Origin of the sequence: Kangiella sp., from assembly GCF_014762745.1 — a bacterium.
GTDB lineage: Bacteria > Pseudomonadota > Gammaproteobacteria > Enterobacterales > Kangiellaceae > Kangiella.
This window is the reverse complement of the sequence record NZ_JABURJ010000119.1, coordinates 1-57,671: the sequence shown is the minus strand read 5'-3', so window position 1 is coordinate 57,671 and position 57,671 is coordinate 1. Positions and strand designations below refer to the sequence as shown.

The following is a 57,671-nucleotide window of genomic DNA, read 5'->3' as shown; positions in this document are numbered from 1 at the left end:
ATCCTTTAGGCATTGCACTATCAGTCCAGTTCTGTGCTGCGGCACTATGTCTAAAATTTCATCTATTGTCATCCAGTGGGCGGCGATGATATCACTATCCTCTGGGGACAACTGAAAAGGTTGCTCAAAAGTGCCGGTAAAGCAGAAGCGTTGATAGTATTGGTTATTCGACGCAGGATTCAGGGTATAGGTGCCCACCAGCTCCGTTGGCCTGAATATTAAGCCAGTTTCTTCTTTAACTTCTCGAATAACCGCTTCAACCAGGGTCTCATCCGACTCCAGGTGTCCTGCAGGCTGGTTAAAGACAATCTCACCCTGAGAAGTGCGCTCTTCGACCATCAGAAAGCGGTTGTTATGTTCGATTACTGCTGCAACGGTGACATGTACGGGTAGCATGCAAGCCTATTAAATACAGGATTGAAATGAGTGCGTATTTTAGCTTATTTATGGCGTGGGCTAAACCTTTTTGATTGGGGGCGCTTGCTCGCGCGACTGGATCTGGGTTCAGCTGTCGCTACTTCCTGAACTGAGTAGTGACCAACTTCCAGCTCACCCAGCTTCCAGGGGCCAATCTGGGTTCGAATCAGGCGCAAAGTTGGATAACCGATTGCCGCTGTCATTCGGCGCACTTGTCGGTTCTTGCCTTCACTGATGATGATCTCCAGCCATGACGTCGGAATGTTTTTACGCTCTCGGATGGGTGGGTTTCTTGGCCAGACATCAGGCGTCTCCAGTAACCGCACTTTTGCTGGTCTGGCTCGGTAGTTTTGTATTTGCACTCCCTGTCTTAATGGTTCAAGGTCACCATCTTCCGGGTCACCCTCAACCTGTACCCAGTAGGTTTTCTCCATTTTGTGTTTAGGGCTGGCAATCTGGTTCTGTAGCTGTCCATCGTCGGTCAGTAGCATTAAGCCCTCGGAATCCTTATCGAGCCTGCCAGCGGGGTAGACATTGGGAATATCCACATAGTTGGCCAGTGTATCGTCGCCTGTTTCACCGGTGAATTGGCACAGCGTATTGAACGGTTTGTTGAAAAGTACCAGTTTGCTCATAATGTGAGTTTGGGTTGATTGAATTTTGTGCAGAGTGTTGGGGCTGCTAATAAGTTGCACTTGAGTCTCAAGCGATTGTAACCATTCTATTGACCAATATCAGTAATTGAATGTTAAGTTTGCCCACACTACATGCAGGCAATGAAATTTTCGCGTATAATTTGCGCCACCAACAGTTAGGGTGTTCAATTTTTAACACTCAGGACTTCCATTCATCACGTGCTAGCTCTTGAACCGCAGCACATAAATTAGGATGCATCATGACAAGTTCAAAGATCATTTATACAAAAACTGATGAGGCCCCAGCATTAGCAACTTACTCATTGCTACCGATTGTTGAGGCATTTGCGAAAGCCGCTGGTATCGAAGTAGAAACCAGTGACATTTCCCTGGCGGGGCGTGTGATAGCCAGTTTCCCTGAATATCTTAAAGAAGAACAGCGCATTCCTGATGCCTTAGCTCAATTAGGCGAGCTAGTGAAAAAGCCCGAAGCAAATATCATTAAGCTTCCTAATATCAGTGCGTCAATTCCTCAGTTGAAAGCCACCATTAAAGAATTACAAGAGAAGGGTTACGCACTTCCAGATTATCCGGACAACCCATCGAATGATGAAGAAAAAGATATCCGCAACCGTTATGACAAAATTAAGGGTAGTGCGGTAAACCCAGTATTGCGCGAGGGTAATTCTGACCGTCGCGCGCCAAACGCGGTTAAAAATTACGCAAAAAAGAACCCTCACTCAATGGGTGAATGGTCTAAAGAATCTAAATCACACGTTGCCAGTATGCAGTCTGGTGACTTCTTCTCGAATGAAAAGTCAGTAACGGTTGATTCTGAAAACGACGTGAAAATTGAGTTCGTTGGTAATGATGGCTCAGTACAGGTATTGAAAGAGTCCACCCCTCTATTGGCTGGCGAAGTGATTGATGCCACCGTCTTGAATAAAAATGCTCTAGTTAAGTTTCTCGAAGAGCAGGTTGAAGATGCCAAGAAGCAAGATGTGTTGTTCTCATTGCACATGAAAGCGACAATGATGAAGGTTTCTGATCCGATTATTTTTGGCCATGGTGTTAAGGTCTTCTTCAAAGACGTGTTTGAAAAACATGCTGATGCATTGGCCGAGGTTGGCGCTAACCCTAATAATGGTTTTGGCAACGTGCTATCTGCAATTGAATCGCTACCTGCTGAAAAGCGTGATGAAATTAAAGCCGATATCGAAGCGGTTTATGCTAAAAATCCTGAGTTGGCAATGGTTAACTCTGATAAAGGTATCACTAATTTACATGTTCCAAGTGATGTGATCATTGACGCTTCAATGCCGGCAATGATTCGTAACTCAGGCCAAATGTGGGGGCCTGACGGTAAACCTAAAGACACTAAGGCCGTTATTCCAGATAGCAGCTATTCAGGTGTTTACAGCGCCACTATTGATTTCTGTAAAGAACATGGTGCTTTTGACCCGCGCACCATGGGTACTGTGCCAAACGTTGGTTTGATGGCGCAAAAAGCTGAAGAGTACGGTTCACACGATAAAACTTTCGAAATGACAGGCAATGGCCATGTCCGTGTTACCGATAAAGATGGTAACGTGATCCTTGAGCACGCAGTAGAGGAGGGGGATATCTGGCGTATGTGTCAGGTTAAAGATGCTCCTATTCGCGACTGGGTTAAGTTGGCCGTTACTCGTTCGCGCTTAAGCGGTATGCCTGCTGTGTTCTGGTTAGATAAAAACCGTGCCCATGATGCTCAGTTGATCAAGAAGGTTGAAACTTACCTGAAAGATCATGACACCAGCGGTCTTGAAATTCATATCATGTCACCGGTTGAAGCAACTAAGTTTACGCTTCAGCGAATGAAAGACGGTAAAGACACGATTTCTGTTACTGGTAACGTATTGCGTGACTACCTGACTGACCTGTTCCCAATTCTTGAGCTAGGTACCAGTGCCAAAATGCTTTCAATTGTTCCATTAATGAATGGCGGTGGTTTGTTCGAAACCGGTGCTGGTGGTTCTGCTCCTAAGCATGTTCAGCAGTTTATGGAAGAAAACCACTTACGTTGGGATTCGTTGGGTGAGTTCCTGGCTTTGGCAGTTTCTTTTGAACATATGGCTCAAACTACCAACAACAAGAAAGCTCAGGTACTGGCCGATACTCTTGACCGTGCTACTGGCAAGTTCCTTGATAATGGGAAGTCGCCATCGCGTAAGGTAAAAGAGCTTGATAACCGCGGCAGCCACTTCTATCTGGCAATGTACTGGGCCCAAGAGCTGGCTGCTCAAGATGGTGATGCTGAATTAAAAGAGCGTTTCAGTAAATTAGCTGAAGCTTTGACCAACAACGAAGCTAAAATCGTAAATGAGCTTAATGAGGTTCAAGGTCAGCCAATGGATATTGGTGGTTATTATAAGCCTGATGATAATCTTGGTTTTAAAGCTATGCGCCCAAGCGCAACTTTGAACACTGCTTTAGAGCTGATTTAATTATCTCACCTCAAGTAAACGAAAGGCGCCAATCGGCGCCTTTTTTATGACTGCAATAAGTAGGTTAACTGACTTTTAATATATCCTGCCAGCGTGAGGTGTAGTGGGGGGAACAGGAATTGGCGCGCATGGCCCAGTTCTTAGCAAAGCCCAGACTGCCGAACTTAACCGTATCCTGTCCATAGCGTCGATTAATCTTGTCGAGGCTTTGCATTAGCTCTGGTCGTTGCGGTACGGCTTCAAAAATATCGGGTTGGTAGCCATGGCTATCGACAATGCCATTAAGCATAACTCCAGCTTTTTTATAAGACTCACCTGTTTTCACAATATGTCTTAATCCTTGCTCAACGGCTTGCAGAAAAATGCTGGTATCGTCTGTTGGCTCAGGCAGCTGAAGAGTGACGCTTGGTCGATTGTGGTAAACCTGTTCTTTGCGTTGCCCGTAAAGAAATACGGTGATGGATGAAGCCAGTGACGATTGGTTGCGTAGTTTTTCGCAGCAACGGCTGGTGTGGTGTGCTATAGCTTCTTTCAAATCAGAATAGGTGTTGAGTGGTTTGCCAAAAGAACGTGAATTCAAAATCGACTTTTTAGGTTCGGGTAGCTCGGAAAATTTCAGACAGGGCTGACCGCGTAATTCTAAAATGGTGCGTTCCATATTAACTGAAAACAGTCGCTGTAATGTTTTATAGTCAGCATTATGCAAGTCCCAGGCGGTGTGGATTCCCTGCAAGATTAGCTTTTTCGATAACTGCCTGCCAATGCCCCAAATTTTAGGAACGGCAATTTGTTTTAATGCCCATTCTCGAACTTTGGGAATGGACAAGTCTACGACGCCGTGCGTTGTGGTTTTATGTTTCTTGGCAAAATGGTTAGCGACCTTGGCCAGTGTTTTGGTCGGGCCCAGGCCAATACATACTGGCAATGATAAGCAGCGCCACAGTTCCGAGCGTATGACTTGTGCCCGCTGTGTTAATTCATCATCAAAACCCTCAAAGCGCATGAATGACTCATCAACCGAATAGGAAGCAACCTGATCACAATGTTGTTCCAGTAACCAGTTGAAGCGTTTGGAGATATCGCCGTATAGGCCGTAGTTGGAAGAAAAGCAGGTGACTTTGTGTTTCTGAATAATGGAGCGTGCTTCGTGGTAGGGTGATGCCATGGGAATGCCGAGTGCTTTGGCTTCATCGGACAAAGCTATGATACAGCCATCATTATTACTAAGAACAATAACTGGTTTGCCATAGAGGTCAGGCCGGAACATGCGCTCGCAGGATACATAGAAGCTGTTAACGTCGCATAACGCGTAAGTCGCCTGAGGTTTATCCATTAGCGCAAGCTCCTCGCCAAGCCTGTGACCACGCCCCAGATCACCAGCTCACTTTCGCCAGTGATGGGAATGTCTTTATAAGCTGGGTTTTCAGCTTGCAGACGCAAAGGTCCGCTGGTCCGCAGTCGTTTTACTGTAAATTCATTATCCAGCATGGCCACGACCACATCTTTATCCTTGGCAGTCAAAGAGCGATCAACAATCAATACGTCATTTTGAAAAATTCCAGCTCCTATCATGGAGTCTCCTTCAACCTTGGCAAAAAAGGTCGTTGCTGGGTTTTGAATCAATAACTGATCAAGGCTGAGTGTATCTTCCATGTGCTCATCAACAACCCCCGGGAAGCCAGCAGAAATCTTGCCGGAATATAAAGGAATGTCTGAATACTGACCACTGGGTTTAAGAATGGAAACTTTGCTCATAGTGACTCGCAAGGTTGATAATGATCATGCTGAAAATACTTCATTTAACTGGGTTAGATTAGCATATCTGGCCAAGTGTCGTCAGCCGCTAATCGCCGTGCAAAATTCATACAAAAGATTGCCTTAGTTATCATGAGCTTGATCTGGATCAAGCCGCAAAAACCTCCCTCGATTATATTGAACCCACTTAAAAAATCGGGCAGCAACAGGGTTGATATCATGTTCAAGAGTAAGGCAATTGAGTTATATAACGACGGGCATCATAAATGTTATGCCTTCAATAATCTGGTCACTGGTGAAGCAGTACAGGCCAATCAGTTCCTGATCATTGATGGCGATAAAACTGCCTTGCTCGATCCCGGTGGCGACCTGACTTATGCCAAGTTAAAGCTTGAAATTGAAAAGCTGTCGCCAACTCATCAATTAAACTACATAATCGCGTCACATCAAGACCCAGATATTATTGCCTCGATTGGCCGCTGGATGATGCAAACGCCAGCAAAAGTCATCTGCTCCAGATTGTGGGAACGATTTTTACCACACTTTGCCTCATCATTTTATAATCAGGTTAATGAAACGGAGCTTTCAAAACGGATCATTGGCCTGGAAGACGAGGGTGGAGCGATACGCTTAGGCGATAATTTGTTATACGCGGTCCCTGCCCACTTTCTGCACTCAGTCGGTAATTTTCAGGTCTATGACCCCGTTAGCAAGATTTTATTCTCCGGTGACATGGGCGCTTCTATTGTTGATGATGATGACTTCAGTGGCGTTCAAGATTTTGCAGAGCACACAAAATACATGAAAGGTTTTCACCAGCGTTATATGGTTGCCAATAAAGCCTGTCGCCTGTGGGCTAATATGGTTGCAGATTTAGACGTAGACATGATTGTGCCGCAGCACGGTTCGCCCTTTAAAGGAGAACTCAGCGTACGCCAGTTTTTAGACTGGATTTCAAAGCTGGAATGTGGCTTGGATCTATTTACTCAAAGAGATTACAGCGTTCGTATGGATAAACAGGAGGTAGCTTAACGGCTAGCTTTGGGATTTGAACTTGAGAGTGATTGGCGCCTGCGGGCGCCTTTTTTGTTGCTTGGAAAAACTATTTATCTACAATGAATGAATCTTAACTAAACATAATATTCCCATGATTGATTTACGAAGTGATACGGTGACTGTGCCGTCTGAGGAGATGCGTCGTGCTATGTCGACGGCGGCGGTGGGTGATGATGTGTTTCATGATGATCCGACGGTGAACCGTTTGGAAGCTATGATGGCGGAGATGGCGGGTAAGGAAGCGGCTTTGTTTGTACCGTCAGGAACCATGTCGAATCTGGTGGCGCTAATGGCGCATTGCCAGCGCGGGGAGGAGTATATCGTTGGCCAAGGATATCATACCTATCTGTATGAAGCGGGTGGGGCGCCTGTTTTAGGCAGCGTGGTGCCGCAACCAATTGCTGTTGAGCCTGATGGTACTTTGGATTTTGCCAAGATTGCGGCGGTGATTAAAAAGGATGATTATCATTTTGCGCGTAGTAAGTTACTGTGCCTGGAAAATACGCATAATGGCAAGGTCATTAGCCTTGAATATATGAAGTCTGCCTATGAGTTTGCCAAATCGAAAAACTTGTCGGTGCATCTTGATGGAGCGCGTGCTTTTAATGCCATTACTGAGCTGGGGTGCGAGCTGAGCGAGCTGACACAATATGCAGACTCAGTTTCAATTTGTTTATCCAAAGGGCTGGGCGCGCCAGTTGGTTCAGTTTTATGTGGCAGTAAAGAGCTTATTAAATGGGCAAGACGCTGGCGTAAGATGGTAGGCGGCGGCATGCGGCAGGCTGGTATTCTGGCGGCAGCTGGCATTTATGCCTTAGAGAATAACGTTAAGCGCTTAGCCGAAGATCATCGCCATGCCAAGCAGTTAGCACAACGGTTACAGGACATTGATAAGCTTTCGATCAATCAGGATTTGGTACAAACCAATATGCTGTTTGTAAAAACGACAATGGATACCGCTGAGGCCTTAGCCAAATTCTTAAATGGCAAAGGCATTACCATCATTCCAGCAGAAACCATGCGCTGGGTCATGCATTTAAATATCAGTGATGCGGATGTGGATTATATCGAAGAGCAGGTGAAAGCGTTTTTTGCTTAATCAGTCATTGAGTTACAACAAAGCCTGGCGGAGAAATCTGTCAGGCTTTTTCTTTGGCTGCTGCTGCGCCAAACGTGATAAAGCGCAGTTGTAGAATTGTTCTTTCCTTGAGCTTTTCTCGCTCAATGGGGTTTAAGTCCAGAGCTTCCGCACCGGCATTGAACACCAGGGTTACCAGGCCTTCAGCAAGGGTATAAGCGTATTCGTGCGAGTAATCTGACTCTGCCATTAAATATTCGGTCAGCTCATCTTTGAAGTGATTAATCTCGCGAGCTACCGCTTCACGAAATTTCACCGAGGTTCCGCTGCGTTCTCGTAGCAACAGGCGGAATATATTCGGGTTTCGTTCAACGAACTCCATAAAGGTTTCTACCGAGGTATTGATGACGCTGCCATTCTTCTCAATACGCTGACGGGCTTTGCGCATCAACTCGCGCAAGGTCAGGCCCGATTCATCAACCAAAGTCAGACCAAGTTCTTCCATGTCATTGAAATGTCGATAGAAAGAAGTGGGAGCAATGCCTGCTTCACGGGCCACTTCGCGTAAGCTCATGCTGGCAAAGCTGTGTTCGGCGGATAAATGCATTAAAGCCGCATCAATAATGGCCTGACGGGTCTTTTCTTTCTGTAAAGCACGCGCTCCGGCCATGCTGTTCTCCTCTGTAGTTTCTGCCAGTATAGAAAACAATGGCTTAAGAGTACAGGTGTACGCTGGATTGCAATTGTCATATTCGATGGTTATACTAGCCAAAGATTTAGCGTACAAGTGTACGCTAATTTTAAGTTAGAGGCACTTCATGACAGATTCCACCCAAAAACACGCACAGCCCATCTGGGCAAACATCATCTTTTTCGGATTAAGCTTTTTAGCTGCTATTACTTTGGTTCCCTGGTATGGCATTCAATATGGCTTCCATTTCTCAAGCTGGGCTTGGGGAATAGGGCTATGGCTATTTTCCAGCACCTCGATTTCAATGGGCTACCACCGTTTGTGGTCGCACAGAGCTTATGAAGCGCATCCAGTTTTGCGTGTCATCCTGGCGATTGGCGGTTGTTTAGCATTGCAGAACAGCGCCTTGCACTGGTCTTCCGATCACCGTATTCACCATAAACACGTTGATCATGACGAAAAAGATCCTTATTCAGCAAGCCTAGGCTTCTGGCATTCACATATCGGCTGGCTCCTGATGCGTCGTGATAATGGCCGTTACAACGAGCAGTATGATCGCTGCAAAGACCTGCAACGTGATCCAATTGTCATGCTCCAGCATAAATATTACTGGCCGCTGAGTATCGGTTTAAACATTCTGGTACCTGCTGTGTTAGGCATGGCTTATGGCATATTCTGGGAAATGATGTTGGTAGCGGGCGTTTTACGTCTGGTTTGGTCGCACCATTTAACCTTCTTCATTAACTCACTGGCTCACATGTGGGGTTCGCGTCCATATACTGAAGAAAACTCAGCGCGGGATAATATTGTTTTAGCAGTGTTGACAGGTGGTGAAGGTTACCACAATTATCACCATAAGTTTCAGTATGATTATCGAAATGGTATTCGCTGGTGGCACTTTGACCCATCAAAATGGTGGATTAAAGCACTAAGCTGGGTGGGTATTACTTCTAACCTGAAGAAAGTGCCGGTCGAGAAGATCGAAAAAGCTAAAGCGGAAACTCTATTGTTAAAAGCAAAAGACCGTGTTGCTCATTTGCCTAACGCAGAAGAAGTGATGCAGATGCTACATGATGAATATGAAAAGCTGGTACAGCATTTGGCGGAAGTGTATGAAGCACAGAAGCAGTGGCTGGAAGCGAAGAAGTGTAAGCTTAAGGAAAGCTATGAGCATTCAGCTCTGATGGAGAATTATCAGCAGCTTCGTAAGCGTTTTGAGCAGCAGAAAGCTTCCTGGATGACTTTAGCGAAACAGTACGCTTAATAGAAAGTACTACTACTAATAAGAAAGGCCGCATTTGCGGCCTTTTTTATTTTGCTGATTAACTCAACTATTACTGATCAAGATACTTTTCAGCATCCAGTGCAGCCATACAGCCGGTACCGGCAGAAGTAATCGCCTGACGATAAACATGGTCAGACACATCACCAGCAGCGAATACGCCTTCAACTGAAGTTGCAGTAGCATTACCCGCCAAGCCACTTTTAACGATGATATAGCCGTCCTTCATTTCCAACTGACCTGCAAAGATGTCAGTGTTTGGCTTATGGCCGATTGCAATGAAGACACCTTGCAACTCAAGCTCTTCAATAGAGTCATCCTGAGTGCTCTTGATTCGAATACCCGTAACGCCCATGTCATCACCGACCACTTCTTCAAGGGTGCGGTTCCAATGAAGCACGACATTGCCATTCTTTGCTTTTTCGAACAGTTTATCCTGTAGAATCTTCTCCGAGCGCAACTCTTCGCGACGGTGAATTAAATGTACTTCGCTGGCGATATTGGAAAGGTACAGCGCTTCTTCAACAGCTGTGTTACCACCGCCGACGACCGCAACTTTTTGCTGGCGGTAGAAAAATCCATCACAGGTCGCACAGGCTGAAACACCTTTGCCCATGAAGGCTTCTTCGGATGGAAGACCAAGATACTTAGCAGAAGCACCGGTACAGATAATCAAAGCATCACAAGTGTAAGTACCGCTATCACCGGTTAGCGTGAAAGGGCGGTTTTTCAGATCAACGGTGTGGATATGATCGAAAATCATTTCTGTGCCAAAGCGTTCGGCATGTTTTTGCATGCGGATCATCAGATCAGGACCCTGTACGCCTTCATGGTCGCCTGGCCAGTTATCGACGTCAGTAGTGGTGGTTAATTGGCCGCCTTGCTGCAATCCGGTAATAATGGCAGGTTCTAAATTGGCGCGGGCAGCGTATACAGCAGCGCTATATCCGGCAGGGCCAGAACCTAAAATCAAACACTTAATATGGCGAGTTTCGCTCATCAGGTTTCTCCACTAAATTCTTGTCTATTAATGATTTTTAAGGGCAAATTGTAGGGACTTAAAGGGTAAAAATAAACCTTTATTCGATAATCTTAATCTATTGTTTTAATAGTGGCAGGACAACCCATAAGGAAGGAGTCTCCTGAACGTTTAATGCAAATATGCATTGATATTGATTCAAATTAGCATTAACCTAGTTTACAGGCTTATGCATTGGAGATTCTTATGACAAATGAGCATCTTAACGACGAAAAAGAGATCGATAACGCCATCCAGCAAATTGCAAGTGATGCCAACCTTTATGGTTTAGATGCGGAGCGAGTGAAGCAGATTTGGTTCTCTGCACTATTACAACAAGTTGCTGATAACGAACTGGAAAATCACCAGGCTCACTAGCAGCTAGACTGGTTCTTTTTTACGTATTGAGCTGATAGCTCTATCAGCTCTTTCAAAACAGCGGTATCAACATCATCCAGTTTATTGATATACAGGCAAGACTTACCTGTTTTGTATTTTCCTAATTTAGCCATCAGCTCCTCATAGCGTTTAAATCCAGCCATGATATACAGGCTGATATTTTGCTTGCGCGGAGCAAACCCCGTCAGAAACCAATCGCCTTCACGGCCACTGGCATATTTGTAATGATACTCGCCAAAGCCAATCATACTGTCGCCCCACATTTTAGGCTCAGCCTGAGTGGCTTTTCGCATCATCTCTGCAATGGCTAAACAATCCTTACGTTTTTGCTCCGACTCAACCTGATTAATGAAGTCGCTAACGCTAAGGCTGGTCGGCTGGGTTTTATTGGTTGATTTTGCCATACCTGGCTCCGCTGTGAATTTGGCTAGGTTGATGAAACTATTGCATATTTTAGACTATGACAAAAGTGTTACTTTTAGGTGAAATGCTAATGAAAGGATAAAATAAATCTTTACTTATTCGGTGGTTATAGTATTCTTTTCTTCGCTGGTTAAAATAACAGCTATCGAATGGATACATTTTCGATGATACACCGAGTAAATCAGTGGGCCTTAGCTTCATAGATTCACTTCAAGTCGTACCTCGCTATTTGTTACCTAAGTTAGTGTCAATTTTATCTCAGTAAGACCGCCATTTTGGCAACAACTTTATATTTTTAAGCAAATTAGCTTTGGAGTTTTATTATGTCTAAGATCACTGGTACCGTTAAGTGGTTCAACGAATCTAAAGGTTTTGGTTTCATCGAGCAAGAGCAAGGTGAAGATGTGTTTGTACACTTCCGTGCTATTCAAGGTGACGGTTTCAAAACTTTAGCAGAAGGCCAACGTGTTGAGTTCGATATCGAGCAAGGCCCAAAAGGCGCACAAGCTGCTAACGTAACTAAAGTATAATTTATAGAATTGTACATTTAGATCTAAAAAGACCGCGTCAATGGCGCGGTTTTTTTATGCTCAGAATTTATTAAATCCTAATGTAATCAGGGTAGATATATGAAAATTGTTTATCACGCAGAAAATGGTATGGATGCCAGTTTGGTTAAGGATCTGTTATCTTCGGCCGGTATTCATGCAGAAGTTCGCGGAACAGCCCTACAAGGGGCGGTTGGTGAAGCACCCGCAATGAATAATGTTAAAGTCTGGGTTGGGCTTGAGGATTATGCCGAAGCGCGTGAAATAGTCACAGGCTGGGAATCTGCGGAAATTATCATTGATGATGAAAACATGTTTGATGAAGAAGATGATTACCCGCAGGAGCCAATGCGCAGAGAAAGTCACCTGGTCAGAGAAGTGCTTATTGCGGTGGTGATTGTACTGTTGTTTGTCGCCGCAACGATAGAGTTTTAGCCTTTTAAATTCACGTCTAGTTTTATCTCATCTGTATCAAAAGGTACATTCTTGACCAACTCCATACTTTGGTCATGTGTATTCCTATTTAAGTTGATGCAAGTGCCCATGCCCCTTATTCTTGTTGGATCTCAGATTTATCTGCTAAAAAAATAACTGGAGGGAAGCATGACTTTTTTAAATGGGGGTCTACGAGGGTTGGTAGGGCTATGTGTTCTACTGGTCTGCTTTAATTCAACAGTCGCTTTAGCCAGCGACGATGAGTTATCTGAATCAGAGCTTATTACCAAGCACGAATTTGTTTATAGCTATGATGAAATGCTTAACTTTGATGTTGAAGAATATTTGCAGGCCAATGCACCGCACCTGGTAGCTTATTCCGAAGTCATATCTCATTACGCCGGTTACACCTCAATCAGTCCCAAAATCCTTATTGCATTGATGGAGCAGGAAACGGGGATTATTACTAATCCAGTAAGTGCTTCCACCATTTCTCGTCCTTTTGGCGATCTGTCAGCAAAAGTCGGTTTTAAAGAGCAAGTCAAAGATATCAGTACCAGGCTGGCTAAAGAGTTCTATCGAGGGCATTCCTTTCATGATACTGGTGAAAATGAAGTCATGACCACTGATGAGGATGTCTATCGTGCGATTGAGACGATTGTTCCCGAACAGGCGGAAGATGCTATTGGTATCGAGCGCACGCGCGGTACAAAGGGGTCGAGCAAAGAAGTGTCTCGTACTCATAGGACGCTATTTGGCAAATCTGAAAAAGAAGAAAGCAGTACACAGGTGCAAGCAGTAGCCGTTGCCAATCTTGATAACTACTTTCAGTTACCTTTCCCGGTAGGTGAGTCTTGGAGAAACGGCGGGAGCCATACTAACCACGGCAGCGGCGCCTATCCTCAGTCTTCGCTGGATTTCAATGCTGGTGGATATTGGGGTGATAATTTAGGCCATATCTGGGTGGCAGCATCTGCGCCCGGTGTTATCAAGAATCACTCTTCTTGCTTTGCAGAAATCATTCATGAAGATGGTTGGTCAACAACCTATTACCATATCGATAATATTCGATATGCCACAGGCAGCAATATTACAAGAAACACTAGAATTGCCAATTATGCCAGCAATAAAAGTCAGGCCTTGTGTAATGGCGGCCAGTCTACAGGGCCACACTTGCATTTCTCGATGAAAAAAGATGGTCAGTTTTATCACCTTAATGGCATGAGACTTTCTGGCTATCAGGTTCGCACCGGTCGTGATAGCTATGATTCCAATTGCGGTTATTTCTGGTTATCAAGAAATGGTTATAAATATTGTGCCTGGACCAATATTTATAACTACGGAGTAACAAGTGCTGAACCACCTCAAGAAGGCGATACCTACTCAGGATATTTGGGTCACAGAGGGTATCAGGTTCAGCCTGATGGGAGTTGGTTCTACTACTATGGTGGCACTATCTCGGCTGAGCTAACCGGCCCGCAAAACTCGGACTTTGATCTTCGCTTAGAGCGCTGGAATGGTTACAACTGGCAGCGAGCTGCCTTATCTGAAACTCCCAGCTCTAATGAATCTATCAACTACAGAGCCAGCTCTGGTTATTACCGTTTAGTAGTCTATTCGTACTTGGGGTCGGGCAATTACAATTTGAGAATTATCAAGTAGACCGCCCGACTGCACAGGTTAGCGCCAGCACCTTATTCAGCCTCATACAAGGCTGAGCTGCTGGCCTTTTTAATGCAGTTTTAATTTATCGGAGTGTGAAAGGTTTAATTGCAAGCCGTGGCGAAATTTGTAAAAGTCTGAGCATCATTCGGGATATCCCCTGCGCAATTAATGGCAATAGAAAAGGTCATACTTCTTTGGAGCTATTTGCACTCTAATAATAACATCCATATTTCAAAGCTCCTGTATGGCCATTCGCAATCTCCGCAGGATATCGTAGCTTACAGGAGGTTTTATGAACTACTCATTCTTCACACACTTTAAGTCGCTTAACTTTGTTCTCCTGGCTTTTCTGGTACTGGTGGCACCAGTGTCTTTGGCCGACAAACCATCTCTTGATGGCAAGGCTTTTACCATTGAAATGCTGGCTAAAGGGAGTGACAAACCGGTTGAGAACACCTTAACTTTTGAGTCAGGAACTTTCCTTTCTGCGGTGTGTGTTAAACATGATTTTCCGCAGTCAAAATATCGCTCTTATGAAAAGGATGGCGTGACTCACTTCGAGGTTGATGCTAAGAGTTATACAAAAGGCAATATGGTCTGGAAAGGGCAGGTTAACGACAAGGGAGAGTTAGAGGCCAGTGCGGTGTGGCATAAACCAGATGCAGAGAAGCCTGTTGAATTTCAGATTAAGGGCAAGAAAAAGCAGTAACTCTAAAAAAGATAAAGCCGCAACAGGTGCGGCTTTATCAATGGGTAAATCAACTCGGAGTCGATTACATGGTATCGGTACTGATACCCAGTGCTGTGGTTGGCTCAACATAGTCAAAGCCAAGGTTTTCAGCAACCGAGCGCTCAGTAACTTTACCACGATAGACATTAAGACCATTCAATAAATGCGGATCGTCAGCCAAGGCCTTTTTGTAGCCTTTGTTGGCGATATTGATGATGAATGGCAGTGTCGCATTGTTCAACGCAAAGGTTGATGTGCGTGGTACTGCGCCTGGCATGTTGGCAACACAATAGTGAACCACATCATGCAGAATATAGGTTGGGTCGGCGTGAGTGGTCGCTTTTGATGTTTCAAAACAACCGCCCTGATCGATCGCTACGTCAACCAGTACAGCACCTGGCTGCATACGCTTAACCATATCTTCGGTAACCAGTTTCGGAGCTGCCGCACCTGGAATCAATACGCCACCAATAACCAGGTCAGCTGAAATCACGTGTTTTTCCAGCGAGTCATGGCTTGAATAAACCGTTTCAACTTGTGAGCCGAACTCAGCATCGATACGACGCAAGGCATTGACGTTACGATCAAGAACGATAACACGAGCGCCCATGCCAACCGCCATTTTGATTGCGTTGGTACCAACAACACCGCCACCAATAACAACTACTTTCGCAGGTTGTACACCCGGAACGCCGCCAAGCAACATGCCGCGACCACCGTTAGACTTTTCTAAACACTCGGCGCCAGCTTGAATGGACATGCGACCGGCAACTTCTGACATAGGTGCCAATAATGGAAGGCCGCCAGCTGCACCAGTCACCGTCTCGTAGGCAATACACACAGCGCCTGACTTAACCAGGTCTTCAGTTTGTGGCATATCTGGAGCCAAATGAAGATAGGTAAAGAGAATCTGACCTTCACGCAAATGCTTGCGCTCTTCTGCCAAAGGTTCTTTAACTTTAACAATCATATCTGCTTTGGCGAAAACTTCTTCAGCAGAAGGTGCAATAGTCGCACCGACTGCTTGATAATCTTCGTCAGTAAAACCGATACCCATACCGGCATTGGTTTCAACAATAACTTCATGCCCATGAGCAATAACTTCACGAACACTACCAGGCACCATACCCACGCGATATTCGTGGTTTTTAATTTCTTTAGGGACCCCAATCAACATATTTCTAGCTCCAATAAATCAAGGTTTGCCTCGGAAGAGGGATGCACTATTATAGTGACGAATTAAAAGAATTATTTGCTGTTATTGGTCTTTTTATAGTATAAGTCACTATTAAAGAGTATTTTTAGCAAGGAAAATTCTTTGAAAGTTCAAAGTGACAGTAAGCAAATTCTGGACCGAATTGACCTTCGGATTCTCAATGAATTGCAGCAAAATGGACGGATTTCGAATGTGGAGCTGGCCAAGCGTGTTGGCCTTAGTGCCACGCCCTGTCTGGAACGTGTTAAAAGGCTCGAGGCCAATGGTTTTATCGAGGGTTACTCGGCACGTCTAAACCCTATGAAACTGGCTGCAGCGCTGCTGGTTTTTGTTGAAATTCGTTTGTCGAGAACTTCGCCAGATGTGTTTGAAGAGTTCAAACAGGCTGTTACCAAACTCCCAACCATTTTAGAGTGTCACCTGGTTTCGGGTGACTTTGATTATTTATTAAAGGCGCGTGTAGCGGACATGAAGGCTTATCGAAAGCTGCTGGGGGAAACTTTGTTGATGTTGCCCGGAGTGAGCGCATCGCGATCTTATATGGTGATGGAAGAGGTCAAAGAAACTAACTTATTGCCTATCAACCTTGATAGACGCTGATATAGTACTTCTTATAGGCGGTTCACAGTTCAGAATTCGCCATAATTAACTGCTTGAGATAGCTGAAACTTGCTTTAGAATAACTGCAAATTATGAAAGGAAAGTGTTTTGAGTAAAACTAAAAACAAACAATCTGCTACTCGAAAGTCTCCGCAAACGCTGGAGTCAAAAGCGATCCTGCGCAAACGCCTTAGCGAAGGCGGCATGATTCTGCTGGTCACTTTAGCCTTATTCTTTTTTCTAGCGCTATTGACCTACAACCCAAATGATCCAGGGTCGTTTACCAATGGAAGCGGTGCTCCTGTACAAAATTCAGCGGGTAAGGGTGGTGCCTGGTTTGCAGACTTCTTTTTGCATCTGTTTGGCTATTTGGCCTTTTTGATTCCGGTTATTTTTGCTTATTCAGGTTATCTGCTTTACGTCGAACGCAATATCGAGCATGAGCATCCAAAAGCCTTTTGGGCCGTTAAAGGATTAGGCCTGTTAATGGCTGTGGTTGGTGGAGCAGGATTATGCAGTTTGCACTTTTTTGACCCAGCCATTCAGCCAAGCTATACCTCGGGCGGAATTTTGGGTGAGTTCATCATCAGTCTGGTAATTGATGGGCTTGGACTCTATGGCACAACCTTGATTCTTTTGGCTCTGTTCTTGTCGGGCCTGACCTTATTTACCGGTATTTCCTGGTTAAGAATGATGGACAGGGTTGGTGTGTGGGTCGTTCAATCATGGGCCAAGTTAGGCGAGTGGTATGAAAACTTTAAAGACCGCAAGCAGGTTCAAAAGTCAGTCAAAGAATCGGTGGTGAAACGTCAGGAAGCATTGAAACAGGACAAGGTGAAAAGAGAAACTCGCAGTCCGGTTAAAATTGAACCAAAAGTACATCAACCGACAACTCCACCAAAAGTTGCTGCCAAAGCAAAACAGAAACCTTTATTTGATGATATCCCGACTGGCCCAATGCCGGTTATGGAGTTGCTCGACGAACCAGAGCCGCCAAAAAATCACTTCTCAGAAGAAGCTCTGGAGGCGATGTCACGCCTGGTTGAACTTAAGCTAAAAGACTTTGGAGTCGAAGCCCAGGTTATGGAGGTGCATCCTGGTCCTGTGATTACCCGCTTTGAAATAGAGCTGGCGCCCGGGGTAAAGGTCAGCAAGATTTCAAATCTTGCCAAAGATTTGGCCCGTTCGCTTTCCACCATTTCGGTGCGTGTGGTCGAAGTGATTCCTGGCAAAACGTATGTCGGTATCGAGATTCCAAATGAGTCACGCGAGGTGGTTCGTCTGCGCGAAGTATTAGCCTGTGATGAATTTGAAAAGTCAAAATCGCCACTGAGTATGGCCCTAGGTAAAGATATTGCCGGCAATCCAATTGTGGTCAATATGGCTAAAATGCCTCACTTACTGGTAGCTGGTACTACAGGCTCTGGTAAGTCGGTCGGTGTTAACGCCATGATTATCAGTATGCTGTATAAGGCAACGCCAGAAGACCTGCGACTGATCATGATAGACCCCAAAATGCTTGAGCTAAGCGTTTATGAAGGCATCCCACACTTGCTGTGCGAAGTTGTGACTGACATGAAAGATGCCGCTAATGCACTGCGTTGGTCTGTTGGTGAAATGGAGCGTCGCTATCGCTTAATGTCAGCAATGGGCGTTCGAAACTTAGCGGGTTTTAATAAAAAAGTACAAGATGCGATTAAAGCTGGTGAGCCGATTAAAGATCCTCTTTGGCAACCTACCGATGGGTTGGAAGAAGAGCCACCGACGCTTGAGAAACTACCCTCGATAGTGATTGTAATTGATGAGCTTGCTGACATGATGATGATTGTCGGTAAAAAAGTAGAAGAACTGATTGCCCGAATCGCACAAAAAGCCCGTGCTGCAGGTATCCACCTGATTCTAGCAACGCAAAGACCTTCTGTAGATGTGATAACAGGTTTGATTAAGGCGAATATTCCTTCGCGAATTGCTTTCCAGGTATCCTCAAAAATTGACTCAAGAACCATTCTTGATCAGATGGGTGCAGAACAGTTATTGGGTATGGGTGATATGCTGTATCTGCCCGGCGGCTCCAACATTCCAACCCGTATTCACGGTGCCTTTGTTGATGATGACGAAGTGCATCGTGTGGTTGAAGATTGGAAGAAGCGTGGTGAGCCTGAGTATCTTGACGAAGTGATTAGTGGAACCAGCGAAGTTCCCGTTCCTGGAATTCCAGGTATGGAAGGCGATGGTGGTGATAGTGAGCAAGATGAGCTCTTTGACCAGGCGGTTGCCATTGTCACAGAAACTCGTAGAGCATCCATTTCGGGGATCCAGCGTCGCTTAAAAATTGGGTATAACCGAGCAGCCCGAATGGTTGAGGCGATGGAAGCCGCAGGTATTGTGTCGGAGATGGGGTCTAATGGGGCGAGGGAAGTGTTGGCTCCTCCACCTCCAAAAGACTGATCCAGCTAGTTAGTTTGCCAATACTTTGTTGTTCTGAATTCTTTAGTATCGTCGTTTACAAAAGCGTAAACTTCTCACTAAAGAATTCAGAACGCCGCGTCTTGGCTACACCTCTGACGCTGGATACAGTTTAGTATGTTGAGGTAAAAGAGTGTTGGGCGTATTGTTAATACGGCGTTATAAAATCATTAAATTTTTGTCATTTAGATAGCTAAACTCCGCAATTTAATGATTTTATGCCATGTCTTAACTTCACCGTTAACGCTCAAAGTATTTGCTTCGGACTGACACTGAATGCCATATAACCCTTTATCATCAAGATTAGATGTTAAGGCCTAATTCAGTATAGCCAGGCTATAAAGTAATTAACTTTGGCCATATTATGGTAACGATAATGATTAATAGTATTGTAAAAAGATTTGGTCAGTTGGCTACTGCCAGCACTCTATTATGTACTAGTGTTTTAGCTTTGGCTGATGCACCGCAGGATCTAGAGAAAAAGCTGACTGCGATTGATAGTTTTAAGGCAGATTTTAGTCAGGTGATTACCGATGAGTTCGGCACTTTGATTGATAAGTCGTCTGGTCATTTTGAACTGCAACGACCGCAGTTGTTTCGCTGGGTGGTGAGCGAGCCATTTGAACAGGAAATTGTCGCCGATGGTGTTAACTTGTGGCAATTCGATATTGATATTGAACAAATCAACGTGTCGAGTCTTGATCAAACTTTAGCCAATTCACCAGCAGCTTTATTGAGTCAGGCGCAGTTGGATGTTGCTACCAATTACGAAGTGGCATCGGTTAAAGGTGAGGGTGATGAGGTGATGATGTATCACCTGATGCCTCGCGATCCTGATGCTTTATATGAAGTCTTGATTATTGAATTTAAGGGCGATGAGTTGGTCGCATTACAGGTACGCGATAACCTCGGTCAATCTACACTGGTTGATTTCACTAATGTAGTGATGAACCCAGAGTTTGATGACAATTATTTTGAGTTTGAAGTTCCGGAGGGCGTTGACGTTATAGACAGCCGTAATTCTTTGGATGATGAGGACGAAAGCTTCTAATTACTCATGAGTGGTCAATCAAACTTATTCTCAAGTTCTCCTCTCAATGCTCCATTGGCTGACAGGCTGCGCCCAACATCTTTGAACGATTATGTTGGCCAGGAGCATTTATTAGCGCCTGGAAAACCACTTCGTCAGGCAATTGAAACACAACGTCCATTTTCCTTGATTTTCTGGGGGCCTCCCGGTACCGGAAAAACAACCTTAGCTCGCCTTATTGCACAAAGCTCTAATGCCCACTTTATTACCATTTCAGCAGTTCTGGCCGGGGTAAAAGATATCCGTGCGGCAGTGGATGAGGCTCGTCAATATCAGTCGCAGGGCAAGCCAACCATTTTGTTTGTTGATGAGGTGCATCGTTTTAATAAGGCACAGCAGGATGCATTTTTACCTTACGTCGAAGATGGAACGCTTACTTTTATAGGTGCCACAACCGAGAATCCTTCTTTTGAACTAAATAATGCGCTACTTTCCAGAGCGCGTGTTTTTGTATTGAAGGATCTGTCTGAAGCAGCCTTAGATAAGCTGATCAGCCGCGCTTTGTTGGATGAAGAGCTTGGCCTCGGTAAATACCATCTATCGATTGCCGATGACAGCCGAAAGCACTTAATTGATGCCGCCGATGGGGACGGACGTCGCTTACTAAATTTTTTAGAGCTGGCCAGCGAACTTGCCTTAGCTAAAAATGAAGAATCTCCTGTCATTGACGATGAAGTGTTAGAAGAAACTCTGACTCAGTCGCTACGTCGCTTTGATAAAGGTGGTGAACACTTTTATGATCAAATTTCAGCGCTGCATAAGTCAGTGCGAGGCAGCAATCCCGATGCCGCACTTTATTGGTTCTGTCGCATGATTGATGGTGGTTGTGATCCGCTGTATGTGGCGCGTCGAGTGGTAAGAATGGCCAGTGAGGATATTGGCAATGCTGATCCGCGAGGTCTGACGTTAGCGTTAAATGCGTGGGATGTTCAGGAGAGATTGGGCAGTCCGGAAGGGGAGTTAGCCATTGCTCAGGCGATTATTTACCTAGCCTGTGCGCCAAAAAGTAACGCAGTCTACAAGGCCTATAATAATGCCCTGCGTGATGTCAGAAACGAACCGACTTATGAGGTGCCACTGCATATTCGCAATGCGCCGACCAAGCTGATGAAAGAATTGGATTATGGCACTGAATATCGCTACGACCACGATGAGCCTGATGCTTTCTCTGCCGGACAAACTTATTTGCCAGAAGAAAAGGGTGGTACTCAGTATTATCATCCAGTGGATAGGGGGCTGGAGAAAAAGATAGCTGAAAAACTGGCCTGGCTCAAAGCTAAAAGCGATCAATATAACAAGGGGAGCTTATGAATATAGCCGTTATTGCGAGCATAGGCTTAGGTGGTGCTTTAGGCGCTGTTGCTCGATTCAAGTGTCGCGACCTGGCTGAATGGCTCTTTGGTGAACATTATCTATGGGGAACTTTGCTGGCTAATGTCATTGGCTGTTTTATTGCGGGTTTCCTATTAATCTTTTGGCAAGCGGCCCAAGTTTCCAATAGTGTGCGTTTTGGTGTGATTATTGGTTTTCTCGGCGCTTTGACCACTTTCTCAACCTTTTCCGTGGAAACCTTCCAGTTGATGCAACAGCACTTGTGGCTCAAGGCTGGACTTAATATTAGCGCCAATTTACTAGTTTGCATGCTTTTCGTGTTTTTTGGTGCTTGGCTTGGTGGTAGAATGGCCGCCTGAAATTTACGGCAAACCTATAACGGATTCAAAAAAGACAATGCTTGACCCTAAATTATTACGAACTGACATTGATGCTGTTGCTAAGAATCTGGCAAAGCGTGGTTTTGAGCTTGATGTAGAGCAATACAATAAACTTGAAGAAGAGCGTAAAGCTATTCAGGTTGAAACTCAGGAATTGCAGAATGAGCGTAACTCAAGCTCCAAGTCGATAGGGCAAGCCAAAGCACGAGGCGAAGATATTCAGCCGTTATTGGATCAGGTTGCCAGCTTAGGAAGCAAGCTTGATGCTGCTAAAGAGCGTCTTAATCAAGTGTTGACTCAGTTGGATGAGATTCACTATGGCATTCCTAACCTGCTGGATGATTCAGTCCCAGAAGGCAAAGACGAGAGTGAGAATGTTGAGATTCGTCGCTGGGGTGAGCCGCGTCAGTTTGATTTCGAGCCTAAAGACCATGTTGAAGTGGGTGAAGCCTTAAACGGCTTGGATTTTGCCAGTGCTGCCAAAATTGCCGCCAGCCGCTTCATCGTGAAAAAAGGTTTGGTTGCCAAACTGCACAGAGCGTTGATTCAGTTTATGCTCGATTTGCACAGCAAAGAGCACGGCTATGAAGAAGTCTACGTTCCTTATATGGTCAATGCTGAAAGTTTAACCGGTACAGGGCAGCTGCCTAAATTTGAAGAAGACTTATTTAAGGCACAAGGCAAAAATCAGGATGACCGTCCTTTGTACTTGATCCCAACCGCAGAAGTGCCCGTCACTAACCTGGTTCGGGATGAAATTGTCGAAGCCGATCAATTGCCTTTGCAGTTCGTGGCGCATACGCCGTGTTTCCGCAGTGAAGCCGGCTCTTATGGCCGTGATGTGCGCGGTCTTATTCGCTTACACCAGTTTGAGAAAGTTGAATTGGTGCATATCACCAAACCTGAAGATTCAATGGATGCGTTGGAACGCTTGATTAGCCACGCTGAGAAAGTCTTGCAGTTGCTTGAACTGCCATATCGCGTAGTGACGCTTTGTTCCGGAGACATCGGGTTCGGTGCCACCAAAACCTACGATATTGAAGTATGGCTACCAAGTCAGAATACCTATCGTGAGATCTCTTCCTGTAGCAATACTGGAGATTTCCAGGCGCGTCGTATGCAAGCTCGTTGGCGTAACCCGGAAACTGGTAAACCAGAGCTTCTACACACACTAAACGGCTCAGGACTGGCAGTAGGCCGTACATTGGTCGCTATTCTGGAAAACAATCAAAATGCCGATGGCAGCATTAATATTCCAGAGGCACTGAAACCTTACCTTCGTTAATCAGGTACCACACATATCTAATAAAAGCCCAGCACCGCTGGGCTTTTTCGTATTTACCTGACGAATATCGAGGATTCATTACTATAATAGTTCTGGATAACCCCTTCTAAAACAGCTGGTTATGTGCTTATTCCTAATTAATCTAATGCTCATCATAAAAATATCTAATTTTTGTATTCACATTTGCATTTTATTTACATAAACTTACAAAGTTTGTTCATTTTGCAACAAGGCGCAGTGAACAAATTACTTTCTAGGAAATTTTACTAATTAGAAGAGAGGGTTCTGATGACAATAAGAAGTAATCTAATTGCTAAAGCCGTGAAAATGGCTCTATTAGCAACTGCTTCTGCCTCTTTGGCTTTGACCGCCACCGTAAATGCTGCGGAAGAGCAGGAAGAGGGAGCAGAGGAAGAAAAAGTCGAGAAAGTCACCGTTATTGGTTCTCGAATCAAAAGAACAGCGATTGAAGGTGCACAGCCTGTTACCGTAATAACTAACGAAGATATGGCCGAGCAAGGTCATGTGACAGTATTTGATGCTTTAACAAACTTAACTCAAAACAGTAGTTTCCAATTCGAAGGGCCAGAGTTCTCGAACGGTTTCACTCCAGACGTTCAAACATTGAACCTGAGAGGTATAGGTGTTGGTAACACACTATTGCTTCTTAATGGTCGTCGTATTTCTTCTTACCCAGCAGCTTATCAATCTGACACTTCAGTCTTTAACTTTGGCGCAATTCCTGCAGCAGCCGTTAAAGAAATTCGTGTGCTGAGTACAGGCGCATCTGCAATTTACGGTTCTGATGCTGTTGCTGGTGTTGTTGATATTATTCTTAAGGATGATGTGGATAGCACAACAGTTAACTTAATTGTTGGTACTCCAACAGAAGCTGACTCCAACCCACTTGATACTCAATTTAAACTGGTCACAGGTAAAACATTTGATAACGGCAATGTCACTGTTGCTTATCAATATACTGATAGAGAACTGATTACCTCTGGTGAGTTTGATGACTATGATTCAGATCTTGACTATCCTTACGGTGATGGTGTTTTGACGCGATACGTACTTGGCTTAAATTGGTGGGATAATTTAAATGGTCGAGAGTATTACGTTGATCCTGGCGCAGGTACCTGTGAGGGTATGGAAAACGGCACTGAGCGGGCATTTAGACCTGTAGCAGGCTATTTCTGTGGCGATGATGGCGCAGCCCAGTCCTCTTTTAGAAACGCAAAAGAGTCGCATTCATTATTTTTACATGGTGATTATCAGTTAAGTAATGATGTACAGTTATTCGCAGATGTTTTGTACTATCAAAGTGAATCTGCAAATAATAGTCACTATCTGTTCGTTTCTGAGGATATTCTTGATACATCAACCATTGTCGATACCGGTTTTGGCTTCAATTATTACGACTGGTTCTTAGCTCAGCGCTTATTCACTGAAGAAGAGTTGGGTATGAATTTAGATACTCAGTTTGAAGATGAGTCGTTAAGCTTCACTGTAGGTGCAAATGGATATCTTGGTGAGCATCAATGGGAAGTTGCCTTAAATCGTTCGGACTATGAGTATAATTCTGCAAGTCCTTGGTGGAAGGCCGAAGAGGTTATTAACTTATTCCTTGGCGACTACTACGGGACTAGTTTCTTTGGTACTGACTGGTGGTCTGGTACAGGTGTGCCTTTTGGGTTACGTGATAACTTATTTGCACCTCTCGACGAAACCACACTGCCATTGGTGCAAAATGCAATTGGTACTCAGACTTATGGTAATGAAACGTCCTCAACGAGTGCAAACTTTAATATCACGGGTGACTGGTTCGACAATTGGGCTGGTACCGTAAGTTACGCAGCGGTATTTGAGTATGAAAAACAGGATTTTGAGTTCATTCCCGATGAGCGTATTTCCCAAGACCCTCCATTACCAAATTTAACTGGTTCTGGGTGGTGGAAGCTTACGGGTTATCAAGGTGGCGGTGACAGAACTCGATATGCTGTCGGCGGAGAGTTGTTGATTCCACTTCATGAAACTTTCGAGTTGAACTTAGCTGCACGTATCGATAACTATGATAGTCAGTCTTCATCAATTGGAACAAGAACGACTCCATCATTGAGTTTTACATGGAGACCGATCGAAGAGTTCTTATTACGTGGTGGTTATACAGGAAGTTTTAGAGCGCCAGACTTGAATCAGGTTTATACCACAACTGGCTTCTATACCGGAGGTACGGATTTAGTACAATGTTACCAAGTATTCTTATATAACAATGGACTCACTGAAGCGGACTTGCCTCCGAGTGATTTCGATATAAGTAACTGTTCATCGTCAACGATTTTTGCAGAACGTGTTGGTGCGCAAGAGTTGGGTGGTGAGCCTCTAAAAGATGAAACTGGTTATTCAGCCTGGCTTGGCTTTTCTGCTGATCTTACAGACGATCTTACTTTTATGGCGACTCTTAACCGTCTTCGTTTAGAAGACCGGGTCTTGACAGAAAGTGCTTCAGGTCTACTTAGAGAAGAATGGAACTGTTACACGGGTGAGCTTTCAGCTGACCAATGTGCTGACAATAATGCTAGAATTGGCCGTGAAACAGATCCTGGCACAGGTATTTCTTACATTTCTCGCTTGAATGTTACACCTTTTAATGCAGCAGTGACTGAAATTGATAGTCTGGATGCTAGTATTAGATGGGGACATAACTTTGCTCCAGGGCGCCTTGAGTTTAATGTTGATTATAGCCATATGCTAACTAACAAGTATCAATCAAGCGATGACAGTCCTGAGATTGATTTGCGAGATGATGAGTTCCTAGGGGGCTGGGATCCTCGTTCGCGAGTAACAGCAACCATGGCATGGTCTTCAGATGATTACCGTGTTGCCCTTACAGCGTTCCGTCGTGGCGGTGTAACAGCATGGCGTCCAAGCTTAAGAGACCCAGACCGTGATTATCGCATGCGTCCTTATATAACTTATAACTTGACCGCCAACTATAATTGGTCTGATAGTTTCTCTACTGGATTGAGAGTTAGAAATCTGCTTAATGCAAAGCCTCCTAAAGATGAAACTTTCCAGTTCTTTGACTACCCATGGTATAACCACTTTGTTTATGCCGGTGCTGGTATAGGAAGAGAGATTTATCTTGAAGCAACTTATACATTCTAATTTGTTTGAATGTTTTAAAACGCCTCAGAAATGAGGCGTTTTTTTATTCTCAAAAAGCATTATAATTTCTGTCCATCAAACCCCCGTAGCTCATCTGGATAGAGCGTCCCCCTCCTAAGGGGAAGGTAACAGGTTCGAATCCTGTCGGGGGTGCCATTCCTTCCTTGATTCTCTTTGGCTCTCGTATAACAATGGAGTTGTGTGCTTATAATGATTGTTGGAGTGCTTATGAGAGCTTTTAAAATTATCTTTTTATTATCTGTTAGTTATTTGCTTGCATCTTGTGCATCTACACCAAGTGTTGAGGGTGAATCTGAGTCGCAAAAGCTTCAGGCGCAAGAGTTTATGATGTCTACTGGTGATATCGTAAGATTTAAAGACTCCTCTCTTGAGTTTTTAAAAATCGTTAATGACTCCAGATGCCCTAAAGGCGCCCAATGTGTAACCGATGGTTCGGCTACTTTGAGTTTTATGTATTTAACGCCGAATTCTGCAGAATCATTTTCTCTCGATACTGCTGAAAACTCTGTTCATACCTTCGAAAACATCCAAATTGGTTTGATGTCGTTTGATCCTTTGCCTTCTGAGGGGAGTATTTTAAGCCCAGAAGAATTTACTGCTCGAGTGATCGTTGCAGAAGAGGGTGCTTTAGAAGATGTGACAATCATTGATGTTCGTACTGAAGGTGAATACAACAATAGTCATTATTCAGGCGCGGTAAATCTACCGGTTGATGAAATCGCTGATCGAATTTCAGAGCTAAATCTTGATAAGGACGAAACCTTCATTGTTTATTGTCGGAGTGGTAATCGTGCTGGCAAAGCCAAAGAAGAGCTTGAAGCAATGGGTTACACCAACGTCATTAATGGTGTTAGCGAAGATAGTCTAAACAAACTCATGGATTGATGATGAACGGAAAAGTACTAGGCATTGGTGGCGTATTTTTTAAATGTAAAGACAAGGATGCTTTAGGGCAGTGGTATGAGAAAGCTTTAGGCTTCAAGATAGACCCCAGTTATGGTGGTACCAGCTTTCCCAGTAGTCAGTTACCTCAAGATGCGTACACAGTTTGGGGGGCGTTTAAATCGAGTACCGATTACTTTGCTCCATCAGATAAGGACTTCATGCTAAATCTTATGGTCGATGATGTTGAAGCATGCATAAAACAGGTGGTCGCCAATGGAGGCAAGCAAGTTGGTGACATTTGCGAAGAAGACGGTTTTGGCAAATTTGCCTGGTTTATGGATCCGGAAGGCAACAAAATTGAGTTATGGCAGATGCCGGAGCAGTAATAAATAGCTCCCTCGATAAGAGAAAGCCCAGCTAGTTGCTGGGCTTTTTTTGTTGCATTAGGATTTTAGAACTGAGTGATTCGTCCGTAATACTCTGGGCGGCGGTCTCTGAATAAGCCCCAGCTAGCACGCTGCTTTGCTACCTGGTCCAAATCAAACTCCTGACAGATAACTCCTTCGCTGGTTTTGTCCATTTCCTGTACTTTGGCACCAAAAGGATCGGTGATAAATGAGGAGCCATAGAACGTAATGCCGCAGCTTTCGCCCTGTTCAGTGCCTATGCGGTTTGAAGCCACAACAGGAACCATGTTGGCACCGCTGTGGCCTTGCATCACGCGCTGCCAGTGCTCGCGTGAATCCCAGTCCGGATCTTGCGGCTCCGAGCCAATCGCAGTGGGGTAGTAAATGACTTCAGCACCTTGCAGCGCAAGAATACGAGCCGCTTCAGGGAACCATTGATCCCAGCAGACTGCAGCGCCCATGCGACCAAATTTGGTGTCCCATACTTTAAAGCCTGTATCACCAGGTGAAAAATAAAACTTTTCTTGATAACCATGCCCGTCTGGAATATGCATTTTGCGGTAGTTGTCCATGATGGTGCCATCAGCATCAATCATGGCAAGTGAGTTAAAGTGGGCATTGCCAGCTTTTTCGAAGTAACTGATTGGCAAAACTACACCTAACTGTTTAGCAACCGTTGAAAAATGCTGTAGTACACGACTGCCAGGGTAGGGTTCAGCCCAATCAAAATACTTAGGATCCTGATCTTTGCACCAGTAATAGCCTGCAAATAGCTCCTGCAAAAGAATTGCGTTGGCGCCTTGTTCTGCAGCCTGTTTAACTAAAGCTTCACCTTTAGCGATGTTCTCATCAAAGTTTGCACTAACCGCAAACTGGGTTGCTGCGAATGTTACGTTTCTCATAGTGTTATCACCTGTAAAGACTCAAATGTATGAGTTCATTAAATCTTGGGTTGCTGCATGGTTATGCAGTGAATGCCGCCGCCACCGACTAAAATCTCGTTAGCATCAATCTGATGAATATTTCGGTGCGGGAATAGGTCAGTTAGAACTGACTTTGCTTCATTATCTTGTTTGCAGTTAAAAGACGGCATAATGATTGCATCATTAGCAATATAAAAGTTGATGTATGAAAGCGGCACACGAAGACCATCTTCATAACGTGCTTCAGGCTCTGAAATTTCAATGAGCTTTAAGTTGTTATCACGAAGGATTGTGCGGTTATCCTGGTAAATAGCAAAGTTCTCGCTATCCTTGCTGCAGCTTTGGCTAACCACTAAATCATCCTCAACAAAGCAGGCAATATTGTCTATATGGCCGTCGGTATCAACATCGCCAGCCACGCCTTTCTCTAACCATACCACTCTATCTGCGCCAAACAGATCGAGTAATACTTGCTCGATCTGTTGCTGGCTCATGGATGGATTTCGGTTTGGATTTAACAGACACTCTTTGGTGGTCAAAATCGTACCTTGTCCATTGGAGTGAATCGCACCACCTTCTAATACCATATCAATCTTTCGCGATTGACTACCGTTATAGTTGATGATGTTGTCAGCAACTTTGGCATCATTATCATAAGGTGAGAACTTATTACCCCAGGCGTTAAACTGGAAGTCTAAAGCAACAGGCTTACCATTCTCTTCAATCCAGATCGGCGCGGTGTCGCGTGTCCAGCTATCGTCGATCGTCATCTCTACCAAAGTGATCGAGCTGCTAAGTTTTTTTGTAGCAAAAGCTTTATGCTCAGGCTTAACTAGCATAAACAGTGGCTCATAATCAGCAATGGTATTAGCAACTTCGGCAAACGCCAGTTGCGCCTTTTCCAAACCATTGGTCCAAATTTCAGTACGGCACGGCCAGGCCATCCAGGTTGCCTGATGAGTTTCCCATTCAGCTGGCCAGCGTCTAGTTAACTGAGTCATTTCAGATTAATCCTCTAAATAGCTGTAGCCATAAATACCTTCGCGCAATTCGGCAAGATATTGGCGTTGCTGCGTTTGTTCAAGGTTGCTCGCTTTAAGCTGGCGACGATATGACTCTAATAATGATTTAGCATCAAAATCCACATACTCCAGCATTTCATCAACGCCCGAACCATAATCAGTACCAGTAATCTTGATTTCACCTTTCTCGGTCAATACCAGATCGATGGTGTGCGTGTCACCAAATAGGTTATGCATGTCACCTAGAATTTCCTGGTAGGCACCAACCATGAAGAAGCCCAGCAAGTATTCATCACCTGGCGTATAAGTAGGCAGCAACAGAGTAGGGGTAATACTCTGGGCATTAACATACTGCTCCAGAACGCCATCACTGTCACAGGTGATGTCCTGAATAATCACGCTCTCAGTCGGCTCTTCCTGTAGTCCCACCAAAGGCATCACAGGGAATATCTGATCAATTGCCCAGGCATCCGGCAATGACTGGAAAATAGAAAAGTTAACGAAGTATTTGCTTGCCAGTTTTTCATTTAATTCATCCAGCGTATTCTGATGCTCCTGAATTTCTGGAACTAACTTTGTTTTCACTAGCATTAAAATCATGCGGTGCAGACGCTCGGCCATAGCACGCTCGGCCAGCGACAGTACTTGGTGACTGAACATACCTTGGGCTTCGGTCAGCAGGTAACCGGCATCGTGGAAGCTTTCCATCAGTTTGCGGTTATTTTTTGTACTTAGCGCTTCCTGATAGCTTTCCCAGAGGTTTTGTAGAACTAACGGTGCTTCTTCTGACGGTGCCTCTAAATCAACTTTTTCAGGAGCTTCTGAGTCAATAACATTAGCGATCAGCACCGCATGGTGAGCAGTGAGTGCGCGACCAGATTCGGTAATAATATTGGGGTGAGGCAAATCATTTTCATTGGCAACATCATAAAATGCCCAAACCACGTTATTGGCGTATTCAGATAAGCTGTAGTTAATGGAGCAATGGCTTTGACTGCGAGTGCCTTCATAATCGACGCCTAAACCACCACCAACATCCACGGTTTCAACAGGCACGCCAAGTGCATGCAGCTCAGCATAGAAGCGAGCGCATTCTTTGAGTGCATTCTGAATGTCGCGAATCGAGGTGATCTGCGAGCCCAGGTGGAAGTGTAACAGCTTGAATATATCAACCTGATCCTTAGCTTGAAGTGTTTCAACCAGACGCAAAATCTGGCTGGCAGATAAACCAAACTTGGAGTGATCACCGCCTGAGGTCTGCCATTTAGATTCGCCTTTGGAAGCCAGACGAGCACGCACACCAATGGTTGGCTTTACGCCCATGCTTTCAGCTTCTTCCAGCACTAATTGAAGCTCTGTCAGCTTCTCTACAACGATATAAACCTTGTGTCCAAGTTGCGTACCAATTAACGCGGTACGAATATACTCACGGTCCTTGTAGCCGTTGCAGACGATGGTCGAGTTGGTGTGCTCAGATAATGCAAGAACTGCCATCAGCTCTGGCTTACTGCCTGCCTCAAGACCAATCTGCTTGTCATTACTGTCATTAATGGCGGCCTGGCTTTGTACAATTTCTTCGACTACACGGCGCTGCTGATTGACCTTGATCGGATAGCAGATGGTGTAGCGTCCCTGGAACTCGTATTCCTTGATGGCCTGATTAAAAGCTTCGCATAAGCTATTAACACGGTTATGCAGAATATCGCCAAAGCGTAGCAGGGCAGGCATCTGAAAGCCTTTCTTTTGCAACTCCTTGCAGATCTCTGAAAGCTCAAAATTAAACTCAGGGCGGTTGCGGTCGGGCTTAACCACCAGGTTACCTTGGTCATTCAGGTCGAAATAGCCTTCGCTCCAATAAGGAAGGTTGTAGTGGGCGCGGGCTTTTTCGATGCTCCAAGCTTCATTTTGATCAACTGCCATTGGGCTGCTTTCTCCAGTTAAATCTTCAGGTTAGAAGAGGTTAAAATAATTAAAGTTATATACCTAAAGTGCTCTTAAAACTATCATTTCTGCGCATTAGATACAAAAAAGGCGAACTGTCTAAGTTCGCCTTTGTGTTCTCTTGCACGCTTTACTTGAGCGCCTCAATCACGTATTGGGGCAGGGCAAAGCTGGCGACGTGCAACTCAGGATTATAGTACCTGGTACTAAAGTTAGCCTTGCTAAATCGCTCGCGAATCGTTTCTACTGAATGTTGACGCAAAGATGCATCGTCAGAACCCCACGACAGGGTCATATTACCGCCAACATAGGTAGGGACTGCCGTAACATAAAACCAGCGATCGTCAAAAATACCTTCAAAGCGATTGTAGGTGGTTTTGACCTCATCAATCTGCATGAAGCTGACGCCGTTCTGGGTTGCTAATACACCGCCTTCATTCAGACTGTCTTTACAGCCTTGATAAAAGCGAGAGGTAAAGAGCACTTCACCAGGGCCCTCGGGATCGGTCGAGTCAGAAATAATGACATCAAACTTCTCGCCGTCCTCAGAATTAGCGTTATTCACAATAAAATCGACCCCATCGGCAATGACAAGATTAACCCGCGGATCATCAAAAGCATCGTCAGAGTGTTTCGGAAAGTATTGCTTACACATATCGACTACGGCAGCATCAATCTCTACCATAGTAACATGTTCAACTTCAGGGTGACGTAAGACTTCGCGTAAGATACCGCCATCACCACCACCGATAATCAAGACGCGCTTTGCATTGCCATGCGCAAAAAGAGGCACATGAGTCAGCATTTCGTGATAAATGAACTCGTCTTTTTCAGTGGTCTGAATGACTCCGTCCAACGCCATCACATTGCCAAACTGTTCATTCCTGAAAATGATCAGATGCTGATGCTCTGTTTTACTTTCAAACAAAACTTCATCAACAATGAAGCTCTGCCCGTAAGTGCTGTACAGGGTTTCGATAAATCTTTTTGCCATGTCGATTAATTGCCTTAGGCTTTATTTCTCAACTTGTCCACGCAAAATTTCGCTCACTTCGATTTTCGAAGGCAGGAAAGCTTTACGCAGAATTTCTACCGCTTTATGAGGTTCAGCGTCGCCACACATAAAGACGTCAAACGCAGCATAGTCGCGCTCAGGCCAGGTGTGTACACTGATATGTGATTCAGCTAAAACGGCAACACCTGAAATTCCACCATTTGGTGTGAAGTGGTGCATGTGGATATGCAACAAGGTTGCGCCACACTCAACTACAGACTCTCGGAACGCCTGTTCCATTAGTTGCAGATTATCAAGCTTTGACGCGCCCCATAGATCGATGATCAAATGAGTACCCGCAAAGATCTTGCCGTTTCTGTGTATGAAATGATCGTTTCGCTCATCGTTCTCGTTGACGTTCTTAAAAGAAGGCCATTGAGTTTCTGTTGCGCCAGTAGGATCAATCTCTTGGTTATAGTCGAAGTCTTTATACACTTCTTTAATCTCCTATACAGGGAAGCCATAAACAAGCTTATTTACAAATTTCTGGGGGCGTAACGATAGAAACTTCCCAGACCTACCAGGCGTGCTAATTATGTCATGCCGACCTCGAAAGGCTCACCATGCGCAAAAAATAATCAATCAGCACAAAATGGAATGTGCTTTATACTTTGTTTGACGAAAAATGCAAGAAAATTCGATTAGAAATAAGGAAAAAACTATCGGTTATAAAGCGGTTGTGAAAGAATGCAGTCTTTGTAACCTGATTTCAGTTAACTTTTATTATTAAGTTATATTTATAACTAATTGATTATAAAAGAATGAATACCAGTTATTGGCGCCTAGTTTCTTTGGCCGTGCTGGCTGTCTTTTTGATGGCTTTAGTACCCGTAATTATCAAATATATTGAGGTTGATCCGTGGCTGATCGGCGCCTTTCGGCTGGCTATCAGTGTTGTGGGTCTGTTGTTGCTGGCAGGTATGACTCGAAGGCCCCTGATTGCCCGCCGCGAGAACTGGATTTTTATCTTTCTGCTGGGTTTGGTCTTTGCTGTTCACTGGCTGACTTACTTCTACAGCATTCAACTTTCAACTGCGTCTATTGCGGCCATTGGCGTATCCACCTTTGGCGCACACTTGCTATTGCTTGGTTGGTTTGTACATAAGCAGCCGCCACACTGGCTAGAGCTTTTTTGTGTGCTGTTGGCCTTTGCCGGTGTGTATCTGGTTGTTCCTGACTTTGATCTGAGTGATGGCATGACCATTGGGCTTATTCTGGCGGTGGTATCAGGCTTCTTATACGCCTTATTGCCGCTGATGCATCAAAAGTACCGTCATATCAACGGTGAGCGTCGTACTTTTGGTCAGTTTTTTGTTGCTATGGTGATTTTCAGTTTTGGTCTGCCGCAGGCTGAGTGGTCGATTCCAGGCGAAAGCTGGATCGGCCTGATTGTTTTAGGCGTAATCTGTACTCTGGTTGCCCACAGCCTCTGGATCAAGGTCAGCACTGAGCTTAATCATGTAGTCACTTCTGTGGTTTATTACCTCTATGTACCCATCGCCATGTGTTTTAGCTTTTTCTTCCTTGATGAAATTCTGTCGTCACAACAGTTGGTTGGAGCAGGGCTTATTTTGTTTGCCAATATCCTTGGTATCTGGTTCCGCTCAAAAGGACAGAAAATTCTCACTTCGTAGCCAGTTACCTGAAGCTATCCGAGATGCATCAGATTTGTATCTAATACTGTATCTTTTTGTACTTTATTGATATTCTTCACACCTCTAAATGACTTTGTTCCTTGCTAAGCAACGGGATATCATGCATTTAGCCATAACAGGATGTTATTCTTCTGCGCTGCCTGATTTAGCATTAATAATCTAATGATGCAAAAACGACTTGTTGATTCATCTGAACAATGTAAATTTGCAGTGCGTGTATCTTAAGGTATATGAGATACCTTGATTATTGTGTCATAATGTATCCAATTTATATCGCAATGTATTACAACAAGAAGGCAGAACTGTGAGTAAAACATTATCCCGCTCTGAGTTAGCACTGATTGACCGCGAAGGCGAGCGAATTAAAAATGGTTTATCAAACCTGGTTGACGACTTTCCGAACCATGCAAAAACCATTACTGGTATGGCCAACTGGCTAAATGCCAACAAATCCACCTGTCAGCGCATGGTGGAAACTATCAACAAAGCGGTCGATGGCCTCCAAGTTATCCATTCATTGCCAGGTCCTGCCGGCTTGCGTGGTTTTATTGATCTGGCTGAAAAGCATAAGGTCAATGCCAAGCTGGTTGAAGAAGCAAGAGCCATGGTTGTTCGCTTTGAAAATCTTATCTATGAATATTCGCGTAGTCATTCTGCGCTTAAAGCCTTAATTAAGGCGTCTGATAAAAGTTCTCAGAATCAGGGCAATAAATCGGATCAGCGTAAAGCACTTTTTGAAGCTTCGCGAATGGTAACCGGTGAGCAGATGGAGAATCTGTTTTTTGCCTGCATTCTCAAAGAGAACGAACAGGATCATAAGTTTCTGCAGCAATACACCTTAACCTTCTTTGATAATTGCGAGAAAACAGAGACCGCTCGTCCTCTAGTTATCCCAATAGGCCCTTGTGAGCAGAAGCTGGAACTCGAAAAGCCTGAGCTTATTTCTCAGGACGATGAAGTAGGGGATAAGTTGGCAAACCTGTCGCTAATTGAAGAGCTGACCAGCGGCAGCGTTGTCAAAAGTATAAACGAATTTACACGTGGCGAGAGCTCAGTCATTATTCCGGCCACTCCGGACCAGGATAACGGCATCAATATTGCTGCCATGAAGAATTATCCGGAAGAGCAATTAGGTCCATTTTACGGCGGAAAAAAAGCCAGCTGTGTCAGTGTTCAGGTTAGAACACCGGTCAAGAGCTTATACATGGTTTGCTTCCTGGAGCGTAGTTATGCCATGCGCAGCGTTGCTAACGCGGGTATTTACTCGATGAATACTCAGCTGGCAACCATGATTACCAGTCCTGATGCACTCTGGTATGACCGTTTTCATGATGAGGCTGATCTGGTGCTTTCGAGCCATGATGCCAACTTCTCTGAAAAACTGAAATACCCTATGGCCAATGAGCTGGTGGATACCTTGTTTACGGTAACCGGCTGTGATCGCAAAGAGTATGCAGCGTATCTGGTGCGTGTCGACTATCCAATCTGGTCAACGGCGTATCGCATTTATTTTCAGTACGCGATTGACTAATTGAGTTAAAACTTTCAGACATAAAAAAACGGGCTCGTAAGCCCGTTTTTTGTTTTTAAGAAATAATCAATTATTTCTTGGCAGCTGCCACACGTTGACGAGCTAACTCATCAGCGATTACATTAGTCGGGCGACCGCTTAGTTTTGAGGCTTCGAACACTTCGGTTAAAGTGCCATAAATCTCATCAACTTTCTTCAACGCAGTATCACGATTATAATTTTCTTCGAATGAAACGTTGATAATACCACCTGCATTAATCACGTAATCAGGTGCATACAAAATACCTTTGCTTAATAGAATATCGCCATGACGATCTTCAGCTAGCTGGTTATTGGCTGCACCAGCAATGATAGATGCCTTGATATGAGGAATCGTTGTATCATTTATCGTTGCACCTAAAGCACAAGGGGCATAAACATCAACGTCCTGGCTGTAGATTTCATTGACATCAACAGCAGTAGCACCAAACTCATTAACCACACGATCAACGTTTTCTTTGTTGATGTCAGTAACAACCAGTTTCGCGCCTTCATCATTCAAGTGCTTGCACAGGTAATAGCCAACATGGCCAAGACCTTGCACAGCAACTTTAAGACCATCTAAGTCATCACGACCAAGTTTATGCTTTACAGCAGCTTTAATACCTTTGTAAACACCATAAGCAGTCACTGGAGAAGGGTCACCAGATTTGCCTTCAAGGCCTAAAACATAATTGGTTTCTTTGTTAACGATAGCCATATCACTAGGGTTGATACCAACATCTTCTGCAGTGATATATTTACCGCTTAATTTCTCAACAAAGCGACCAAAAGCACGGAACAATTCTTCCGATTTCATGGTCTTAGAGTTACCAATAATGACCGACTTACCACCGCCCATTTGCAGACCGGCCATAGCATTTTTATAGGTCATACCGCGAGATAGACGCAATGCATCAATCAGTGCGCCTTCGTCAGAGTTATAATCCCACATACGACAGCCACCAACCGCAGGACCCAGGTTAGTGTTGTGGATACAAATGATGGCTTTTAAGCCAGAATCAACATCACGACAAAAGACGATTTGTTCATGATCGTCGTATGCGCGTAGATTAAAAACTGCCATAAAGATCTCCTTTAATAAGGATATAAACAAGGGGAGCCGCAACGGTTGCGGCTCCAATTAAATACGATGATTATCCCAGGTCGAACTTAATGCCCTGAGCTAGAGTAGGTTGGTCACCCCAGAAGATAGTGTTGGTTTGACGACGCATGTATGCTTTCCATGCATCAGAACCAGCTTCACGACCACCGCCAGTTTCTTTTTCGCCACCGAAGGCACCGCCGATTTCTGCACCCGAAGTACCGATATTGACGTTTGCAATACCGCAGTCAGAGCCTAGTGCTGACAGGAACTTCTCGGCAACTTTCATATCGCGCGTGAAGATAGCTGAAGAAAGACCTGCCTTTGAATGGTTCTGCATGGCAATTGCTTCTTCGGTCGTTTCATAAGTCATGACGTAAAGGATTGAAGCGAAAGTTTCAGTCTGAACAACATCCCAGTGGTTTTCGGCGCGAATAACGGTTGGCTCAATGAAGAAACCAGGACCGTCGATTGCTTTACCACCAGCAAGAACTTCACCGCCAGCTTCTTTAGCTTTGGCAACTGCGTTCTCGAAGTTTTCTACTGCTTTAGCATCAACCAGTGGGCCCATCAAAGTGTCTTTATCTAATGGGTTACCGATTTTAACTTGCTTGTAAGCGTTAACGATTGCTGGGATAACCTGATCAGCAACGTCTTTGTGTACGATTAGGCGGCGAGTTGAAGTACAACGCTGACCGGCAGTACCTACAGCACCGAATACGATAGCTGGGATAGCAATGTCCATGTCTGCAGTTTTATCAACGATTAGCGCATTGTTGCCTGAAAGCTCAAGTAGGCATTTGCCCATACGCTCAGCAACTTTAACACCAACCATGCGGCCAACAACGCTAGAACCTGTGAACGACATTTTCTTAACGCGCTCGTCTTCAACAAAGCGTTGAGCCAGTTTGTTCTCTTCGGTATCAATGAATAGACAGAAAATACCTTTAAGGCCTTCTTCTTCAAGAACCTTGTTGCAGATATTTTGTACAGCGATTGCTGTTAGAGGAGTTTTTGGAGATGGCTTCCAAACTACCGTGTTACCACAGATGGCTGCGATGAATGCATTCCATGACCAAACGGCAACTGGGAAGTTGAATGCTGACATAACGCCAGTGATACCTAGCGGATGCCATTGCTCATACATACGGTGCTCAGGGCGCTCTGAATGCATGGTTTTACCATACAACATACGAGATTGACCTACGGCAAAATCTGCCATATCGATCATTTCTTGCACTTCGCCATCACCTTCAGCTTTGATTTTGCCCATTTCGGCAGAAACCAGGCTACCCAAAGCGTCTTTGTGTTCACGTAAGGCATTACCGATTTTGCGAACAAGCTCACCGCGTAATGGGGCTGGAACTTTGCGCCACTCTTCAAAAGCAGCTTCGGCTTCCTGCATAACTTTGTCATAATCTGTTGCTGAACTGGCGTTTACTTTTGCGATAACTTCGCCAGTTGCAGGATTGATTGACTCAATTACCCCTGCGTCCTGAGTGTCGGTGTAACCTTGGCCCCAACTAGCTGATTGGTTGACGGCTTCGATACCTAGCTCTTTCAAAAAATCCATAAATACCTCTAAATTCGGTTAAAACTGCACTAAAGCGACTGATTTACAAATGCTTTAGCGATTAATAATTTTGCGGCGCTACCATACCACCAGAGGGCAATTTTCGCCAGTTAATTTTGGTTTGCCTGGTTAAAGATTAGTCAATGGTTGCGCTGGTCAGAGCTGTTATATGGGCGAGGGTAATCAGTTTCAACTTATTGATTAGATATATTAATGAAAAGGGCGGCTATTTGATTTTGCCGCCCTGAAGATATGGGTTGATGAATGAAAAAATTGATTGATTAAAATTCCCACCAACAGGTTTCCCACCACTCTAGAAACTCATCAAATTCAATATGCGTATCGTGGTTTTTGTCTACTAAATCAAATCCACGCTTCACTTGCTCATCGGTTGCATCCGGAGACAGGACCTTTAGCAAGCGCTCGAATTCTTTGAGATCGATCTGGCCATTGTTATCGGTATCGAAATAATCAAAATGCTCTTTAACTTCTTGAATATGTTGATCGGTTAATGGCTTCATTAAATCTCCCTGAGTTCTGGTGTTGATTAACGAGTCTTTTGCTTATTCGTCCTCATAGGTAAAACTTTCCTTTAGGCTGGCGTTCGCTTCAGAGAGACTGAAACGATTAGGAGAAAACCCTTCACCAAACCACTCTTTGACTTCTTCATGTTCGAAATGATTAGGTGAGCGCAACACGTTGAGCAGGTGTTCGTAGCCAGCTACCCCGCCTGCATCTTCAGGAGGGCAGGCGTTTTTACCATCAATACATTCAACGTAGACATCTGCCTTGGGCTCTTTAAAACCTATCAGCGTGACTTTGTGGTGCCAGTGATCGGCAAAATCATACGTATATTCAATGCTGTCATCTTTATTGACTAATACATCGGTGACAGCGATGTTAGCTTCGTTTTGCCATTCTTCATCACCGTCACCTTCTGGGTCGATATAGCCGTAACGTTTTCCATCTTTCTGGAATTCGTGTTGCTGATAATCTTCCCAGCCAAAGATGGCCTGAATTGCATAATGAAGATCTTCGAGGGTTGCGCTTGGATCAATAATGATATCGCGCCAAACAGGAAGGTTCAGGTGCTCCAGCTCGATACGAATGTGGAGCATATTTTGCGTTTTAGTTGACATGTCGTCGTCTCACAAATGAGGCCGTCTTTGGCCTCAGGTTGATAAAACAGTTTCCTCTAAACGGTAACGTACTTTTCGTTCTTCGAGATAATCTAAAACCGTTTTGCAGCAATCTGTATGACCGCCTATATGTTCTGGTGCAAACACACCTTTTTTATCAAATTTTCCTTTCAGTAGCAATTGGCAAATCGCATTAGCTGTGAAGCCGGTTGTGCGGGCCATGGATGTTTCGTGTTTAACCCTGTCATACTCATCGTACATGGTATAGACGTATTCCTTCTTCTTTTCACCTTCCTGGCCACGAATGGTTACTCGCATAATGGTGAATTCTTCTTCCTTTGGTTTAAGTTTCCACTCATTAATCAGGATTTCAGAAGTCACTTCCAATGGCGTAATTTCCAGGCCACGAACTGAGACCTTATCTTTGCTGAAGAAGCCGCTGGCTTTAAGAGTTCTAATGGCTTCAACATGACCCGGGTAGCGTAGGGTTTTTTCTTTCATATTAGGTATATTGTTCATGGTGAACATGAGTGAGCGCAGGCCATCGGTATTAAAGGCTTCGAGAGTGCCGATCTTATCGAACTCAAAGAGTTCACGATCGCTTAAGGCTTCGCGAGTAACCATACGCCCATGCTCAAAAAAGCGGGCAGGGCGAGTATATTCTTCAATAACATCAATCGGTGAGAAAGCCGCTTTATACTCGAAAGGTTTTTTACGAATTTTGGGTAGACCGCCGACCAGACACTCGAAGTGGCTGACTTCCATGCGCGTGTTGTGAAAACCAAGCAGCAGGTTATCCATACCGGGGGCAACGCCTGCATCAATAACGGCAGTTACTTTATGCTTTTTTGCCAGGTAGTCGAGCTCGAGACAGTTCTCCGGCGAGAATGAAATATCGACCACATTTTTGCCTGACTCGATAATATTTTTAAGTGCAGCAAATCCAAGATGACCAGGCACACCACAGACTACGATATCAAACGGCTTAACCGCACCTTTAAGATCATCAAGATTCGTGACGTCCAGCTCCAACGTATTGAACGAGGGGTGACGTTTTTTAAGAAGTTTTAGTCGCGTGTTGCTGACATCGGCAACAGTAACGTCATATTTTTCAGATAGGTCGCGAGCGATAACGCTGCCAACCATACCGCCACCAATGACCAAAATATTACTCATGGATCTTCCTGATTTAAATTATTGTCTTCTTCGTAATGGTTTAAGGGTTCTGTAAAGCTTCCTGCTCTTCAAGGCTGGCTTTGTAAGCTGTGACCTTTAATAAGATACCCATGTTGGGGTGATCAAAATAATGCAGTTCATCCAGTTTGATTTTGCGATTTTCGGAAAGCACGAAATAGCCATGTAACTGATCAGGCATTTGCATATCGACTACCGGCTCTTGGGCAGAGTCATCAAATGTATCTACTCTGTCGTACTGGTAGTCAGAGTTTTCTTCATCCGAAGACTGCATAAATTCTTCGGGCAGGTTCAATGGCTTAAAGCCTGTCACTTTATGTTCAACCAATAATCCCTGATTGCGACTGAATCGAATAAGGCCATTAAACTCATCAAGACCAGCTTCTTCAGGAGCGTCCGATGCGGAGTAGGCTAGCCAGGGCGTTTCTGATTTATTCAGTAGAGGTTGGCGCCAGCCGATATGCAACAAAGGGCGGATGTTCTGGCTGCTTCTTAAGCGAGCCCAGACGCCGTGAAGTTTTAACTCATCGTTGGTCAATAGAGTAAAGTCTTCAGGCAGGTTACTAAAGTCAAATTCAGTTTCAATGTCTGGTAATTCAGTTTCTTTGACCTGAGCTGAGTTGTCCTGTTGGTCGATGCGTTTGAAGAAGACAAACTCAATATCAAAAATGCTTTGTGCCAAACTGTTAGGAATACTGAAGACCAAGCCAAAAAGCAGGGCTAAGGTGATGATTTTTCTACTCATAAGTTTACTGGTTTACGCTTTTAGTGATTAGAGTTTACCATGATTGAAAGGAAAGCCCAGCCTTAAATTGTGAGACTGGGCGAGGTGTCAGATTTCACGAAATCTTCTCTATAACAGTATTAATTTCTTTAATCAGCGGTGTAATTTCTTCTTCTTCCGTCAGAATCTTTAATATGACATTTTGCTCAAAACGATAGCGTGATGGGTTTAGCTGAATCAGGCGAACCAGTTTGCCCGGGTCAATCTGACTATCCTGAGTGAAGCGCATTCGAACACCACTGCGAACCAGATCAATTTTACTGATGCCCAGCGGTTGTACTCGCAGCGCCAACTCGGTGATGGTAAACAGGTTTTTCAAAGGCTCAGGCAATAAGCCAAAGCGATCAATAAACTCAACCTGCAAAGCGTCCAGTTGCTCTTTGCTTTTGGCATTAGCGATACGTTTGTAGAGCGATAAACGGGTGGCGACATCGCCGATATAATCATCCGGGATCAAGGCAGGTACGCTGAGGTCTATTTCTGTTTTCTGTTTCAGGCTTTGCTGTAATGACGGCTCTTTACCTTCTTTTAGCGCCTTGACCGCATCTTCCAGCATGTCCATGTATAAATTAAAGCCAACAGCCTGCATCTGACCGGATTGTTCATCGCCTAACAGTTCACCCGCGCCACGAATTTCAAGGTCATGGGTGGCCAGGGTGAAACCTGCGCCCAGATCTTCCAGTGAAGCAATGGCGTCCAAACGCTTCTCGGCATCTTTGGTGATTTTTCGTCCCGCTGGGGTAAGCAGGTAAGCGTAGGCCTGATGGTGCGAACGTCCAACACGGCCGCGAAGTTGATGTAGCTGTGCTAAGCCAAACTTATCCGCACGGTCGATAATCATGGTATTAGCGTTAGGATTATCAATGCCGGTTTCGACAATGGTAGTACAGACCAGAACATTAAAACGTTGATGATAGAAATCGCGCATGACCTGTTCCAGTTCGCGTTCACGCATCTGGCCATGAGCCAGCTGGATGCGAGCTTCTGGCAACAACTCCTGAAGCTCTTCAAGTGTTCTTTGTATTGTGTCAACGGCGTTATGAAGGAAATAAACCTGACCACCACGGAGGATTTCACGCAGCACCGCCTCACGGATCAGCGGCTTATGATATTCGCGAACAAAAGTCTTAACTGACAGTCGACGCGCAGGAGGCGTTGCAATAATCGATAAATCACGCATGCCAGACATCGACATATTCAATGTTCGCGGAATAGGTGTTGCGGTTAAGGTCAGAATATCCACTTCGGTACGGAACTTCTTGAGCTGTTCTTTCTGACGCACGCCAAAACGATGCTCTTCATCAATAATCAGCAAACCAAGACGCTTAAATTTAACGTCCTGTTGAATCAGTTTATGAGTACCGACCACGATATCGACCGTACCATCTTCAAGACCTTTTAAGGTTGCCTGAACTTCTTTATTGGTAGCGAAACGTGACAGGCTGGCGACTTTCATTGGCCAATCCGCAAAGCGATCGCTGAATGTTTCAAAATGCTGTTGTGCGAGCAGGGTGGTTGGCACCAGCACCGCAACCTGTTTGCCAGATTGAGCAGCAATAAAGGCTGCGCGTAGCGCAACTTCGGTCTTGCCAAAGCCCACATCCCCGCAGACCAGACGATCCATCGGCAGGTGTGAAGTCATATCGCGAATCACAGCATTAATCGCAGTGGTCTGATCGACGGTTTCTTCAAAAGCAAATTCAGCACAGAAACGACGGTATTCGCTTTCATCCAACTGGTATTGAATACCTTCTTTGGCCGCTCGTCGGGCATAGATATCCAACAACTCGGCAGCGACGTCTCGTGCTTTCTCTGCAGCTTTCTGGCGAGCTTTATCCCACTGTTCTGTGCCCAGCTTATGCCAAGGCGCCAGTTCCGGATTGGTGCCTGAATAGCGGCCAATCAGGTGCAATGATTGAACTGGCATATACAGTTTGTCACCACCTGCATATTCAATCATCAGGTATTCGGCTTCGATGTCGCCACTTTCCAGTTTGACCAGTCCGCGGTAGCGGCCAATGCCTTGCTCAATATGAACGACCGGGTCGCCTTCTTTAAGCTCCGCGAGATTGCGGATCATATCCTCGGCCTGATCGGCTGCTTTAGTGTCGCGGCGGCGAGTTTTGATGACCTGTTCACCAAACAACTCAGTTTCAGTGACCACTGCCAGATCAGACAGGGCAAAGCCCTTACTTAATGGGGCTACACCAATAACCAGATTTTTGGCACCTGATGCTTCGCTCCAGTGTTCGACCACGGAAGTCTGAATTTCATTGCGAGCCAGTAAATCTTTTAACGCTTCGCGGCGGCCCGGAGACTCGGTGGCGATGAAACATTGTCCAGTCCACTGGCTCAAAAAGCTTCTGAACTGATTGACCGGATCTTTAGCCTTATGATCAATAGCCATCATGGGCATTGGGCTGGCCTGATAATCAGCGTCAGGGCGTTCTTGCTTGATATGTACGCGGATATGCTGCTTGAGCTGTGAGTTTAGCTCATCAGCAGCCAGATACAGTTTACTTGGCTCAAGAATTGGACGCTCTATGTCATGCCGGCGTTGCTCGTAGCGTTCTGTTATTTCGTCCCAATAGTGTTCAGCATGCAACTGATGATCGCCCAGTGTACAAATTAGCGATTGTTGGGGAAGGTAATCGAAGAAGGTGTCCAATTGTTCAAAGAACAAGGGTAAATAGTATTCAATACCCGCCGGAGAGTTGCCATTGCTGACTTCCTGATAGAGCCAGACGCGCTGTAGATTGACTTCAAACTCAGCGCGGAAGTTTTGCCTGAAAGTCGCAATGCCGTCTTCATCCAGTGGAAATTCTTTGGCTGGCAGTAATTCAAACTTGCTGATTTTGTCATCGGACAACTGACTTTCGGGGTCAAAATATCGGATGCTGTCAATTTCATCATCGAAAAAATCCAGCCGCAGTGGTTTTTCCGAACCCATAGGGAAAACGTCGAGAATGGAGCCTCTTACCGCGTATTCGCCATGAGAAAAGACCTGATTAACCGAGTGGTAGCCGCTTTCTTCAAACAGCCTGCGCACTTCGTGCATGTCCAGCTTTTGTCCGCTATGGACAATCAGGCTATTTTGCTCAATATATTGCTGCGGTGGTAATCTCAGAAGCAGGGTATTGACCGCGATCAGCACAATGCCATGCTTCAGACGTGGCAGGTTATACAGCGTCAGAAGTCGCTCGGAAACGATGTCCTGATGCGGTGAAAAGTTGTCATAGGGCAGGGTTTCCCAATCGGGGAAGACCATAACCGGTATATCCGAATCTTTACCTAGAAAATACTGAATTTCTTTCTGTAGTTGCCACAGAGCCGGGGTGTCATCGCTGATGACCACGATTGGCTGCTCGCGCTGCTCTGCGAGCTTAGCGAAAGCCAGGGCACGGCTGGAGCCAGCGAGGCCGTCCAGATAATGGACAAAGTTAGTTTTATCAGTGATCTGCGGTAAATCGAGCTTCATGCCAAATGACTAGTGATTGTTAGAATTGCCGCGGAATTATAGCGATCTTGCCCGGATCTTGATAGTGGGCGTGAATATTCCGCACAAGCAGTGTTTCCAGCTAGTGTTATACGGGTTGGGGTTTGCGCTTTTATATTTGCAGTAAACTGGCAATACCGCTATCTTATTTGTTACTTAAAAAGTAATCACTTAGGGATAGTATGAGAGTCATATTCAAACAAGCCGACGACTTCGAAATCAGCGCTGGATTTTTTATTGCTGCCTGGAAAGTTTGGTTTAAACGGTTCTCACCTGCCCATGATGCGCAGCGCCATGCCTGGAAATACGGCAAGATGCCTATCGGCATTAGTGACAGCAGCCTGAGCGATCTGATTCGCGATAATAGACGCTTTACCCTTGAAGTGCTTGCCCGAATGATGGTGCCCTGGGCCTATCGCAACAATGCTCAGGTCAATGATACCTTCCTTCGTGACCATATCGATTTTCTCCAACAAACCACCATCGGCTATGACTCAGGTAGCGAAGAGCCGGCCGCCTGCTTAAGCGATCATGCGCTTGCTTTATGGGACAGCATGAGTTTTGCCGAGCAGGATACCTATATGAACTATGCCGAAGCGCGTGTTCAGGCTGATATCGAAGTCAAGTCCAGCGACCCTGTGGTGCTTGATGATCAGGGCATCGAATTGATTGGCGAAGATACCTATCCGCCTTATGTGCCTGAAAAAGATGCTGATGATCTAGAGTTTATTCGAGCGCTGGTTCGTTGGATTGAAGATGCACCATATCAGGCCTATTATCTGAAAAAGCCTACCGGCGAAGCCGTAGCCGGATGGCATGACCGATTGCTTGCTTTCTTCTGGCCAAAACCACGAATTGGCTACGCACTTCATTATGCAGCCGTGGATCCCTTGTATTATCGTGCCAATGAGCTCGCAAAAACTTTGGAGCGAGGGGATGACTGGGATGACGAATGGCGTGAGATGGCCGTTAAAACTGCAACAGAGCTATTTAATGTCAGTGGTACGCCGCAAAAAGAAGTGACCGTCGAAAATGTCAAAAAGGTCATTAAAGCTGCGGTTGATGCGAATGAAAATGCTGATGCTAAAATGAACAGTGGCTGGACCTATCTGGCAGCGCTCTGTACTGCTCATCTCGAAGGAAAACAGGGAAGACTTCCACTAATAAGCTGGAACAGCAGAGTCGCCAGCTCTGTAATCTCGCGCCTTGATTTTCTGCTTGCCGAAGCAGGCGTCACTGAACTCGGCAACCGGTTCCCTAATATAGGCACTGTACCGGGTTGGGGTGGCACAAGACCTCGCCAGTACACGCTGCAATGGCCGAATGGTTACCGTTCATGGAAAACCCAGATAGCCGCCAGCAAACTGGCCAATCAAATAGTTCACATCCTCAATACCGAGACCAAACCCAACGGTGAAAAGCGTTATCGCCTGATGCCACTTGCCGGAGGCGGCAAGGGCCCCTGGACAGTGCGTGGTGTGCAAAGAGTGCTATTTTCGGATGGGTATTGAGAGCTTAGCTGATGAACAGAATAGCAATTTTACTGTTTACATTCGTCGTTTATGTCTTTTTTATTTTGAATATCGAACCAGCTTACGTTACCTGGAGCCAGTTAAATTTCTTAAATACTAATTTTGATAAAGTTATCGGCTACTACTCAATAGTCTTGGCTAGCTCTGGAATTAATCTAGTGCTGTACTTTTCACATTTAACTTTTCGAGTTCCTAATTATTATGAAAAAGAAGGTCTTTATGTAGGGATTGGAGTTGGGGTGTTTCATTATTTCACACTAGTTTCTATGCATAATAGTCCTACTTTATATACATCTATGTTCGTTGGTGAGTTGTTGTTTGTTATGGGCTGTATCGTATTTTTCGAGTTCGAAAGAGTCAAAAGTAGGAAAGGTTGTTACGATAAAGGAGCTTCATCATGAAATGGCGTGGTCGTAGACGAAGTAGCAATGTGGATGACCGTCGTGGTCAGAGAATGAAGTCCGGTTCCAAGCTAAGTATTGGCGGTATTATCATTGCGGCTATTGCTATTTTTGTTTTTAAGCAGGATCCGATGCAGGTGATTTCTGGCTTAATGGGCACTTCCGGTACTGCAAGCAGTGTGGAGCAAACCAATTACAAGCCTTCACCACAGGAGCAGGAAACGTTTGATTTTGTTTCGGTCATTCTGGCGGATACAGAAGATACCTGGTCAGAAATTTTTTCTCAGTCAAATCAGCAATACCCCAAACCTTCCATGGTCATTTATAGAGATATGACTCCTACCGCCTGTGGCACTGGTCAGGCTGCATCGGGCCCTTTCTACTGTCCTGCTGACCAGCAAGTCTATCTGGATCTGAGTTTTATAGAAGAACTTGAAAAGATGGGTGGTAGCGGTGATTTTGCTATTGCTTATGTGATCGCGCACGAAGTGGGACATCACATTCAAACCATAATCGGAATATCACAGGAAGTTCGTCAAAAACAAAGTCAGCTTGATAAGGCAGGACAAAATGCTTTGCAGGTCAAGATGGAGTTACAGGCAGACTGTTTAGCAGGCGTCTGGGCCAACCACACGCACAAACGAACACAGTTTCTTGAGGCGGGTGATTTAGAAGAAGCTTTGGCAGCCGCAGAAGCGGTTGGTGATGATACTTTGATGAAGCGTGCTGGCGTTGCTCCGCGTCGAGAAGCATTTACTCATGGCTCAGCGCAGGAGCGGATGCAATGGTTCAGTCGTGGCGTTGACACCGGAAGCTTTGGGGCCTGTGATACTTTCGGTGAATGACCAGCGACTGACTAATATCGGGATGCTTTATCGTTTAATGAGCCGTTCATGATTACCGTATATTAGACTCAAATAATTAAGCATTACTTTAAGACTCCTTCTTAACTGTATCAAAAATAGACAAATCGGTTGATATTGATACAATCGAAGTAAGGCTTAGCGAATTGATTACTGAGATGCGGTTAATGATAAAAACTATCCGATTAATATTGATACCAACTATCTTGACCGCATTGGTGCTTGGTACCTTTTTCAACTCAGCTACGGCTGCTGAAGAGGAAGAAATTACACTTGAAGAGCTTCAGCAGTTAGATCCCTTTCCCGAACTCTATGACGAGATGTCGCCTGATGGGCGTCTTGACTGGTTAAACTCCCAAATTGACCAGGCCACAACTGCCGCCGAACGTTATAATTTCCAAAGAGCCTTGGCTTTTGAACATTTCTTCAATTACAGCAATCCTGAAGCGCAAAAGCTTTGTCAATCAAACCCGCCTTTATCATTCGATCTTCGCTACCGTTTTGCCTGTATCCAGGCTAGTGACGTCAGCTACGAGAAGCGTATTGATAGTTTTTTTGAGCTCTATAAGTCTGCTGTTGAAGCCGATGATAAAACTATGGCAGCCCAGGTATTGACTTCTATGGGTTGGTATCAGTCGGGCAAGGGGGATATTGCGGCTGCTTTTAAAAGTTATGAAGAAGCATTGTCGATGGGAGAAAGCCTGGAGTTCTTTGCGCTTAATGATGCAATGGTTAATACCGCCAGCTTGTATATTATTCATGGCGATGATGATTACATTAAGAAAGGTATAGAGCTGCATAAACAGTCCATCGAAAGAATAAAAAAACGCGCCAGTGAAGATCCTGAGTTCGCTGAAACTTCTCTCGCAGCCATGATCATTCCACAGTTCAACATTGGCGTTGCTTATGCGTTACACACATTCGAATATGAAAAAGCACTAGAATGGTTTGAGATCGTCAATAAAAGTGATACTGAAATTCCTCATCTGAAACTATCATCCATTCTTTTCTCTGCACTGTCTGCCGTTGAGCTCGGGCGTACTCAAGAAGCTGAGCAATATTTAGCTCGCTCTTACGATGAGCCTGTTGTTAATAATACTGAGTTTTCCTACCTCTACTGTTATCGAGAACTGGTTAAGTATAAGTTGGGGAAAGAGGCTGAGCTGGATGTTTGTTTGCCTTTGCATGAAAACGTACCGCTTGAAGTTAAAATTGATGTTTATAAACGCATATCCAATTTAGAGGATAAGGCCATCAAGTATGCAGGAATGGAGCAGTTTTATTACTTGTTCATTAACAAGCTGGAAAGCCAGTTAAAGCAGAGCTCGACATCAGTTGCTTCAACCGCTGAACTGCATCGGGTACAACAGGAGTCGCGGTTAAGGAATGAGCTGCTTGAAAAAGAAATCGCTCTTAAAACAGCAGAACAGGAAAAACGAGACGGTCAAATTCTCTTTATGATTGCATCTTCACTCGTTCTGCTACTACTGGTGGTGATTACCATTATTCGACTGACACAGAAAAAGCGCCTTGCCGAACAATATGAAGAGTTAAGTGTTCTTGATGTACTAACAGGACTAAAAAATCGTCGCTTCCTCGAACAAAATATCGGTCGCGAAATGAGCTTTATTAAACGCTCTGTGGCTAACCAGGATGGGCATGCTCTTGGTATTTATCTTTTGGATATTGATCACTTTAAGCATGTTAATGACACCTATGGGCATGAGACGGGCGATCAAATATTGATTGAGTTTACTCAGCGAATTAATGAAACCATCCGTGATACCGACCTTTTCGTGCGCTGGGGTGGAGAAGAGTTTATCGTTGTAGCTCGTCTTGATAATTCAGACGGTTTACATCTTTTGGCGGAGCGTATGGTTGAAGCCGTTAAGCAAGAGCCTTACTCAGTAACTCAGGGGCATTCTATTGATATTACCTGCACAGTCGGTGCTGTGATCTATCCGTGTATTGAGAATCCAGAGAAACAAATTTCATGGAATAAGCTCGTACAACTTGCAGATTTGGCACTTTATTATGGTAAGCAGAAACAGCGCGATTGCTGGGTATGCATTGAGAAAATTTCAAACTACGAAAGTCGAAATACAGTGCTTGAGCAGGGGTTTGAAGAATCGCTAAAACAAGGGCTGCTTAGTATTAGCACTTCGATTAAGTCTTAAGGAGATGCTATCTCGACTGGTTTCAATAGATTTTAAGCCAGCTAATAGCAATCACAAAAACTCCCGCCAAGACGAGAGTTTTTTATGGACTAATGTTTAACTCATTCCTTTTTCTTTCTGCGCCAGTTTTTGAAACTGCTCTTTTTGTGCACCTGCCGAAGTTGGGCGCTCACCTTTGGGGTCTTCTGAATCCATAATCATAGAAATAATCTTTGTTCCTTCCTTGATGTTCTTGCCTTCAGTTTCTGACGAAAAGACCTTCATGGTGTCATTCTTGTCAATCATAAACAGAGCAACGTAATTTTGATTGTCTTTACGATATTGCTCAAAGGTATAGTTTTCAGTGATATTGGTGACTTTGATTTTCGCATTTTTAGCAATCATGCTGGCCAATTGGCCATATGTGACCGATTCACCAAACAACCAGGGAGACTGATAGTACTCATCTTTCTCCTGGCGATCATTTTTATTCTTATCTTTAGCAGAGCGTAAGCGATAGATATTTTGTTTTCCAAAAGTATGCCTGAAGTTGAGTTCGCTAAGACTGTTGAGTTCCTGATCCATGCTCATGGCAAAGACATGGCCAAAACCAATCAGGTCAAGATTTCTGTCTGCATGCTCTGAAATAGGGTTGCCGAAGTAAACTCTGATGCCTTCCATACGCGCCTTGGCGATGTTGCTATAGTTGTTATGTGCCATTAGCACATCAACATTATGATCTTTTAAAGCTTTCGCAACCGTCAATGCAACCGGGTTACTGCCAATAATTAGAACGCCATTGTTTGATGGCTCACGAACACCTAGCAAGTTGCCAACAAAAGCTGCGCTTAAGCTTTGAATCAAAACCGTGCCGATAATAATGATGAAAACCAGCGGCACTAAAAATTCCGTACCAGCCAGCCCGTATTCTTCCAGGCGGATGGCAAATAATGAAGAGATAGCTGCCGCAACAATGCCGCGAGGGCCAATCCAGCTGATCATCAGCTTCTCGTTGGTTTTCAATTTTGAGCCAATGCTTGATGCCCAGACGCCAATCGGACGTGCTACAAACATGATGATTGCCAGTAGGATCAGGCTGGTGTAACCAATTTGCTGGACACTGCCTAAGTCCAGCCTTGCCGCCAGTACGATAAATAATACGGAAATTAGAAGGATGGATAGTGACTCTTTGAAATCGAGAATGTCATCTTTCGGAAACTTAGGCCAGTTGGCCAAGGCAACACCTAAAATGGTGACGGTCAATAGTCCTGACTCATGCTCGATGTGATTCGAAATTGAGAACACCAGGAGAACGAAGGCTAAGGTGAAAATATTGCGTAAATATTCAGGCACCCAATGTTTCTTCAACAGCGTTGCAAGGACAGCTGCACCGGCCATCCCCAGAGCTGCTCCCACCAATAAAATTTTACCGAACAGTAGCAGGGCGTTTTCACCTGAACCACCTGAAATGATGTACTCATAGACCAATACCACTGCGATAGCGCCGATAGGGTCAATGATGATGCCTTCCCAGCGTAGCACGTTGCTGATGTTTCTATTGGCGCGTAAATTGCGCAGAATAGGAATGATGACGGTAGGGCCGGTTACGCAAACCAGTGCACCGAAAAGCAGGGCAATCAACGGATGCATATCGAACAGGAAATAAGCCGCCGCACCGGCAATGGCGATGGTGATCAGCACTCCGACCGAAACCAGCAGCTGAACCACGCGGCCATGACTTTTGACCTCATGGAACTCCAGCGTTAGAGACCCTTCGAAGAGAATGACGGCAACGCCAAGTGATATAAAGGGAAACAGCAAATCGCCCAAAGTTTCATCAGGATTGAACCAGCCAAGCACAGGGCCGATAATAATCCCGATCAATAACAGGAAGAGAATTGAGGGTTGCTTTAAATACCAGGCTAACCACTGGGCACCGATCCCGATGGCTAAAACTGCAGATAGAGTTAATGCTAAATCTGGTGTCATGAAAATTCCCGTTGCGTTCCGTTACAAGAGTTATTGTTATGAAGGCTCATTGTCTTGCGCTGAGATTTATAAATCAAGCGCTTAGGCGTCACTTTTGTAATACAAATATTGATCTCATATCTAAGAGCAGATCCTGAATCAAGTTCAGGATGACAAAATTGTGAGCAAGGTAAACCTTAATTATGAGTTTCAATTGGCGTTAGTTGATTGATAAAAACTGAACAAAAAAGGAGCTTTTTTGAGCTCAACTAATTTAAGTTGAGCAACTAAATTGTACCTATTGAAAAAACTTTCAAGCTTGTCATCCTGAACTTGATTCAGGATCTGCTTTTGGCTTTAAAAAATATGCAGGGGAGTCTATTAGGTCGAACGTCAATATTATGTGGAGAAACAGAAGTCTAAAATTAGCGCTGGTTCTTCGATTGAATATGATGGGTTTGCTGAATATAGCTTCTCATATCGAAACCCATGGCACCGTCAGCCAGTGGACGCTTGATAGAGTAGCGCATGCCTGATTTATCAGATGGGAGCTTGCTTAGGTCAATGATTAACGATTTGCGCAGTTTGCCTTCGCTATCACGAACCAATTCGACTTTAGGTTTTAACTTTTTCTCAGGATGAGTTGAAATCACAATACCGACCTCGCCATTGCTCATTTCAACTAATGTACCAGGAGGGTAGATACCGAGCATGCGAATAAAGGCTTCGACTAGCTCACCATCAAACTGCTTATTGCGCTGGTTAAATAATTCTTTCAACGCATCGCGCGCGGAAATACTGCGCTTGTAGCAGGTATCACTGGTCATGGTGTCGTAAGCGTCGACGATACTGATGATGCGGCAATAAAAACTAATTTGTTCGGCTGGCAATTTAGGGTAACCAGTACCATCAATGTGTGCATGATGGTTTTTAATCACGTCTTTAACCGTCTGATTAATCGATGGGTCTGAATTGACCAGCTCATAGCCCAGAATGGTGTGCTTTTGCATGACGCGCATTTCGACCTGAGTCAGTTGGCAGGGTTTATCGACAATTTCTTCCGGGATCTGAGTTTTGCCCAGGTCGTGTAGCATTCCACACAGCCCAAGCAGTTCCAGCTGTTGCTCATCTAGCTTAAGGTATTTACCTAATGCAATGGCAAGAATGGCTACTCGAACGCTGTGTTCGGCGGTAAATTGGCTTTTGTCCTTGATACGGGTCAGCCAGAATAAAGCATTGGCATTCGACATAATGCTGATCATGCAGCTTTGAATAACACGACGGGTGTGGCCAATATCAATTCGCATGCCCATTTTGGCCAGCTCAAATATATTAATGGCTTCTTCACGAGCGGCTTCGTAGGTGCCATGAGCACGCTTTAACTCATGGTGTAATGGCGTATTTTCAGGAAGAGGGGCTGTCTTTGCCTTGGCTTTGAGCTTGTCTTTTTGTAGTGACCAGAATTGTTCGTCGACTTCGATATAGACGTATTTGCAGTATTCTTTGAGGGTTTTGAGCTCAACTTCGCGCTTGACGACAAGCTTTTGGAACATCAAAGGCACATCAAGCCAAGGCCTGTCGAGTTCTACGACATACATGCCTAGCTGTAATGAGTCAGCAGGAATTTTAACCTTTAGAGACATAATGACCTGTGATACGCATCTAACCCCAAACGAGAACCATAAGGTTCAGAATTAGTTAACTCTATCACATTTATACAAAAGGTCTATAAATTTTGTATAAAAGACTGACAGTTTTATACTTAGATAGGTATTAATAATCAATTAATCATGGTTAATAGTTTTTATGAAAGGTGCTGCTCGTGAGGCAGGTTAGCTCTGGTTACACTTTTGTGATTGCCTCGGTGAATTTTTGCTGGTAATTTTCGCTCCATCAGTCAGCACCAAAAATACAAGATTATGCACGCAAGGATTAATGCTTTAGTACACGATAAATGGTTCGAACGCTTTATTATTTCAGTCATTGTTTTAAGCGGTATCTTAATTGGAGTAGAAACCAGTCGCAGCCTATCGCAGACCCAGCTGGATTGGATTGAAACCGCTCATGCCATCATCTTAGGTATCTTTGTCATTGAGGTAGTTTTAAAGCTTTATGCCTGCGCTCCTGATGTTAAAAAGTACTTTAAAGATGGCTGGAATGTTTTTGATTTTTCTATTGTCGTTGTCGCACTTATCCCATTCACCGGCCAATTTGCAGTTATTGGGCGTTTGCTACGTCTATTAAGGGTTGCGCGTCTGATTTCGGTGCTTCCCGAACTACGTTTGATAGTTACTACCCTTATTAAAACCATCCCTTCGATGTTCCATGTGGTAGTTTTGATGCTGGTCCTTTTCTACATCTACGCAGTTGCTGGCTTTAATCTATTCCATGAAACAAACCCTCAGTATTGGGGCGATCTGGGAACTTCCATGTTGACCCTGTTCCGAATAGTAACACTGGAAAGCTGGACTCAGATTATGTACATGGATCTGGAACATTACAATTGGGCCTGGATTTTCTACGTTAGCTTTATCGTTATCGGCACCTTTATCATCATCAACCTGTTCATTGCTCTGGTCTTGAACAATCTTGATGAAGTTAAAGAGCAGAAAAAAGCCTTAGAGCGAAGCCAAAAAACAGAAGCTCATATTCTGAACAACATTGTTCTTATTCGTAAGCAATTACAGGAAATCGAAAAGGAAATGCACGAAAAACAATAAGTTACAGCTGATACTTTTTGATACTGGCAACTCATAACAAAATCGAGGATAATTGCGCCCAATTTTGTTTCGGACAGCATTCGTTGTGGAGACTTTTATCGTGTCAATTGACTACAGCCAACTTGTAGACTCGCTTACACCAGACCTTATTGAGCGCTTTACCGAAGCAGTTGAAACCGGTAAATGGCCCGATGGCTCGGCTTTGACCGAAGCGCAGCGCGAAAACTGCATGCAGGCGATTATGCTCTATAACGCACGCCATAACGCCAGTGATGAGCCTTTCACTATTTCAGCAAAGGGTGAAATTCAGACCGGCAAAAAAATGCGCAGTGAATTCGAAGGCCTGTCTTCAAATGACAGGCTTCGCCAACAAGGTCACTTGATTGACTCCAAAACAATTGACAATTCTGACGATTAATAACCATTCCAGTCAGTTCTCATCTCAAATTACAGCAAAATAGGGTAGTTATGCTTAAAACGATTATTCGAAAAGAACATAAGAATAAGTGGGAGAAACGAGCCCCGTTAACGCCAGAGGCCGTTAAGACCTTAACCGAACAAGGCTTCACCATCGAATTAGAACCCTGCGATATCCGCATTTTTTCAGATCAGGAATACCAAGCCGCCGGTGCCATTTATCCTTCCTCTCCAGACCAGGCAGAATTCGTTTTAGGCATTAAAGAACCACCCGTTGACTCAATTAAACACGGCCAGGTACACTTAGCCTTTTCTCACACCATCAAAGGCCAGGAATACAACATGCCTTTGCTGCAGAAATTCCTCGATGAAGAAGCAACGCTGTTGGATTACGAACCGATTGTTGATCCCGCAACCGGCCAAAGAACCATTGCCTTCGGTCGCTATGCCGGTATCGCCGGTGCTGTGGATAGCTTTGCCATTCTGGGGCAAAAATTGGCACAAAAAGGATTAACAACGCCTTTGTCGGATCTGAAAATGACCCACACCTATGGCACGGTTGAGAATCTTAAAAAGTCGCTTGAGCAATTTGATTTGTCACAAGGCGAACCGATCCGCGCGCTAGTCGTCGGCACCGGCAAAGTCGGCAAAGGCTCAATCGAAGTCTGCGAATGGTTAGGACTGCCGAAAGTCAGCGCCAAAGACTTCCTGGCCGGTAACTTGCCGGAAGGCAGCTTTTATGCCGTACTGAGCAGCCGTCACATCAATCGCCGCAAAGACGGTGGCGAATTCAAGATGCAAGAATTCGTCGACAAAGGAAGCGAACTGTACGAAAGCACATTCGATCAGGTGCTCGGCAAATTCAACATCCTGCTGCAAACCCCATACTGGGAAGAGATGTACCCGAAACACCTGACTAAAGAACGCATGCAGCAAAACAAAGACAAACTGCCACTAGTCATCGGCGACATCAGCTGCGACATCAACGGCAGCCTCGAATGCACAACCAAAGCCTCCGACAGCGACAACCCAGCCTTCACTTACAACGTCGACACAGAGGAAAGCATTGACGGCATCAGCTGGAACGGCGTCACCGTCATGTCCATTGACAACCTGCCATGCGAGCTACCGATTGACGCCTCCAACGACTTCTCCAAAGCATTAACCACCTACGCACCACAAATCATGCGTATGGACTTAAGCAAACCATTTGCAGAATGCGGCTTGCCAAAAGACCTCGCCGACGCAGTTATCGTCTACAAAGGTCAGTTAACACCAAACTACGAGTACTTGAAAGAGTATTTGTCCTAATCCACGGTATGACAAGATTGAAGGAATAGCGCCAACCTCAAAGTCTTGTCATCCTGATGAAAATCAGGATCTGCTCTTAGGTGGTAGGGGCGGGGAGTCTGCCCCTTGGGTACCAATGTGCCCGCCCAAAATCTTCAGCCACCATATACAAAAAGGGCAGACACACAGGTCTGCCCCTACCAGAATAACGGAATCACCATCAGGAATAGCGCCAACCCCACAAGCTTGTCATCTGACCCACAGGGCAGGTTTTTGCTCCTGCAAAACCTGCATTCCTGACGTCCTGTCAGTCAGATGTGGGGAATGCAGTGGCAATTCTTGGAGAATTGCCTGCCTGAACTTGAAATCAGGCGACCGAAGGGAATCCCTTTAGGGAATCTGCTCTTAGCTCTTAGATGGTAGGGGCGCACCTATGTGTGCGCCCAATGATCTCATAGACCATATACAAAAAAGGGCAGACACATCGGTCTGCCCCTACCTAAATCAAACCAATCACTCCGGTACCGTCAATTCACCCCTTAAATTGGTCATCATCTTTTCACGAATACTTTGCCTGTCCATGCCGCGGCTAAACAAATAATACAACTTCGCCAGCGCCGCTTCGGTGGTCATGTCATACCCGGAAATCACACCTGCATCCATCAATACTTTGCCGGTTTCATAGGTCGCCATATTAACGCTGCCTTTCAAGCACTGAGTACAGTTAACGATGACCTGGCCGTTGTCGCAGGCTTCGCGAATCGCGTCCATCAATGCTTTATTCTTAATCGGTGCATTACCGGCCCCATAAGACTGCAACACAACGCCATCGAGTGGCTGGCTTAAAAAGCCTTTGACCAGATCCGCTGAAATACCGGGGAACAGGGTAAGAATGGCAATCTTCGGTGAGCTGAACTTCTGCACATTCAATTCAGGCTTATTCTGCTTAAAGACTAAATGGTCGCGCACTTTAATGGTGCTGCCGATGCTGGCCAATGGCGGCATGTTTGGCGATGAAAAGGCAGCGAAACCATCAGCATCGGTTTTGGTGCAACGATTGCCGCGATGCAGATGATCATGGAAAAACAGACAGACTTCAGGAATAGGGTGGTTGGCCGCCAGAAACACCGCATTGATTAAATTATCGCGCGCATCGGTACGAAGCTGAGTCAACGGAATCTGCGACCCGGTCAGAATCACCGGCTTCTGCAAACCTTCGAGCATAAACGACAAAGCCGACGCCGTGTACGCCATGGTATCGGTGCCATGCAGCACCACAAAACCATCATAATCGTCGTAATTGTCCTGAATATCCTGCGCAATCAGATACCAATCCTCCGGTGTCATATTCGCCGAATCAATCGGCTCCGCATAATCACGAATCGTAATCTCCGGCATATCCGGATGCTTAAACTCATGAAAGCTCG

49 protein-coding genes and 1 tRNA gene (1 of these 50 running past the window's edge) are annotated in these 57,671 nt (G+C 44.8%); 27 read left to right on the top strand and 23 right to left on the bottom strand.

All coding sequences use genetic code 11. The features are described 5' to 3' along the window. Both HUJ19_RS10375 and HUJ19_RS10370 read right to left on the bottom strand, forming a co-directional pair. On the bottom strand, positions 1 to 396 hold the 5' portion of the coding sequence (locus HUJ19_RS10375) for an NUDIX hydrolase (RefSeq protein WP_290624129.1). It extends 108 nt beyond the left edge of the window; the window shows 396 of its 504 coding nt (coding positions 1-396); its start codon is at positions 394 to 396; its stop codon lies beyond the left edge, outside the window. Positions 397 to 440: 44 nt separating this feature from the next. Beyond that, the gene (locus HUJ19_RS10370; protein WP_290624128.1) at positions 441 to 1,052 is read right to left on the bottom strand and encodes a pseudouridine synthase; all 612 of its coding nucleotides are present in this window, start codon (positions 1,050 to 1,052) and stop codon (positions 441 to 443) included. 260 nt (positions 1,053 to 1,312) lie between these two features. Here HUJ19_RS10370 and HUJ19_RS10365 point away from each other — a divergent pair, with 260 nt between their 5' ends. Beyond that, on the top strand, positions 1,313 to 3,535 hold the full coding sequence (locus tag HUJ19_RS10365; RefSeq protein ID WP_290624127.1) for an NADP-dependent isocitrate dehydrogenase: 2,223 nt from the start codon (positions 1,313 to 1,315) through the stop codon (positions 3,533 to 3,535). Between the two features lie 64 nt (positions 3,536 to 3,599). Here HUJ19_RS10365 and HUJ19_RS10360 read toward each other — a convergent pair whose 3' ends face one another. Beyond that, positions 3,600 to 4,868, bottom strand: coding sequence for a Y-family DNA polymerase (locus HUJ19_RS10360; RefSeq protein WP_290624125.1), 1,269 nt, complete (start codon positions 4,866 to 4,868; stop codon positions 3,600 to 3,602). Next, the gene (locus HUJ19_RS10355) at positions 4,868 to 5,290 is read right to left on the bottom strand and encodes a translesion error-prone DNA polymerase V autoproteolytic subunit (protein ID WP_290624123.1); all 423 of its coding nucleotides are present in this window, start codon (positions 5,288 to 5,290) and stop codon (positions 4,868 to 4,870) included. The genes HUJ19_RS10360 and HUJ19_RS10355 overlap by 1 nt, the downstream gene beginning before the upstream one ends. A gap of 219 nt (positions 5,291 to 5,509) precedes the next feature. On the opposite strand from HUJ19_RS10355, the gene HUJ19_RS10350 reads away from it, so the two are divergent. Further along, the gene (locus HUJ19_RS10350; protein WP_290624121.1) at positions 5,510 to 6,322 is read left to right on the top strand and encodes an MBL fold metallo-hydrolase; all 813 of its coding nucleotides are present in this window, start codon (positions 5,510 to 5,512) and stop codon (positions 6,320 to 6,322) included. A gap of 115 nt (positions 6,323 to 6,437) precedes the next feature. Continuing rightward, entirely contained in the window at positions 6,438 to 7,445 is a 1,008-nt protein-coding gene (ltaE, locus tag HUJ19_RS10345; protein WP_290624119.1) for a low-specificity L-threonine aldolase, read from the top strand. Positions 7,446 to 7,485: 40 nt separating this feature from the next. Here ltaE and fabR read toward each other — a convergent pair whose 3' ends face one another. Further along, complete coding sequence (fabR, locus tag HUJ19_RS10340) at positions 7,486 to 8,094, bottom strand: HTH-type transcriptional repressor FabR (protein WP_290624117.1); 609 nt, start codon at positions 8,092 to 8,094, stop codon at positions 7,486 to 7,488. Between the two features lie 148 nt (positions 8,095 to 8,242). On the opposite strand from fabR, the gene HUJ19_RS10335 reads away from it, so the two are divergent. Next, positions 8,243 to 9,379 carry a fatty acid desaturase gene (locus HUJ19_RS10335; protein ID WP_290624115.1) on the top strand — a complete coding sequence of 379 codons (1,137 nt, stop codon included), beginning with the start codon at positions 8,243 to 8,245 and terminating at the stop codon, positions 9,377 to 9,379. A 70-nt stretch (positions 9,380 to 9,449) separates the two neighbouring features. Here the strand turns inward: HUJ19_RS10335 and trxB are convergent, their stop codons facing one another. After that, on the bottom strand, positions 9,450 to 10,397 hold the full coding sequence (trxB, locus tag HUJ19_RS10330) for a thioredoxin-disulfide reductase (protein WP_290624113.1): 948 nt from the start codon (positions 10,395 to 10,397) through the stop codon (positions 9,450 to 9,452). A gap of 225 nt (positions 10,398 to 10,622) precedes the next feature. Between trxB and HUJ19_RS10325 the strand changes: the two genes are divergently transcribed. Next, positions 10,623 to 10,793 (top strand): hypothetical protein, encoded by a 171-nt coding sequence (locus HUJ19_RS10325; protein ID WP_290624111.1) that lies wholly within the window; start codon positions 10,623 to 10,625, stop codon positions 10,791 to 10,793. Here HUJ19_RS10325 and HUJ19_RS10320 read toward each other — a convergent pair. After that, positions 10,790 to 11,218 (bottom strand): DUF1801 domain-containing protein, encoded by a 429-nt coding sequence (locus tag HUJ19_RS10320; protein ID WP_290624109.1) that lies wholly within the window; start codon positions 11,216 to 11,218, stop codon positions 10,790 to 10,792. The genes HUJ19_RS10325 and HUJ19_RS10320 overlap by 4 nt on opposite strands. 342 nt (positions 11,219 to 11,560) lie before the next feature. On the opposite strand from HUJ19_RS10320, the gene HUJ19_RS10315 reads away from it, so the two are divergent. The 4 genes from HUJ19_RS10315 to HUJ19_RS10300 all read left to right on the top strand — a co-directional run bounded on the left by HUJ19_RS10315 (position 11,561) and on the right by HUJ19_RS10300 (position 14,594). Then, entirely contained in the window at positions 11,561 to 11,767 is a 207-nt protein-coding gene (locus HUJ19_RS10315) for a cold-shock protein (protein ID WP_012801047.1), read from the top strand. Positions 11,768 to 11,866: 99 nt separating this feature from the next. Then, on the top strand, positions 11,867 to 12,220 hold the full coding sequence (locus tag HUJ19_RS10310; RefSeq protein WP_290624107.1) for a DUF2007 domain-containing protein: 354 nt from the start codon (positions 11,867 to 11,869) through the stop codon (positions 12,218 to 12,220). Positions 12,221 to 12,388: 168 nt separating this feature from the next. Continuing rightward, positions 12,389 to 13,882, top strand: coding sequence for a M23 family metallopeptidase (locus HUJ19_RS10305; protein WP_290624105.1), 1,494 nt, complete (start codon positions 12,389 to 12,391; stop codon positions 13,880 to 13,882). A gap of 295 nt (positions 13,883 to 14,177) precedes the next feature. Further along, positions 14,178 to 14,594 (top strand): hypothetical protein, encoded by a 417-nt coding sequence (locus tag HUJ19_RS10300; protein WP_290624103.1) that lies wholly within the window; start codon positions 14,178 to 14,180, stop codon positions 14,592 to 14,594. A 64-nt stretch (positions 14,595 to 14,658) separates the two neighbouring features. On the opposite strand, the gene ald is transcribed toward HUJ19_RS10300, so the two are convergent. Next, positions 14,659 to 15,792 carry an alanine dehydrogenase gene (ald, locus tag HUJ19_RS10295; protein ID WP_290624101.1) on the bottom strand — a complete coding sequence of 378 codons (1,134 nt, stop codon included), beginning with the start codon at positions 15,790 to 15,792 and terminating at the stop codon, positions 14,659 to 14,661. A gap of 141 nt (positions 15,793 to 15,933) precedes the next feature. Here ald and lrp point away from each other — a divergent pair, with 141 nt between their 5' ends. From lrp to HUJ19_RS10245, 10 genes are all read left to right on the top strand, one after another. Next, positions 15,934 to 16,431: a leucine-responsive transcriptional regulator Lrp gene (gene lrp, locus HUJ19_RS10290; protein WP_290624099.1), complete on the top strand. Its 498-nt coding sequence runs from the start codon at positions 15,934 to 15,936 to the stop codon at positions 16,429 to 16,431. Between the two features lie 159 nt (positions 16,432 to 16,590). Then, the gene (locus HUJ19_RS10285) at positions 16,591 to 18,879 is read left to right on the top strand and encodes a DNA translocase FtsK (protein ID WP_367274004.1); all 2,289 of its coding nucleotides are present in this window, start codon (positions 16,591 to 16,593) and stop codon (positions 18,877 to 18,879) included. Positions 18,880 to 19,273: 394 nt separating this feature from the next. Next, a complete protein-coding gene (lolA, locus tag HUJ19_RS10280; protein WP_290624095.1) occupies positions 19,274 to 19,948 on the top strand; it encodes an outer membrane lipoprotein chaperone LolA in 675 nt (224 codons plus the stop codon). Positions 19,949 to 19,954: 6 nt separating this feature from the next. Further along, positions 19,955 to 21,298, top strand: coding sequence for a replication-associated recombination protein A (locus HUJ19_RS10275; protein ID WP_290624093.1), 1,344 nt, complete (start codon positions 19,955 to 19,957; stop codon positions 21,296 to 21,298). Next, entirely contained in the window at positions 21,295 to 21,678 is a 384-nt protein-coding gene (crcB, locus tag HUJ19_RS10270) for a fluoride efflux transporter CrcB (protein WP_290624091.1), read from the top strand. Before HUJ19_RS10275 ends, crcB begins: the two co-directional genes overlap by 4 nt. A gap of 37 nt (positions 21,679 to 21,715) precedes the next feature. Next, the gene (serS, locus tag HUJ19_RS10265) at positions 21,716 to 22,984 is read left to right on the top strand and encodes a serine--tRNA ligase (RefSeq protein WP_290624089.1); all 1,269 of its coding nucleotides are present in this window, start codon (positions 21,716 to 21,718) and stop codon (positions 22,982 to 22,984) included. 288 nt (positions 22,985 to 23,272) lie between these two features. Beyond that, positions 23,273 to 26,149: a TonB-dependent siderophore receptor gene (locus HUJ19_RS10260; RefSeq protein WP_290624087.1), complete on the top strand. Its 2,877-nt coding sequence runs from the start codon at positions 23,273 to 23,275 to the stop codon at positions 26,147 to 26,149. Between the two features lie 79 nt (positions 26,150 to 26,228). Then, positions 26,229 to 26,305 (top strand) — tRNA-Arg (locus tag HUJ19_RS10255). 72 nt (positions 26,306 to 26,377) lie between these two features. Then, entirely contained in the window at positions 26,378 to 27,055 is a 678-nt protein-coding gene (locus HUJ19_RS10250) for a rhodanese-like domain-containing protein (protein ID WP_290624085.1), read from the top strand. A 2-nt stretch (positions 27,056 to 27,057) separates the two neighbouring features. Continuing rightward, a complete protein-coding gene (locus HUJ19_RS10245) occupies positions 27,058 to 27,441 on the top strand; it encodes a VOC family protein (RefSeq protein ID WP_290624083.1) in 384 nt (127 codons plus the stop codon). 65 nt (positions 27,442 to 27,506) lie between these two features. Here the strand turns inward: HUJ19_RS10245 and aguB are convergent, their stop codons facing one another. The 5 genes from aguB to speD all read right to left on the bottom strand — a co-directional run bounded on the left by aguB (position 27,507) and on the right by speD (position 32,837). Then, positions 27,507 to 28,364 carry an N-carbamoylputrescine amidase gene (gene aguB / locus HUJ19_RS10240; protein WP_290624081.1) on the bottom strand — a complete coding sequence of 286 codons (858 nt, stop codon included), beginning with the start codon at positions 28,362 to 28,364 and terminating at the stop codon, positions 27,507 to 27,509. A gap of 38 nt (positions 28,365 to 28,402) precedes the next feature. Further along, positions 28,403 to 29,386, bottom strand: a complete 984-nt coding sequence (locus HUJ19_RS10235; protein WP_290624079.1) for an agmatine deiminase family protein — start codon at positions 29,384 to 29,386, stop codon at positions 28,403 to 28,405. A gap of 6 nt (positions 29,387 to 29,392) precedes the next feature. Next, entirely contained in the window at positions 29,393 to 31,327 is a 1,935-nt protein-coding gene (gene speA, locus HUJ19_RS10230) for a biosynthetic arginine decarboxylase (RefSeq protein WP_290624077.1), read from the bottom strand. A gap of 151 nt (positions 31,328 to 31,478) precedes the next feature. Beyond that, entirely contained in the window at positions 31,479 to 32,342 is an 864-nt protein-coding gene (gene speE, locus HUJ19_RS10225; protein WP_290624075.1) for a polyamine aminopropyltransferase, read from the bottom strand. A 21-nt stretch (positions 32,343 to 32,363) separates the two neighbouring features. Continuing rightward, on the bottom strand, positions 32,364 to 32,837 hold the full coding sequence (speD, locus tag HUJ19_RS10220; RefSeq protein WP_018625058.1) for an adenosylmethionine decarboxylase: 474 nt from the start codon (positions 32,835 to 32,837) through the stop codon (positions 32,364 to 32,366). A 326-nt stretch (positions 32,838 to 33,163) separates the two neighbouring features. Between speD and HUJ19_RS10215 the strand changes: the two genes are divergently transcribed. Both HUJ19_RS10215 and HUJ19_RS10210 read left to right on the top strand, forming a co-directional pair. Beyond that, positions 33,164 to 34,036 carry a DMT family transporter gene (locus HUJ19_RS10215; RefSeq protein ID WP_290624071.1) on the top strand — a complete coding sequence of 291 codons (873 nt, stop codon included), beginning with the start codon at positions 33,164 to 33,166 and terminating at the stop codon, positions 34,034 to 34,036. A gap of 325 nt (positions 34,037 to 34,361) precedes the next feature. Continuing rightward, positions 34,362 to 35,588, top strand: a complete 1,227-nt coding sequence (locus HUJ19_RS10210) for a hypothetical protein (protein ID WP_290624070.1) — start codon at positions 34,362 to 34,364, stop codon at positions 35,586 to 35,588. Positions 35,589 to 35,658: 70 nt separating this feature from the next. On the opposite strand, the gene HUJ19_RS10205 is transcribed toward HUJ19_RS10210, so the two are convergent. The 7 genes from HUJ19_RS10205 to mfd form a co-directional block, all read right to left on the bottom strand. Continuing rightward, entirely contained in the window at positions 35,659 to 36,693 is a 1,035-nt protein-coding gene (locus HUJ19_RS10205; RefSeq protein WP_290624068.1) for a Glu/Leu/Phe/Val dehydrogenase, read from the bottom strand. A 70-nt stretch (positions 36,694 to 36,763) separates the two neighbouring features. Beyond that, entirely contained in the window at positions 36,764 to 38,284 is a 1,521-nt protein-coding gene (locus HUJ19_RS10200; protein WP_290624066.1) for an aldehyde dehydrogenase family protein, read from the bottom strand. 281 nt (positions 38,285 to 38,565) lie between these two features. Continuing rightward, complete coding sequence (locus HUJ19_RS10195) at positions 38,566 to 38,805, bottom strand: EF-hand domain-containing protein (RefSeq protein WP_018625051.1); 240 nt, start codon at positions 38,803 to 38,805, stop codon at positions 38,566 to 38,568. 42 nt (positions 38,806 to 38,847) lie between these two features. Next, positions 38,848 to 39,423 (bottom strand): plasmid pRiA4b ORF-3 family protein, encoded by a 576-nt coding sequence (locus tag HUJ19_RS10190; protein WP_290624063.1) that lies wholly within the window; start codon positions 39,421 to 39,423, stop codon positions 38,848 to 38,850. Between the two features lie 33 nt (positions 39,424 to 39,456). Continuing rightward, positions 39,457 to 40,599, bottom strand: coding sequence for a saccharopine dehydrogenase C-terminal domain-containing protein (locus HUJ19_RS10185; protein ID WP_290624061.1), 1,143 nt, complete (start codon positions 40,597 to 40,599; stop codon positions 39,457 to 39,459). A gap of 40 nt (positions 40,600 to 40,639) precedes the next feature. Then, entirely contained in the window at positions 40,640 to 41,362 is a 723-nt protein-coding gene (locus tag HUJ19_RS10180; RefSeq protein ID WP_290624059.1) for a CsiV family protein, read from the bottom strand. 94 nt (positions 41,363 to 41,456) lie between these two features. Then, positions 41,457 to 44,879, bottom strand: coding sequence for a transcription-repair coupling factor (mfd, locus tag HUJ19_RS10175; RefSeq protein WP_290624057.1), 3,423 nt, complete (start codon positions 44,877 to 44,879; stop codon positions 41,457 to 41,459). Positions 44,880 to 45,079: 200 nt separating this feature from the next. On the opposite strand from mfd, the gene HUJ19_RS10170 reads away from it, so the two are divergent. The 3 genes from HUJ19_RS10170 to HUJ19_RS10160 all read left to right on the top strand — a co-directional run bounded on the left by HUJ19_RS10170 (position 45,080) and on the right by HUJ19_RS10160 (position 49,870). Next, positions 45,080 to 46,408, top strand: a complete 1,329-nt coding sequence (locus HUJ19_RS10170) for a hypothetical protein (RefSeq protein ID WP_290624055.1) — start codon at positions 45,080 to 45,082, stop codon at positions 46,406 to 46,408. Between the two features lie 418 nt (positions 46,409 to 46,826). After that, positions 46,827 to 47,675: a neutral zinc metallopeptidase gene (locus HUJ19_RS10165; protein ID WP_290624053.1), complete on the top strand. Its 849-nt coding sequence runs from the start codon at positions 46,827 to 46,829 to the stop codon at positions 47,673 to 47,675. A 185-nt stretch (positions 47,676 to 47,860) separates the two neighbouring features. After that, on the top strand, positions 47,861 to 49,870 hold the full coding sequence (locus HUJ19_RS10160; protein ID WP_290624052.1) for a diguanylate cyclase: 2,010 nt from the start codon (positions 47,861 to 47,863) through the stop codon (positions 49,868 to 49,870). 96 nt (positions 49,871 to 49,966) lie between these two features. Here the strand turns inward: HUJ19_RS10160 and HUJ19_RS10155 are convergent, their stop codons facing one another. Both HUJ19_RS10155 and HUJ19_RS10150 read right to left on the bottom strand, forming a co-directional pair. Beyond that, on the bottom strand, positions 49,967 to 51,838 hold the full coding sequence (locus tag HUJ19_RS10155; RefSeq protein ID WP_290624050.1) for a sodium:proton antiporter: 1,872 nt from the start codon (positions 51,836 to 51,838) through the stop codon (positions 49,967 to 49,969). A 404-nt stretch (positions 51,839 to 52,242) separates the two neighbouring features. Further along, positions 52,243 to 53,460, bottom strand: coding sequence for an HD-GYP domain-containing protein (locus HUJ19_RS10150; RefSeq protein ID WP_290624045.1), 1,218 nt, complete (start codon positions 53,458 to 53,460; stop codon positions 52,243 to 52,245). A gap of 276 nt (positions 53,461 to 53,736) precedes the next feature. On the opposite strand from HUJ19_RS10150, the gene HUJ19_RS10145 reads away from it, so the two are divergent. The 3 genes from HUJ19_RS10145 (at position 53,737) to HUJ19_RS10135 (ending at position 56,265) form a co-directional block, all read left to right on the top strand. Then, complete coding sequence (locus HUJ19_RS10145; RefSeq protein WP_290624041.1) at positions 53,737 to 54,537, top strand: ion transporter; 801 nt, start codon at positions 53,737 to 53,739, stop codon at positions 54,535 to 54,537. Positions 54,538 to 54,637: 100 nt separating this feature from the next. Continuing rightward, positions 54,638 to 54,955 carry a DUF1315 family protein gene (locus HUJ19_RS10140; RefSeq protein ID WP_290624037.1) on the top strand — a complete coding sequence of 106 codons (318 nt, stop codon included), beginning with the start codon at positions 54,638 to 54,640 and terminating at the stop codon, positions 54,953 to 54,955. Between the two features lie 50 nt (positions 54,956 to 55,005). Continuing rightward, a complete protein-coding gene (locus HUJ19_RS10135; RefSeq protein ID WP_290624035.1) occupies positions 55,006 to 56,265 on the top strand; it encodes a bifunctional lysine ketoglutarate reductase /saccharopine dehydrogenase family protein in 1,260 nt (419 codons plus the stop codon). Positions 56,266 to 56,757: 492 nt separating this feature from the next. On the opposite strand, the gene ansA is transcribed toward HUJ19_RS10135, so the two are convergent. Further along, positions 56,758 to 57,671 (bottom strand): asparaginase (gene ansA, locus HUJ19_RS10130; RefSeq protein WP_290624033.1); only part of this gene is annotated, 914 nt, incomplete at its 5' end.

Bases quoted from the DNA above. Each gene is read 5' to 3' on its own strand.
- HUJ19_RS10370 (WP_290624128.1), bottom strand. From the start codon at position 1,052: ATGAGCAAACTGGTACTTTTCAACAAACCGTTCAATACGCTGTGCCAA.
- HUJ19_RS10365 (WP_290624127.1), top strand. From the start codon at position 1,313: ATGACAAGTTCAAAGATCATTTATACAAAAACTGATGAGGCCCCAGCA.
- HUJ19_RS10360 (WP_290624125.1), bottom strand. From the start codon at position 4,868: ATGGATAAACCTCAGGCGACTTACGCGTTATGCGACGTTAACAGCTTC.
- HUJ19_RS10355 (WP_290624123.1), bottom strand. From the start codon at position 5,290: ATGAGCAAAGTTTCCATTCTTAAACCCAGTGGTCAGTATTCAGACATT.
- HUJ19_RS10350 (WP_290624121.1), top strand. From the start codon at position 5,510: ATGTTCAAGAGTAAGGCAATTGAGTTATATAACGACGGGCATCATAAA.
- ltaE (WP_290624119.1), top strand. From the start codon at position 6,438: ATGATTGATTTACGAAGTGATACGGTGACTGTGCCGTCTGAGGAGATG.
- fabR (WP_290624117.1), bottom strand. From the start codon at position 8,094: ATGGCCGGAGCGCGTGCTTTACAGAAAGAAAAGACCCGTCAGGCCATT.
- HUJ19_RS10335 (WP_290624115.1), top strand. From the start codon at position 8,243: ATGACAGATTCCACCCAAAAACACGCACAGCCCATCTGGGCAAACATC.
- trxB (WP_290624113.1), bottom strand. From the start codon at position 10,397: ATGAGCGAAACTCGCCATATTAAGTGTTTGATTTTAGGTTCTGGCCCT.
- HUJ19_RS10325 (WP_290624111.1), top strand. From the start codon at position 10,623: ATGACAAATGAGCATCTTAACGACGAAAAAGAGATCGATAACGCCATC.
- HUJ19_RS10320 (WP_290624109.1), bottom strand. From the start codon at position 11,218: ATGGCAAAATCAACCAATAAAACCCAGCCGACCAGCCTTAGCGTTAGC.
- HUJ19_RS10315 (WP_012801047.1), top strand. From the start codon at position 11,561: ATGTCTAAGATCACTGGTACCGTTAAGTGGTTCAACGAATCTAAAGGT.
- HUJ19_RS10310 (WP_290624107.1), top strand. From the start codon at position 11,867: ATGAAAATTGTTTATCACGCAGAAAATGGTATGGATGCCAGTTTGGTT.
- HUJ19_RS10305 (WP_290624105.1), top strand. From the start codon at position 12,389: ATGACTTTTTTAAATGGGGGTCTACGAGGGTTGGTAGGGCTATGTGTT.
- HUJ19_RS10300 (WP_290624103.1), top strand. From the start codon at position 14,178: ATGAACTACTCATTCTTCACACACTTTAAGTCGCTTAACTTTGTTCTC.
- ald (WP_290624101.1), bottom strand. From the start codon at position 15,792: ATGTTGATTGGGGTCCCTAAAGAAATTAAAAACCACGAATATCGCGTG.
- lolA (WP_290624095.1), top strand. From the start codon at position 19,274: ATGATTAATAGTATTGTAAAAAGATTTGGTCAGTTGGCTACTGCCAGC.
- HUJ19_RS10275 (WP_290624093.1), top strand. From the start codon at position 19,955: ATGAGTGGTCAATCAAACTTATTCTCAAGTTCTCCTCTCAATGCTCCA.
- crcB (WP_290624091.1), top strand. From the start codon at position 21,295: ATGAATATAGCCGTTATTGCGAGCATAGGCTTAGGTGGTGCTTTAGGC.
- serS (WP_290624089.1), top strand. From the start codon at position 21,716: ATGCTTGACCCTAAATTATTACGAACTGACATTGATGCTGTTGCTAAG.
- HUJ19_RS10260 (WP_290624087.1), top strand. From the start codon at position 23,273: ATGACAATAAGAAGTAATCTAATTGCTAAAGCCGTGAAAATGGCTCTA.
- HUJ19_RS10250 (WP_290624085.1), top strand. From the start codon at position 26,378: ATGAGAGCTTTTAAAATTATCTTTTTATTATCTGTTAGTTATTTGCTT.
- HUJ19_RS10245 (WP_290624083.1), top strand. From the start codon at position 27,058: ATGAACGGAAAAGTACTAGGCATTGGTGGCGTATTTTTTAAATGTAAA.
- aguB (WP_290624081.1), bottom strand. From the start codon at position 28,364: ATGAGAAACGTAACATTCGCAGCAACCCAGTTTGCGGTTAGTGCAAAC.
- HUJ19_RS10235 (WP_290624079.1), bottom strand. From the start codon at position 29,386: ATGACTCAGTTAACTAGACGCTGGCCAGCTGAATGGGAAACTCATCAG.
- speA (WP_290624077.1), bottom strand. From the start codon at position 31,327: ATGGCAGTTGATCAAAATGAAGCTTGGAGCATCGAAAAAGCCCGCGCC.
- speE (WP_290624075.1), bottom strand. From the start codon at position 32,342: ATGGCAAAAAGATTTATCGAAACCCTGTACAGCACTTACGGGCAGAGC.
- HUJ19_RS10215 (WP_290624071.1), top strand. From the start codon at position 33,164: ATGAATACCAGTTATTGGCGCCTAGTTTCTTTGGCCGTGCTGGCTGTC.
- HUJ19_RS10205 (WP_290624068.1), bottom strand. From the start codon at position 36,693: ATGGCAGTTTTTAATCTACGCGCATACGACGATCATGAACAAATCGTC.
- HUJ19_RS10200 (WP_290624066.1), bottom strand. From the start codon at position 38,284: ATGGATTTTTTGAAAGAGCTAGGTATCGAAGCCGTCAACCAATCAGCT.
- HUJ19_RS10195 (WP_018625051.1), bottom strand. From the start codon at position 38,805: ATGAAGCCATTAACCGATCAACATATTCAAGAAGTTAAAGAGCATTTT.
- HUJ19_RS10190 (WP_290624063.1), bottom strand. From the start codon at position 39,423: ATGTCAACTAAAACGCAAAATATGCTCCACATTCGTATCGAGCTGGAG.
- HUJ19_RS10185 (WP_290624061.1), bottom strand. From the start codon at position 40,599: ATGAGTAATATTTTGGTCATTGGTGGCGGTATGGTTGGCAGCGTTATC.
- HUJ19_RS10180 (WP_290624059.1), bottom strand. From the start codon at position 41,362: ATGAGTAGAAAAATCATCACCTTAGCCCTGCTTTTTGGCTTGGTCTTC.
- mfd (WP_290624057.1), bottom strand. From the start codon at position 44,879: ATGAAGCTCGATTTACCGCAGATCACTGATAAAACTAACTTTGTCCAT.
- HUJ19_RS10170 (WP_290624055.1), top strand. From the start codon at position 45,080: ATGAGAGTCATATTCAAACAAGCCGACGACTTCGAAATCAGCGCTGGA.
- HUJ19_RS10165 (WP_290624053.1), top strand. From the start codon at position 46,827: ATGAAATGGCGTGGTCGTAGACGAAGTAGCAATGTGGATGACCGTCGT.
- HUJ19_RS10160 (WP_290624052.1), top strand. From the start codon at position 47,861: ATGATAAAAACTATCCGATTAATATTGATACCAACTATCTTGACCGCA.
- HUJ19_RS10155 (WP_290624050.1), bottom strand. From the start codon at position 51,838: ATGACACCAGATTTAGCATTAACTCTATCTGCAGTTTTAGCCATCGGG.
- HUJ19_RS10150 (WP_290624045.1), bottom strand. From the start codon at position 53,460: ATGTCTCTAAAGGTTAAAATTCCTGCTGACTCATTACAGCTAGGCATG.
- HUJ19_RS10145 (WP_290624041.1), top strand. From the start codon at position 53,737: ATGCACGCAAGGATTAATGCTTTAGTACACGATAAATGGTTCGAACGC.
- HUJ19_RS10135 (WP_290624035.1), top strand. From the start codon at position 55,006: ATGCTTAAAACGATTATTCGAAAAGAACATAAGAATAAGTGGGAGAAA.